General features: G+C 67.4%; 53 protein-coding genes and 1 tRNA gene (1 of these 54 running past the window's edge). 15 read left to right on the plus strand and 39 right to left on the minus strand.

All coding sequences use genetic code 11. The annotated features are described in order from the left end of the window. Positions 1-346: 346 nt before the first annotated feature. Both VLK31_RS30610 and VLK31_RS30615 read right to left on the minus strand, forming a co-directional pair. Positions 347-949 (minus strand): GDSL-type esterase/lipase family protein, encoded by a 603-nt coding sequence (locus tag VLK31_RS30610; RefSeq protein WP_409172249.1) that lies wholly within the window; start codon positions 947-949, stop codon positions 347-349. A 227-nt stretch (positions 950-1,176) separates the two neighbouring features. Beyond that, entirely contained in the window at positions 1,177-1,566 is a 390-nt protein-coding gene (locus VLK31_RS30615; protein WP_409172250.1) for a VOC family protein, read from the minus strand. 13 nt (positions 1,567-1,579) lie between these two features. Between VLK31_RS30615 and VLK31_RS30620 the strand changes: the two genes are divergently transcribed. Both VLK31_RS30620 and VLK31_RS30625 read left to right on the plus strand, forming a co-directional pair. Beyond that, positions 1,580-2,305, plus strand: a complete 726-nt coding sequence (locus tag VLK31_RS30620) for a lysostaphin resistance A-like protein (protein WP_409172251.1) — start codon at positions 1,580-1,582, stop codon at positions 2,303-2,305. A gap of 132 nt (positions 2,306-2,437) precedes the next feature. Further along, positions 2,438-2,875 (plus strand): RcnB family protein, encoded by a 438-nt coding sequence (locus VLK31_RS30625; RefSeq protein ID WP_409172252.1) that lies wholly within the window; start codon positions 2,438-2,440, stop codon positions 2,873-2,875. Positions 2,876-2,959: 84 nt separating this feature from the next. Here VLK31_RS30625 and VLK31_RS30630 read toward each other — a convergent pair whose 3' ends face one another. Then, positions 2,960-3,223, minus strand: coding sequence for a hypothetical protein (locus tag VLK31_RS30630; RefSeq protein ID WP_409172253.1), 264 nt, complete (start codon positions 3,221-3,223; stop codon positions 2,960-2,962). Positions 3,224-3,349: 126 nt separating this feature from the next. Beyond that, positions 3,350-4,294 carry a CysB family HTH-type transcriptional regulator gene (locus VLK31_RS30635; protein ID WP_409172254.1) on the minus strand — a complete coding sequence of 315 codons (945 nt, stop codon included), beginning with the start codon at positions 4,292-4,294 and terminating at the stop codon, positions 3,350-3,352. 231 nt (positions 4,295-4,525) lie between these two features. Between VLK31_RS30635 and VLK31_RS30640 the strand changes: the two genes are divergently transcribed. After that, a complete protein-coding gene (locus VLK31_RS30640; protein WP_409172255.1) occupies positions 4,526-7,471 on the plus strand; it encodes an SEL1-like repeat protein in 2,946 nt (981 codons plus the stop codon). A 22-nt stretch (positions 7,472-7,493) separates the two neighbouring features. Here the strand turns inward: VLK31_RS30640 and minE are convergent, their stop codons facing one another. From minE to VLK31_RS30695, 11 genes are all read right to left on the minus strand, one after another. After that, positions 7,494-7,766 carry a cell division topological specificity factor MinE gene (gene minE, locus VLK31_RS30645; protein ID WP_409172256.1) on the minus strand — a complete coding sequence of 91 codons (273 nt, stop codon included), beginning with the start codon at positions 7,764-7,766 and terminating at the stop codon, positions 7,494-7,496. Positions 7,767-7,769: 3 nt separating this feature from the next. After that, a complete protein-coding gene (gene minD, locus VLK31_RS30650; RefSeq protein WP_409172257.1) occupies positions 7,770-8,585 on the minus strand; it encodes a septum site-determining protein MinD in 816 nt (271 codons plus the stop codon). Between the two features lie 64 nt (positions 8,586-8,649). Then, entirely contained in the window at positions 8,650-9,432 is a 783-nt protein-coding gene (minC, locus tag VLK31_RS30655; protein ID WP_409172258.1) for a septum site-determining protein MinC, read from the minus strand. A gap of 140 nt (positions 9,433-9,572) precedes the next feature. Continuing rightward, complete coding sequence (locus VLK31_RS30660; RefSeq protein WP_409172259.1) at positions 9,573-10,856, minus strand: solute carrier family 23 protein; 1,284 nt, start codon at positions 10,854-10,856, stop codon at positions 9,573-9,575. A 64-nt stretch (positions 10,857-10,920) separates the two neighbouring features. After that, positions 10,921-11,505, minus strand: coding sequence for a hypothetical protein (locus VLK31_RS30665; protein ID WP_409172260.1), 585 nt, complete (start codon positions 11,503-11,505; stop codon positions 10,921-10,923). An 11-nt stretch (positions 11,506-11,516) separates the two neighbouring features. Continuing rightward, positions 11,517-12,650 (minus strand): helix-turn-helix domain-containing protein, encoded by a 1,134-nt coding sequence (locus tag VLK31_RS30670; protein WP_409172261.1) that lies wholly within the window; start codon positions 12,648-12,650, stop codon positions 11,517-11,519. 61 nt (positions 12,651-12,711) lie between these two features. Further along, on the minus strand, positions 12,712-13,134 hold the full coding sequence (locus VLK31_RS30675; protein ID WP_409172262.1) for a hotdog fold thioesterase: 423 nt from the start codon (positions 13,132-13,134) through the stop codon (positions 12,712-12,714). Positions 13,135-13,728: 594 nt separating this feature from the next. Continuing rightward, complete coding sequence (locus VLK31_RS30680; RefSeq protein WP_409172263.1) at positions 13,729-14,520, minus strand: hypothetical protein; 792 nt, start codon at positions 14,518-14,520, stop codon at positions 13,729-13,731. Positions 14,521-14,593: 73 nt separating this feature from the next. After that, the gene (locus VLK31_RS30685; protein ID WP_409172264.1) at positions 14,594-15,982 is read right to left on the minus strand and encodes a tripartite tricarboxylate transporter permease; all 1,389 of its coding nucleotides are present in this window, start codon (positions 15,980-15,982) and stop codon (positions 14,594-14,596) included. After that, the gene (locus VLK31_RS30690; RefSeq protein WP_409172265.1) at positions 15,979-16,461 is read right to left on the minus strand and encodes a hypothetical protein; all 483 of its coding nucleotides are present in this window, start codon (positions 16,459-16,461) and stop codon (positions 15,979-15,981) included. The genes VLK31_RS30685 and VLK31_RS30690 overlap by 4 nt, the downstream gene beginning before the upstream one ends. 69 nt (positions 16,462-16,530) lie before the next feature. Next, the gene (locus VLK31_RS30695; protein ID WP_409172266.1) at positions 16,531-17,817 is read right to left on the minus strand and encodes a hydroxymethylglutaryl-CoA reductase, degradative; all 1,287 of its coding nucleotides are present in this window, start codon (positions 17,815-17,817) and stop codon (positions 16,531-16,533) included. Between the two features lie 144 nt (positions 17,818-17,961). Between VLK31_RS30695 and VLK31_RS30700 the strand changes: the two genes are divergently transcribed. Then, entirely contained in the window at positions 17,962-19,353 is a 1,392-nt protein-coding gene (locus VLK31_RS30700) for a PLP-dependent aminotransferase family protein (RefSeq protein WP_409172267.1), read from the plus strand. Here the strand turns inward: VLK31_RS30700 and VLK31_RS30705 are convergent. The 4 genes from VLK31_RS30705 to VLK31_RS30720 all read right to left on the minus strand — a co-directional run bounded on the left by VLK31_RS30705 (position 19,343) and on the right by VLK31_RS30720 (position 23,412). Beyond that, positions 19,343-20,131 carry a crotonase/enoyl-CoA hydratase family protein gene (locus VLK31_RS30705; RefSeq protein ID WP_409172268.1) on the minus strand — a complete coding sequence of 263 codons (789 nt, stop codon included), beginning with the start codon at positions 20,129-20,131 and terminating at the stop codon, positions 19,343-19,345. The genes VLK31_RS30700 and VLK31_RS30705 overlap by 11 nt on opposite strands. Before the next feature lie 101 nt (positions 20,132-20,232). Further along, entirely contained in the window at positions 20,233-21,486 is a 1,254-nt protein-coding gene (locus tag VLK31_RS30710; protein ID WP_409172269.1) for an amidohydrolase family protein, read from the minus strand. Next, complete coding sequence (locus tag VLK31_RS30715) at positions 21,483-22,028, minus strand: GAF domain-containing protein (RefSeq protein ID WP_409172270.1); 546 nt, start codon at positions 22,026-22,028, stop codon at positions 21,483-21,485. Before VLK31_RS30715 ends, VLK31_RS30710 begins: the two co-directional genes overlap by 4 nt. Positions 22,029-22,044: 16 nt before the next feature. After that, the gene (locus tag VLK31_RS30720; RefSeq protein ID WP_409172271.1) at positions 22,045-23,412 is read right to left on the minus strand and encodes an MFS transporter; all 1,368 of its coding nucleotides are present in this window, start codon (positions 23,410-23,412) and stop codon (positions 22,045-22,047) included. 163 nt (positions 23,413-23,575) lie between these two features. On the opposite strand from VLK31_RS30720, the gene VLK31_RS30725 reads away from it, so the two are divergent. After that, positions 23,576-24,493, plus strand: coding sequence for a LysR substrate-binding domain-containing protein (locus VLK31_RS30725; RefSeq protein WP_409172272.1), 918 nt, complete (start codon positions 23,576-23,578; stop codon positions 24,491-24,493). Between the two features lies 1 nt (position 24,494). Here the strand turns inward: VLK31_RS30725 and VLK31_RS30730 are convergent, their stop codons facing one another. From VLK31_RS30730 to VLK31_RS30745, 4 genes are all read right to left on the minus strand, one after another. Continuing rightward, positions 24,495-26,306 carry a feruloyl-CoA synthase gene (locus tag VLK31_RS30730; protein ID WP_409172273.1) on the minus strand — a complete coding sequence of 604 codons (1,812 nt, stop codon included), beginning with the start codon at positions 26,304-26,306 and terminating at the stop codon, positions 24,495-24,497. Positions 26,307-26,612: 306 nt separating this feature from the next. Further along, positions 26,613-27,578 (minus strand): 3-hydroxyacyl-CoA dehydrogenase NAD-binding domain-containing protein, encoded by a 966-nt coding sequence (locus VLK31_RS30735; protein WP_409172274.1) that lies wholly within the window; start codon positions 27,576-27,578, stop codon positions 26,613-26,615. Further along, entirely contained in the window at positions 27,575-28,792 is a 1,218-nt protein-coding gene (locus VLK31_RS30740; RefSeq protein WP_409172275.1) for an ABC transporter substrate-binding protein, read from the minus strand. The genes VLK31_RS30735 and VLK31_RS30740 overlap by 4 nt, the downstream gene beginning before the upstream one ends. A gap of 50 nt (positions 28,793-28,842) precedes the next feature. Further along, positions 28,843-29,763, minus strand: a complete 921-nt coding sequence (locus VLK31_RS30745; protein ID WP_409172276.1) for a 3-keto-5-aminohexanoate cleavage protein — start codon at positions 29,761-29,763, stop codon at positions 28,843-28,845. 184 nt (positions 29,764-29,947) lie between these two features. On the opposite strand from VLK31_RS30745, the gene VLK31_RS30750 reads away from it, so the two are divergent. Continuing rightward, positions 29,948-30,328, plus strand: coding sequence for a DUF1090 domain-containing protein (locus VLK31_RS30750; RefSeq protein ID WP_409172277.1), 381 nt, complete (start codon positions 29,948-29,950; stop codon positions 30,326-30,328). Positions 30,329-30,365: 37 nt separating this feature from the next. Then, entirely contained in the window at positions 30,366-31,076 is a 711-nt protein-coding gene (locus VLK31_RS30755; RefSeq protein ID WP_409172278.1) for a Crp/Fnr family transcriptional regulator, read from the plus strand. Positions 31,077-31,327: 251 nt separating this feature from the next. On the opposite strand, the gene VLK31_RS30760 is transcribed toward VLK31_RS30755, so the two are convergent. The 9 genes from VLK31_RS30760 to VLK31_RS30800 all read right to left on the minus strand — a co-directional run bounded on the left by VLK31_RS30760 (position 31,328) and on the right by VLK31_RS30800 (position 40,644). After that, positions 31,328-32,029 (minus strand): ABC transporter ATP-binding protein, encoded by a 702-nt coding sequence (locus VLK31_RS30760; RefSeq protein ID WP_409172279.1) that lies wholly within the window; start codon positions 32,027-32,029, stop codon positions 31,328-31,330. Further along, positions 32,029-32,778, minus strand: coding sequence for an ABC transporter ATP-binding protein (locus VLK31_RS30765; RefSeq protein ID WP_409172280.1), 750 nt, complete (start codon positions 32,776-32,778; stop codon positions 32,029-32,031). Before VLK31_RS30765 ends, VLK31_RS30760 begins: the two co-directional genes overlap by 1 nt. A 139-nt stretch (positions 32,779-32,917) precedes the next feature. Continuing rightward, positions 32,918-33,877 carry a branched-chain amino acid ABC transporter permease gene (locus tag VLK31_RS30770; protein ID WP_409172281.1) on the minus strand — a complete coding sequence of 320 codons (960 nt, stop codon included), beginning with the start codon at positions 33,875-33,877 and terminating at the stop codon, positions 32,918-32,920. Next, positions 33,874-34,746, minus strand: a complete 873-nt coding sequence (locus VLK31_RS30775) for a branched-chain amino acid ABC transporter permease (protein WP_409172282.1) — start codon at positions 34,744-34,746, stop codon at positions 33,874-33,876. The genes VLK31_RS30770 and VLK31_RS30775 overlap by 4 nt, the downstream gene beginning before the upstream one ends. Before the next feature lie 145 nt (positions 34,747-34,891). Further along, positions 34,892-36,064, minus strand: a complete 1,173-nt coding sequence (locus VLK31_RS30780) for an ABC transporter substrate-binding protein (RefSeq protein ID WP_409172283.1) — start codon at positions 36,062-36,064, stop codon at positions 34,892-34,894. Beyond that, positions 36,061-36,867 carry an alpha/beta fold hydrolase gene (locus VLK31_RS30785; protein ID WP_409172284.1) on the minus strand — a complete coding sequence of 269 codons (807 nt, stop codon included), beginning with the start codon at positions 36,865-36,867 and terminating at the stop codon, positions 36,061-36,063. The genes VLK31_RS30780 and VLK31_RS30785 overlap by 4 nt, the downstream gene beginning before the upstream one ends. A 157-nt stretch (positions 36,868-37,024) precedes the next feature. Further along, positions 37,025-38,572: a benzoate-CoA ligase family protein gene (locus tag VLK31_RS30790; protein ID WP_409172285.1), complete on the minus strand. Its 1,548-nt coding sequence runs from the start codon at positions 38,570-38,572 to the stop codon at positions 37,025-37,027. 33 nt (positions 38,573-38,605) lie between these two features. After that, positions 38,606-40,156, minus strand: a complete 1,551-nt coding sequence (locus VLK31_RS30795; RefSeq protein WP_409172286.1) for a 3,4-dehydroadipyl-CoA semialdehyde dehydrogenase — start codon at positions 40,154-40,156, stop codon at positions 38,606-38,608. After that, positions 40,156-40,644, minus strand: coding sequence for a DUF4863 family protein (locus tag VLK31_RS30800; RefSeq protein ID WP_409172287.1), 489 nt, complete (start codon positions 40,642-40,644; stop codon positions 40,156-40,158). The genes VLK31_RS30795 and VLK31_RS30800 overlap by 1 nt, the downstream gene beginning before the upstream one ends. Positions 40,645-40,807: 163 nt before the next feature. Here VLK31_RS30800 and VLK31_RS30805 point away from each other — a divergent pair, with 163 nt between their 5' ends. The 5 genes from VLK31_RS30805 to VLK31_RS30825 all read left to right on the plus strand — a co-directional run bounded on the left by VLK31_RS30805 (position 40,808) and on the right by VLK31_RS30825 (position 47,265). Beyond that, positions 40,808-41,767, plus strand: coding sequence for a helix-turn-helix transcriptional regulator (locus VLK31_RS30805; RefSeq protein ID WP_409172288.1), 960 nt, complete (start codon positions 40,808-40,810; stop codon positions 41,765-41,767). A 486-nt stretch (positions 41,768-42,253) separates the two neighbouring features. Further along, the gene (gene boxC, locus VLK31_RS30810; RefSeq protein WP_409172289.1) at positions 42,254-43,930 is read left to right on the plus strand and encodes a 2,3-epoxybenzoyl-CoA dihydrolase; all 1,677 of its coding nucleotides are present in this window, start codon (positions 42,254-42,256) and stop codon (positions 43,928-43,930) included. A 38-nt stretch (positions 43,931-43,968) separates the two neighbouring features. Continuing rightward, positions 43,969-45,396 carry a benzoyl-CoA 2,3-epoxidase subunit BoxB gene (gene boxB, locus VLK31_RS30815; RefSeq protein WP_409172290.1) on the plus strand — a complete coding sequence of 476 codons (1,428 nt, stop codon included), beginning with the start codon at positions 43,969-43,971 and terminating at the stop codon, positions 45,394-45,396. Positions 45,397-45,530: 134 nt separating this feature from the next. Further along, positions 45,531-46,811 (plus strand): benzoyl-CoA 2,3-epoxidase subunit BoxA, encoded by a 1,281-nt coding sequence (gene boxA, locus VLK31_RS30820; RefSeq protein WP_409172291.1) that lies wholly within the window; start codon positions 45,531-45,533, stop codon positions 46,809-46,811. Between the two features lie 10 nt (positions 46,812-46,821). Continuing rightward, on the plus strand, positions 46,822-47,265 hold the full coding sequence (locus tag VLK31_RS30825; RefSeq protein WP_409172292.1) for a MaoC family dehydratase: 444 nt from the start codon (positions 46,822-46,824) through the stop codon (positions 47,263-47,265). 91 nt (positions 47,266-47,356) lie between these two features. Here VLK31_RS30825 and VLK31_RS30830 read toward each other — a convergent pair whose 3' ends face one another. Beyond that, complete coding sequence (locus VLK31_RS30830) at positions 47,357-47,893, minus strand: adhesin (protein ID WP_409172293.1); 537 nt, start codon at positions 47,891-47,893, stop codon at positions 47,357-47,359. A gap of 246 nt (positions 47,894-48,139) precedes the next feature. Between VLK31_RS30830 and VLK31_RS30835 the strand changes: the two genes are divergently transcribed. The 3 genes from VLK31_RS30835 (at position 48,140) to VLK31_RS30845 (ending at position 49,632) form a co-directional block, all read left to right on the plus strand. Beyond that, positions 48,140-48,601 carry an RrF2 family transcriptional regulator gene (locus tag VLK31_RS30835; protein ID WP_409172294.1) on the plus strand — a complete coding sequence of 154 codons (462 nt, stop codon included), beginning with the start codon at positions 48,140-48,142 and terminating at the stop codon, positions 48,599-48,601. Further along, the gene (locus VLK31_RS30840) at positions 48,591-49,493 is read left to right on the plus strand and encodes an NAD(P)/FAD-dependent oxidoreductase (protein ID WP_409172295.1); all 903 of its coding nucleotides are present in this window, start codon (positions 48,591-48,593) and stop codon (positions 49,491-49,493) included. The genes VLK31_RS30835 and VLK31_RS30840 overlap by 11 nt, the downstream gene beginning before the upstream one ends. Positions 49,494-49,556: 63 nt before the next feature. Then, a tRNA-Gly gene (locus VLK31_RS30845) sits at positions 49,557-49,632 on the plus strand. Between the two features lie 53 nt (positions 49,633-49,685). Here VLK31_RS30845 and fahA read toward each other — a convergent pair. The 6 genes from fahA to VLK31_RS30875 form a co-directional block, all read right to left on the minus strand. Continuing rightward, positions 49,686-51,011 carry a fumarylacetoacetase gene (gene fahA / locus VLK31_RS30850; RefSeq protein ID WP_409172296.1) on the minus strand — a complete coding sequence of 442 codons (1,326 nt, stop codon included), beginning with the start codon at positions 51,009-51,011 and terminating at the stop codon, positions 49,686-49,688. Between the two features lie 10 nt (positions 51,012-51,021). Beyond that, positions 51,022-51,828 (minus strand): cyclase family protein, encoded by an 807-nt coding sequence (locus tag VLK31_RS30855; RefSeq protein ID WP_409172297.1) that lies wholly within the window; start codon positions 51,826-51,828, stop codon positions 51,022-51,024. Between the two features lie 70 nt (positions 51,829-51,898). Then, complete coding sequence (locus tag VLK31_RS30860; RefSeq protein ID WP_409172298.1) at positions 51,899-52,693, minus strand: ABC transporter permease; 795 nt, start codon at positions 52,691-52,693, stop codon at positions 51,899-51,901. Continuing rightward, a complete protein-coding gene (locus VLK31_RS30865) occupies positions 52,690-53,460 on the minus strand; it encodes an ABC transporter permease (protein WP_409172299.1) in 771 nt (256 codons plus the stop codon). Before VLK31_RS30865 ends, VLK31_RS30860 begins: the two co-directional genes overlap by 4 nt. After that, on the minus strand, positions 53,453-54,310 hold the full coding sequence (locus tag VLK31_RS30870; RefSeq protein WP_409172300.1) for an ABC transporter ATP-binding protein: 858 nt from the start codon (positions 54,308-54,310) through the stop codon (positions 53,453-53,455). The genes VLK31_RS30865 and VLK31_RS30870 overlap by 8 nt, the downstream gene beginning before the upstream one ends. Then, on the minus strand, positions 54,307-55,079 hold the 3' portion of the coding sequence (locus VLK31_RS30875) for an ABC transporter substrate-binding protein (RefSeq protein ID WP_409172301.1). The gene runs 184 nt beyond the window's last position; the window shows 773 of its 957 coding nt (coding positions 185-957); its start codon lies off the right edge, out of view; the stop codon is at positions 54,307-54,309. Before VLK31_RS30875 ends, VLK31_RS30870 begins: the two co-directional genes overlap by 4 nt.

The following is a 55,079-nucleotide window of genomic DNA, read 5'->3' on the forward strand; positions in this document are numbered from 1 at the left end:
ACAAGCTGCTTTCCATCGCCTTCGGCGTCCTGAGGTCGGGCAAGCCCTTCGACCCAAATCACGGCAAGAAGGCCCGCGCTTGATGGCCAACGCTTGACAAACATAACGGTGTCTTTATTTCGCTGCGCAAGGCACCCCATCGGCGTGAGCGTTGGACAGAGCAGTTGTTGATCGTGCGATCACCCCAGAGCGTGTCCAGGTGCACAGGGCGTCGGGTGCTCCCCGCAGCGAAATAAAGGAGGAGGGCGAAGCCCGGGGGACATTCGCGGAGGGGAGTACCCGGCGGCCTGTGCACACGCCCTGAAAACAACTGCCCTGAAAACACCCCCCGAACACAACCGAAAAATCAGCGCCAGCCCGCCCCCTTCAACTGCTCCGCCAAAAGCTGCGCGATCTTTTCATAGCCTCGTGCATTGGCATGGATGGGGTCGGAGCGCAACGACGCGTCCGACAGAACGCTCGAATAGACATTGGCAACCAACAAGGCCTGCCCTGATTTCGCCACATCTTCATAGAACGGCGCATCGCTGAGCGAACCCACAGCCGCTCGCATGGCGTCGGGCGCGGGCGTGGCCAACAGCGCCACATGCGGCGTGTGCGCACGGGCCTGCGCAATCAGCGCCGTCAGGTTCTCGCGCGTGGCCGCGGCCGGCACACCGCGCAGCATGTCGTTGCCACCAATGCCGATCAGGATCGCGTCGTAACTGCCCGCGCTCAACAACTGCGGCAAACGCTGCAACGCACCTTCGGACGTGTCGCCGTTCACCCCCTCGTTGTCGATCTGCCAGCCCGTGAGCGCACCCAGTTTCACCGGCCATGAGGTCTCGGGCGACGCCCCATAACCGTAGGTCAGGCTGTCGCCCAACGCCAGCACGCGGGCGTCGGACTTCAACGCGGTGGCCGAAGCCTTGCGCTTGCCGCAGGCCGAAAGAACAGCCAGGGCAGGCATGCCGGCCAACAGAGAAAGGAGGTGTCGTCGCTTCATTTGGCGCGCAGCTTAAACGCTGGCGCACGGCCCGCGCGCGCTTCCCCCTTTGCTAGGAAAGCGCATACGCCTGCCCGTTTTTGTTCAGTCGGCGGGCCCCTTCGACCTGGCACGCACGCACGGCGCATGGATAGAGCGCTACCTGCCCCCGCCGGGCCGCTGAGCGGGCCGTGTTCCGCGTGCCTCGAGGCTCAGCCCGCCGCGCGCTCGCGCAACTGGAACACGTTGCCTTCGGGGTCGTGCCCATCGCAATGCCGCCAGCCATTGAATGCCCACTCGGCTTGCGCCGGCTTCAGTGCGCCGCCCGACGCAGCGGCCAGTTCGCGCGCGGCCGCAAGGCTGACCACCGGAAAGATGAACTTCAACGCGGTGTTCTCGCGCACCGTGGGCGGGTGGTCGATGTGCGCGTTGGCCGCGACGCCCGGGTTCATCGCGACAATGAACAACTGCAGCGCCGCGGATTCGAGGCTCGCATGGCCCGCTTCCGAATGCGTGACGGCGAGGCCCGCGACACCCGCATAGAACGCGCTGACACGCGCCACGTCCTTGGCATAGATCACGGCGGCGGCTTGTCCAGTCATACGCATCCTCTCGATGGCTTCTTCACAGTTGTTGGGCTACCTCGTCTCGATTCTGCCCGCGGGCCTGCTCGCGCTGGTGCTGCTGCTGGCCCTGCCGCGTGCGCTGGTGGGCGCGCGTGTGGCGGTGCACATCGTGTTCTTCGTCTTCGCGCGCGATGCCATGAGCCCGGCTGGCTTCTGGCAGCTCACGCCCGGGTCGATGCGCCTGAGCGCCACGGCGCCCGAGCTGCTGGCCTTGGCGGGCATGTCGGGCGCGTTGTTCCTGGGCGTGGCACGGCTGGAGCGCGTGACCTGGTGGCGCGGCATGCAAGGCCGGCGCCTTGGGGCTTCGGTGCTGTGGGGCGTGCTGGGCGCGGCGCTCATCACCGGCCTGGCAGCGGCGTTGAAGGCCGCCGCGGGCTTGCCTTCGCCGCCTGCGCCCGATGCCGCGATGTGGGTGCCGATCGTCGTCTTCGCCTTGCTCGGCAACGCGTATGAGGAGCTTCTGTTTCGCGGCCTGCTGCAGCAGCGCCTTGCGCAGCACATGGCGCCGATGCGCGCGGTGGTGGTGTCGGGTGTGCTGTTCAGCCTGTGCCATGCGTGGCTGGCGTTTCTGGTCACGCGCGCCGGCGTGCCGGTGCTGGTGTTCACGCTCATCGAAGGGTTGGTGGCGGCCTTGGTGTTCCAGCGCGCGGGCCTGTTGGGCGCCACGCTGGCGCATGGGCTGGCGATTGCGGCGCTTGCAGGCGGTGTGTACTGAGCGCCTTGAAGGACAAGGCCTTGCCCCGATACCAGCGCTTACCTGATTTCACCTGACCGCGACCTGAAGTGCCCGAAGCGGACACAAGCGGGGCACACAATGGACCTGTCATCAACGCATGAAGGAGTTCAGATGATCCGCAATTCAAAAAGCATGGCCGTTGCAGCCGCGGCGCTTGCAATGTGCATGGCAGCGGGCAGCGCCTTTGCGCAAGACCGTCGCTTCGATGGCCGTCCGGGCCCCGGCGATGGCCGAGATGGCCGTGACGGTCGCTACGAACAGCGAGACCGCAATTTCGACCACCGCGGCCCCCCGGGCTACCGTGGCAACCAGGACTTCCGCGACGGCCGCCAGTTCGATCGCCGAGGCTTCCCGCAGCCGCACGCCGAATGGCGTCGTGGCGGGCGCGTGCCGCCGGAATACCGTGGCCGCAACTACGTGGTGGAAGACTGGCGCTCGCAGCGCCTGCAGCAACCGCCGCGCGGTTACCAGTGGGTGGGCGTGGGCGGCGACTTCGTGCTCGCGGCCATTGCGACCGGCGTGATCGCCAACATCATCGCAGGCCAGTAAACAGACGCTGTTCAGAGGGTTGCCTCCACAGCGCGACCCTCATCAGCAAAAACGCCGCAGATCGAAAGGCCTGCGGCGTTTTTTTCACACCATGGCGGTGGGCGCCGACTGGGCGCACACGTTGCGCCCAGTGATGGTCAGGCGCAAACCGCCGCCATGCCATTCGAGCCAGTTGAGGCCCACGTAGGCGTCGATGTCGGCGTCGTCGATGCGGTCGGCCTGGCGGCTTTGCAGCAGCTCCACGGTGGCCGGCAAGGCCCGTCTGAGGCGCTCCCGGCGCTGCGCTGCGTCGGCCGCCTTGAGGGCGGCCCTTGTTTGCTGTTGCTGCTGCTGCGGGGTCGATGCCATTGCTGATCCGTTCCAGGAAGCCAGGGAATTAACCCGAATGTACGCCGCCTGGGTGAACCTGCATTCTTCTTTTTTAACCTTTCTGTCGTCCGCGGTACACACCCTGCGGTTGCCACTGGACAGGCTCTAGATTTCGTAGTGCGAGGCCTTGGCCTCGTCCCCAAGGGCCTTTTCGACCACTGCGCGGGTCAGCGTGGGCGCGAACGATTCGATGAACGCATACACGTACTTGCGCAGGTAGGTGCCCCTGCGCACCGCCAGCTTGGTGAGGTTGATGCCGAAGAGCCGCCCCGCGTCCATGGCGCGCAGCTGCGTGTCGCGCTCGGCCTCGTAGGCCACGCCGGCCACGATGCCCACGCCCAGGCCCAGCTGCACGTAGGTCTTGATCACGTCGGCGTCCATCGCGGCCAGCACGATGTTGGGCTTCAGGCCGCGCTGCTCGAAGGCCTCGTCGATACGCGACCGGCCGGTGAAGCCGGTGTCGTAGGTGATGAGCGGATAGCGCGTGAGCGCGTCCAGCGTGAGCGGCGCGTCCAGCAGCGCGTGCCCGGGGGGCACGATCACCGAATGCGTCCAGCGGTAGCAGGGCAGGGCCACCAGCTGCGGATAGTCGCCCAGCGCCTCGGTGGCAATGCCCACGTCGGCCTCGCCGTCCAGCAGCATCTGCGCAATCTGCTTGGGTGAGCCCTGGTGCAGGTGCAGTTTCACGTTGGGGAACTGGCTGCGAAATTCCTGCACCGCCACCGGCATCGCATAGCGCGCCTGCGAGTGCGTGGCCGCCACCGACAGCAGGCCGCTTTGCTGCGCCACGAACTCCTGGCCCGCTTGCTTGAGGTTGCTGCTTTCCATGAGCATGCGCTCGATGATCGGCAGCACATGGCCGCCCGGCTCGGTGAGCCCGGTGAGCCGCTTGCCGGCGCGCACGAACAGCTCGATGCCTAGCTCTTCCTCGAGCTCGCGGATCTGGCGGCTCACGCCGGGTTGCGAGGTGTGAAGGGTGTGGGCGACTTCGGTCAGATTGAAGCCGCAACGAACGGCCTCGCGTACCGAGCGCAGTTGTTGAAAGTTCATCTGCCGCGAAGGTGAGTCAAAAGAGTCGGGGCCCCGGCTGGGACCGACCGGCGATTCTCGGCAGAACGGCTTGTTCGGGGAACGATGCGTTTGTTGGTTCCACATGATCAAAACATCTGTGGGGCAGGGGCGGCGGTGCGAGCGCAAGGCAAGCGCGAGGGGTCATGCCGCGCCCCTAAACTGCCCGCCAACCCTGGCCTTCGCCAGGGACGACACACGCATCCAACGCATATGGGCAATCGCTCCTGGCTCTATCTTGAACACCGCACCGCCGCAGACGACGAAGAGGCCGACTCCACCGAAGTCGGCGCGGCCAACAACAACTTTCCGATCCTCTGGCAGATCCTGCTGGCCGATGGCGCACCGGGGGCGGCAGGTGGGGCCATCGACCACCAGCGCGTGTTCGGTGACGCCGGCACCCGCAACCTCACCAGCGACGCACATGCCGCGCTCGGCCGCATCCGGCGCATGCAGGCCTTCGTGGCGCAGCATCCGATGCTGCACACCCTGCCGCAGATCGCCTTGCAGTTCGATGCGCTGATGCTGCACCTGGCCGCGCTGATCGACGACGCCCCCCACGGCATGCGGGCGCGCTTTTCCGCCAACCTCGACGAGCTGTCGTGGATGGACGGCGATGCGCAGCAGGAAGGCTTCATCGAGCGCAGCCGCCACCAATGCAACACGCAGTGGGCCGATGTGCAGCGCTGCATCGGCAGCGGCAACCACCCTGGCTTTGACGCCGAGCTCGGCCTCAAGCGCTTTGCGGACTGGGAGGGCTGGGCCTGGCAGTTCGGCCTTGGCGGCATTTCGCACCCGTACTTCAACGGCTACGAGCCGCCGCGCGATGAGGGCTTCGAAGACTTCATGGCCGACCAAGGCAATGAGGAAGACGGCGAAGACGCGGATGACGACGAAGACCGCGACTGGAACAACCACCTGGGCGGCTCGCTCTGGCGCTTCGAGGCCGGCGGCCTGTGGGGCGTGCGCTTCTCGCACGACGGCGACAGCCGCACCGTGGTGGCACCCGCGTGGGACGACATCCGCACCAGCGGCGCCAGCGATGCGCGCCTGCTGTGGGTGTCGCGCGGCGAGCACACCGGCCTGCTGCTGGCGGACACCGATGCGCCGCGCATGCTGCTGGAGCCGCAACTGGACGAGGCGTGGGACTTCGAGGACGACATTGCCACCGCGCTGGTCGGCGACCACATCGGCCTGCTGCGCGCCGATGGCCGCTGGCTGCTGGCGCCGTCGGTCGACGAGGTCTGGAGCTTTGCCGGCGGCATGGCGCGCGCCCGCGTGGGCGAACGCCTGGGCTATGTCGATGCGCAGGGCCGATGGGCCGTTGCGCCGCGCTTCGACGAGGCCGAAGACTTCGCGCCCTGCGGCCTCGCGCCCGCGCACACCGAAGCCGGCTGGGGCCTGGTGCGCACCGACGGCGAATGGGCCGTGCCGCCGGGTTTCGACACCCTGGAGTGGCACCATGACTGGGACGCCTTCGAAGCCACGCGCGGCGGCAAGACCGGGCTTATCGACGCGCAGGGCCGCGTGGCGGTCGAGCCGCTGTACGAGGTGCTCGAGCTGCTGGAGGAATACCCCGACGAGGCGCTGGAAGAGGCCGACGCGCCGCCGGTGCATGCGCCCGTGGCCAGGCCGAAGCGCTTTGCCGTGCAGCGCACAGCAGGCCAGTGCGGGCTGATCGATGCGCTGGGCCGCGTGCTGGTGCCTTTCGACTACGGCCTGTTCGAATCGCTGGAGCCACTCACCGGCCCGGAGCGGGCCCACGCCATGGTGCAGCGCGACCTGGTGCGCGTGGCGTCCAAGGGCGGGCGCACCGCCAGGAACGCGCCCTGGCTGCGCGGCATCTTCGACATCGGCGTGGGCCGCGAGCTGGTGCCCTGCAGACACCGCACGGTGCAGCCGCTGACATGGGGCACGCAGGACATCGGCTGGCTGGTGGCCGACCCGCTGCCGCGGGCTGCAAAAAGCGACAAGGCCGCCAACACCAACAAGACCGACAAGGGACAACTGGCCGTGGGCATCCTGCGCGCCGACGGTGCCACGCTGCACCCGCAGGCCTACCCCTGGATCGGCATGCCGGTCTCCGTTGGCGAGGGCTGGTATGCCGTGCTGGTGCGCTCCGAGCTGCGCCAGCGCTGGAGCGCCGGCGAGCCGGTGAAGGCGGCGCGCAACGACCGCGACGTGTACGTCTGGCTGCATGCCGACGGCCGCGAGCAGACCCACGCCGAGCACATGGCCGCGCGCCATGCGGCGGGCGACCTGCGCGCGGCCTACGAGCTGGCCTGCCATCTGCGCGACGGCGAGGGCATCGAGGCCGATCCGCTGCAGGCCCTGCAATGGATGGCGCGCGCCGCCGGTGTGCGCACGCCGGGCGATGCGCCCGCCAGCGCGTCGGCGGCCGGCTTGCCCGAGGCCATGCGCGAGCTCGCGCTGATGCTGCGCAGGGAAGGAACGGAGGGCATGGGTGGGGGCGCCGATCGGGTCCGCGCCCGCGCATGGCTAGTCCACGCCGTTGCGCACGGCGGCGCCGAAGACGCGGACACCCAGGCCCAGTTGGGCTACATGCTCTTCGAAGGCTGGGGCGGCGCACGCGACGCCCAGGCCGGCGTGCGGCACTACGAGGTGGCCGCCGAACGCGGCAGCCCGATGGCGCTCTTCAACCTGGGGCTGGCGTTGCGGGACGGCGAGCTTGTCGGGCTCGACCTGGCGCGCGCCGCGGGCTACTTCCGCCGCAGCGACGAACTCGGCGACGACGACGGCACGCTGCAGCTGGGCGTCACGCTGCGCAGGCAGGCCGTGCAGGCCAGTGAAGCAGGCGATGCGGCGCAGGCGACGGTGTTGTATGCCGAGGCCGCCTACGCGTTCCAGAAGCTGTCCGAAGACGACGACAGCCGCCTGCAGGGCTGGGGCTGCTACGAGCTGGGCATGCTTCGTTTTCACGGGCATGGCGCGCCACGCCATGTGAGCGAAGCCGAACGCTGGCTGCTGGCCGGCGCCGCGCTCGCAGATTGCGAACAGAACCTGGAAAGCCAGCGCGCCTGTGTCGAAGACCTGGCGCAGGTGCTCTACGGTGACCGTGAGAGCCCGCTGTTCGACGCGCACAAGGCGGCCGAATGGGCGCAGCGCCTGCTGGCGCTGCCGCAGGCAGAGCCGGACTGAGGCCGGCCCGCCTGTCCCAACCTCAACGCACAGGCGTCGGGTCGGGCAGCTCGATCTTGATGTCGAGCACTTCGAGGTTGTCCTGCGTCTCCAGGTGCACCTTGATGTCGTCCGGGTTGATCGACACGTACTTGGAAATCACCGCCACCAGCTCGCGCTGGAGTTCGGGCAGATAGTCGGGGCGGCGCTTGCCGCTCAGGCTGGAGCGCTCATGCGCAAGGATGATCTGCAGGCGTTCTTTGGCGACGCTCGCGGTCTTCTTCTTTTCGCCCAGCAGGAACGAGAGAAAGGACATGGCCTACTTGCCTCCGAAAATCCGCTTGAAGAAGCCCGGCTTCTCGGCGTCGACGAAGCGCATCGGCCTGTCTTCACCCAGAAAGCGCGCCACCACGTCGAGGTAGGCCTGCGCCACGTCGGTTTCCTTGTCGTGGATGGCAGGCACGCCCTGGTTGGAGGCGTGCAGCACGCTTTCCGACTCCGGGATCACGCCGATCAGCTTGATGCGCAGGATGTCCTGGATGTCTTCCAGCGACAGCATCTGCCCGCCCGCCACCCGGTTCGGGTTGTAGCGGGTAATGAGCAGGTGCTCCTTGATGGGCTCGTTGCCGTCCTTGGCGCGCTTGGTCTTGCTGCTGAGCATGCCCAGAATGCGGTCCGAGTCGCGCACCGAAGACACCTCGGGGTTGGTCACCACCAGCGCCTCGTCGGCAAAGTACATGGCCATCATCGCGCCCGTCTCGATGCCCGCGGGGGAGTCGCAGATGATGTATTCGAAGTCCATGGCGGCCAGGTCGGACAGGATCTTCTCCACGCCTTCCTGCGTCAGCGCTTCCTTGTCGCGCGTCTGCGAGGCGGCCAGCACGAACAGGTTGTCGCACTGCTTGTCCTTGATGAGGGCCTGGCTCAGGTTGGCTTCACCCTGAATGACGTTGATCAGGTCGTACACCACGCGGCGTTCGCAGCCCATGATCAGGTCCAGGTTGCGCAGGCCCACGTCGAAGTCGATCACGGCCGTCTTCTTGCCTGCGAGCGCCAGGCCCGAGGCGAAGCTGGCGCTCGTGGTCGTCTTGCCGACGCCGCCCTTGCCCGAAGTCACCACCACAATTTTGGCCATGGCCATTCCTTCTTGTTTCGATTCAGTTGTTGGTTGTCAGGGTCGCCGCGTTCCGTGAGGGGGCTCAGGGAATCGGGTCGATCGCTAATTTCTTGCCGTCCAGGCGCACCTGGGCCGATTTTCCCAGCACGCTGTCGGGCAGCGGCACTTCGTTCGTGCGGTAGATGCCGGCAATGGCCACCAGCTGCGCTTCCATGCAGGTCGAGAAGATCCGCGCCTCGGTGTTGCCGCGCGCGCCGGCAATGGCCTTGCCGCGCAGCGGGGCGTACACATGCACGTTGCCGTCGGCAATGACCTCGGCGCCAAAGCTCACCACGGCGGTGACCACCACGTCGCCGCCACGGGCGTAGATCTGCTGGCCCGAGCGCAGCGGCTTGTCGATCAGCAGCGTGCCGTTGGCCGGCACCTGCACCTCGCGCACGATCTGCGGGGCCTCCGACACAGGCGCCTCGGCCGGCGGGGCCGGCGCGCGCGGCGCGGGGGAGGCCGGCATGGCCGCCACCGAGAGACCGGCGGCGCGTGCCGCGGCGTTCTGGCTGGCGTTGCCGCCGCGCACCGCAATGGGCTGGGTCTGGTGGCGCGCCAGCAGGCTGCGCAGAGCGGCAAAGTCGATGTCGCCGGGCGGTGCAGCGGCGGCTTCGCCTTCGCCCGGTGCGTCCTGCAGCAGGGAGAGGTCGATCACCACCGGTTCCTGCTCGAAGAAATCGGGTGAATCCGCCAGCTGGGCGTCGAGCGCCTCGGCCAGCACGTCCAGGTCGGACGTCTTCAGGATCACTGCGATCAGCGGCAGCGTGGCGCTCTTGAATTCGAAAACCGCCTTGGTGCGCGCGGCGGAGACATCGGCCATTGGAAAGCGTCGGAAAACGTCGGTGCGAAAAGCGTTGGAGTCTAACGGGCGCAGGCCAAAGCCCGGCAACCCGTCCCCTGCCGAAGCACCCCGGAGCACACTTCTTTCATGAGGTTGCACTTTTCCGGGGGTGCGGCCGGTCAGTTCTTCGTGCGCCCCAGCAGCGCGTAAAGAATGACCGCGCCAAAGGTGGCGGTGCCGATGCCGCCGAGCGCGAAGTCGCCGAACTTCAGCGTGAAGTCGCCCGTGCCGATGATCAGCGTGATGGCCGCCACGATCAGGTTCTTGTTCTGCGAGAAGTCGACCTTGTTGTCGACCCAGATCTTGGCGCCCGCAATGGCGATCAGCCCGAACACCACGATGCTCACGCCGCCCATCACCGGCAGCGGAATCGCCTGAATGAGTGCGCCGAACTTCGGGCTGAAGCCCAGCACCAGCGCAATGACCGCCGCCACCACGAACACCGCCGTGGAGTAGATGCGGGTGGCCGCCATCACGCCGATGTTCTCGGCGTAGGTGGTCACGCCCGTGCCGCCGACGCTGCCGCTCACCACCGTGGCAATGCCGTCGCCGATGAAGGCGCGGCCCATGTAGGCGTCCAGGTTGCGCCCGGTCATGGCCGTCACCGCCTTCAGGTGGCCGAGGTTTTCCGCCACCAGAATGATGGCCACCGGGGCGATCAGCAGCATCGCGTTGGTCGTGAACACCGGCGCGGTGAAAGTCGGCAGGCCGACCCAGGCGGCGTTGGCGATGCCGCTCAGGTCCACCGGCTTGCCCATGCCCAGGATGTTGGTCAGCACCGCGTAGACCACCGTGGCCAGAATCAGCCCCACCAGAATCAGCAGGCGCTGCAGCATGCCGCGCGCAAACACCGCCACCAGGCCCACGCACAGGAAGGTCACGGCCTGCATCCACGAGTCGAAGTTGCTCGCGGCCATGTTCTTGATGGGCACGCTCGCCAGGTTGAGCCCGATCACCGCCACCACCGCGCCCGTGACCACGGGCGGCATGAAGCGCTCGATCCAGCCGGTGCCAATGGCCTGCACCAGCGCGCCGATCAGGATGTACACCACCCCGCAGGCCACGATGCCGCCCAGCGCCACCGCAATGTTGGCGTTGGGCCCCTTGCCCGCGTAGCCGCTGGCCGCGATCACCACGCCGATGAACGCGAAGCTCGAGCCCAGGTAGCTGGGCACCTTGCCGCCGGTGACGAAATAGAAGATGAGCGTGCCGATGCCGCTCATCAGAATCGCGATGTTGGGGCTGAACCCCATCAGGATCGGCGCCAGCACGGTGGCGCCGAACATGGCAATGACGTGCTGCACGCCCATGGCGCCTGTTTGCAGCCAGGGCAGCCGCTCGTCGGGTGCAATGACGGCGCCGTTGGCCAGCGCGGACGCGGGCCGTTCAGTCCAGTTGAACATGTTCATCTCCTCTTGTTTTACGTAGATCAGAAAGCAGTCGAAAAGTCGTCTGCGGCTTGTGCATTCAATTGTCCGCAGGCGGGCCGAAGATTCTTCCAAATACCGTGTGCCTGGCCACGCGCCATGTGGCGGGCGTGTCCCCGTTGTTCTCCAGCGCGTCGTAGATTTCTCGGACCAACTCGTTGGCAATGAATTTGGCGCTCAGCATTTTCTTCAGCAGTTCGTGGCCATGCCAGACCTCGATCTCGAAGATCTCGGCCAATTCGTGCATCGGCAGATCGTCGGTCACCACGATGACCTCCCTCAACTGAGCGAATGCGAGCAGCTTGCAGTCGGTGACGGATGGGGGGCTGCGCTGCTTTCCCAGAAAACGATCGGGGTCTGCCAACACGAAGCCGCGCAACACGCTTGTTGCGGCGGCCAGAGCGTCTTTCTCGTCTTGATCGAGGCGGATGGTCTTCGCCAGGCGCTCGGTGGAAAAGTCCGGCGCGTCGAACCAGGGAAAGCGGGACCGCAGGCGCGGGTTGCGGTGAACCTCATCCTCCACATCGCGCAGGATGGTGAGAACGTATTCCTTCTGCCCGAACTTTTTGCCCAACAGCGGCTTGATGCGCTTGGCGAGCCGCAAATAGGCATTGGTGTCGAGCAAGACAAGCGTCGTCAACTCACCCGCGCTCCGTTCAAGGCTTCGTAGAGGGCAACGCCGTCCTGAAGCGGTATGTCGAGCAGCTGCTGAACATAGCTTTCGCCGCTGCCGCGATCGTTCAAGAGCCGCTGCAGCGCGACAAAGAAGTCCGACTGAAAGAGCTGCGCCGTGAGCGCAATCAAGTCTTGCGGCCGGGGCGCTTGCGGCTTGAACAGCGTGGCGCTGACCAGTTCGCCACGCTGGCTGTTGCGCACCACATGAAGGGTTTTTTCGTCGACCGACAGGAGTTGCAGTCCCTTGAAAGAAGCGAACGCCTGAACTTCTCGAAAAACCGTGTAGACGGAGATCGAGTGTTCGTTGGCATGGCGTTGCAATGCAGCCATTTCACCTTTTACGGAACGTGCCCGCGACGCCTCCGTATAAGCCTGTTCCGCGCAAGCTTGCGGAAACAGCAGTGCACCGGCGAACGCGTCCGCAAAGTCTTCGCCTTCTTCCGTGCCGGCCAGGGTCGGCGTATAGACATGCGCGAGCTCATGCGCCATCCAGAACTTGAAGTCTTCCAGGCGCGTGTCGAGATTCAGATAGATGAAGGTGACGTTCTCGGCGCGAAGAAGAATATGCAGTGCGTTCTTGTGGTTCTGTTTTTCACCCCAGAGGACGGGCACCAATACCGCGTCGTTCTGCTTGAATTCGCCAATGAGGTGTTCGTAGGCCAGAACGGCCACGGCGCCGATGCCGATCTTGGCGCGCACCTGCGCCGCCGCGGCTTGCAAGGGCGCGTAGTCGGTCGTCGGCGAGGGAAGCAGGGTGTGCAGCGCGCGCTGCTCGGGCAGGTAGCGAACCAGCGGCTTGAGCAACTCGCCCATGCCACGCGCCTTGACGATGTGCTCGTCGGTGGTCTTTGCGCCTGCCTTCTTTCGGAAGGCAATGACCGGTTGGTCCGCAGACGGCACTACCAACTTGTCGAAGCCCAGCTTCAAGGTGGCCGCCAGCTTCAGGAGCTTTGCCGGACTCGGAAAGTTTTCGCCCTTGAGCCACAGAGATACCAACTGCGGCGACTCGCCCAGTTGCTTGGCAAGTTGGGCCTGCGTCCAGCCACGGTGCGCGAGTGCCGACCGGATGGACTCGCTGTGGATAACTTTGTGCATAGCCGGTGGATTATGGCCACCGGCCTGCGCAAAATCAAGTTTTATCAAGTCGGGTGGCCGCTCAGCGCGGCTGCAGCACCGCCATCGTGATGCGCGACACGCAGGTCAGTTCGCCGGCTTCGTTCGTCAGGTCGATCTGCCACACCTGCGTGCTGCGCCCGCGGTGCACCGGCCGCGCCGTGCCGATGACCCAGCCGCTGGTGACCGAGCGGATGTGGTTGGCGTTGATGTCCAGGCCCACGGCGCGGTCGCCTTCGGGCGCCGAGTAGTGGGCGCCGCAGGAGCCCAGCGTTTCGGCCAGCACCACGGACACGCCACCGTGCAGGATGCCGTAGGGCTGGCGGGTGCGTTCGTCCACCGGGCAGCGCGCGCGGATGAAGTCGTCGCCCACCTCCAGAAACTCCATGCCCAGCGTGGAGACGGCGGTGCCGATGTGGTTGCGGGTCAGTTCTTCGACGGAGATGTCTTTTTTCCAGATACGCATTCGGTTCTTTCGGGGCGCTTGCCTGTGAGGGTGGCAAAACTATAGCGACGGCGGCTGACAGGCGCAGTCGCCTTGGCGTGTTAACTTGCCGCCGATGAAGCACCCCGTTCGCCGTTGGCTCATCGGCATTGCCGCCGTCTTGCTGCTGGCAACAGGCGTGCTGGTGCTGGTGGTGCGCGCCAAGCTGCCCTCCGACGAAGAGGTGGCCGCCCAAATTGCCCAGGGCTTCGAAAAGCACTTTGGCGTGGCGCTGAAGGTCGGCTCGGCCCACTGGGCGCTGCTGCCCACGCCCAGCCTGGTGCTGAACGACGTGGCCACCGCGCAGCCCCGCCCCATCACCCTGAAGCGCGTCAGCGTGCAGCTGCAACTGGCGCCGCTGCTGCACCGCGTCATTGCGCTGGACGAGATTGCCATCGACAGCCTGGTATTGCCGCGGGCCTCGGTCCAGGCATTTCGCGGCAAGGTTCCCAAGCCGCAGGAAGGTGCCGAGAACATGCTCGCGCTGCCCGCGCCCTGGACGCTGGCCCCCATTCCCGTGTCGACGGTGCGCTGGCGCGACGTGGTCTGGATCGACCGGCGCGACATTGCCCTGGCCTACGACGGCGATCTCAGCTTCGATGCCGAGTGGCGCCCGCGCCAGGCCCGGCTGGAGCGCGCCGGCCTCACGCCGCCCGCGCGCCTGCGGCTGGACCGCGAGTCCGGCCAAGACCGCTGGCGCACCCGCATCGACGCGGGCGGCGGCACGTGGAACGGCGTGACTCGGCTGGAGACGCTGCCCACCGGCAAGCTGCGCGTGTCGGCCGAGCTGGAGCCGCGGCAGATCGACATCGAGACCCTGGTGCAGGCCTTCGACCGCCGCACCTCGGTGGCCGGCAAGGTGTCCGGCCAGACCACGGTGACGGCCGAGGCCGACGCCGCACAAGACCTGAGCGCGCTGATGCGCAGCATGCACACCCGCACCAGCTTCACGGTGCAGCCGGCCACGCTCACCAAGCTGGACGTGGTCAAGGCCGTGACCACCGCCGGCATCAGCCGGGGCGGCCGCACGCAACTGGACCAGCTCACCGGCACGCTCGATACGCAAGGCACCGACGACGGCGTGGTGCTGCAGTACAGCAACCTGAAGGCCCGCTCCGGCGTGCTTACCGCCAGCGGCAACCTGAAGCTGTTCAACCGCAAGCTCGACGGCGATATCGCGGTCGACCTGGTCGACGGCGTGGTGGGCGTGCCGCTGAAAATCGGCGGCACCATGAGCGAGCCCGAGCTGTCACTGACCGGCGCGGCACTCACCGGCGCGGCCATCGGCAGCGCGGTGCTGCCGGGGGTAGGTACGGCAATCGGGGCGCGGGTGGGGCAGCAGCTGGAGAACCTGTTCGGCGGGGGCAAAAAACCGCCGCAAAGCCCGCCGCAAAGCCGGCCCCCAAGCCCGCCCCCAACGCGACACCGAAGCCCACCGGCCCTAGGCAAACGCCTTGACCACCGCGGGCACCGTCAGCACCGCCGTGTAGTAGCCCATGAACTGCACGCCGGTGTTGAAGCCGATGGCCCGCGACAGCAGCCCGCCCAGCAGCCCCATCGTGAGAATCACCAGCAGCCCGAGCAGCTGGCCTTCCCACACGCTGATGACAACGATCAGCCCGACGAAGGTCGCGATGATCGCCTCGTGGCTCACCTTGCGCGAGACGAACAGCGCCGCGCGGCGCGCGAAGTTCATCGTGAACGGATAGGCCACCAGCGCCGCCAGCACCACGGCCAGCATGCCGTAGCCCAAGAATTCCCAGTGGCTCAACAGGTTGTGCAGGTTGTGCGTTTGCCCTGTGACGGCGTCGATGGTGTACACCGGCGGCGCGTTGAACAGAGGCGCGGCAGGCCCCGCTGCCACCGGGCTCAGCGGCAGGCCGATGGCAATCAGCGGAATCAGCGCCTCGGCGATGTAGGTGGCCTCGGTCACGCCGTTGCGCGCGGCCAGCGTGGTGGTGAGCCGGTGGTACGCATGCTTGACGCGCGAGCCCACCAGTTCGCCCAGCACCACCGTCATGGCCACCGGGCTGAACACGAAGGTGGCGCTGGAGATGGCCGCGGTGGCCAGGGTCCACTTCACCTGGCCGCGGTCGAGCACCTTGAACGGGTTGGGAAAGTAGCCCGACCAGCCCTTCACGTCGGGCGCCAGCGAAAAGGTGCGCACCTTGTCGCGCTTCATGCGGGCACGCGCGGCGGGCGAGATCACCGAGAACAAATCGGCCACCAGCGGCCCGATGGCAATGCCCAAAAAGTAGCTGATGCTGAGCTTCACGCCGTACTTGCCGGTGAGCGCCTGCAGCGCCAGGATCACCACCACGAACGGCACCAGCGTGGCCACCGAGGCCCAGCGCCCGCTGGAGAACCACGCAATGGCCACGGCAGCCACCACGAAGATCCACGGCGCCGCCTTGGTGATGGCCGCGCCGTAGGGCGCCAGCAGCACCGCGAACAGCACGGCCAGCGGCACCGCGATGAAGGCCGCGATGATCGCGCCCGACACCATCTTGCGCAGCGCGATGTGCGGCACGCCCAGGTTGCGCAGCACGTTGGCGTCCTGCAGCAGCGGCGTGGCCATGGTGTCGCCCGGAATGCCCAGCAGCGCGGTGGGCACCGCATGCGTCATGTGCTTGGCCACGGCGGCCGCCAGGAAGAAGGTGAACACACCTTCGGGCGGCACGCCCAGCAACACCACCAGCAGCGTGAGCGGTGCCAGCGTGGTGGTCTCGTCGGTGCCCGACACCAGGCCGATGGCGGCGAACACCACGGCGCCGACAAGGCCCATGCCGGTGGCGACCAGAATCTGATGGAACAGTGCGGCGTCGATCATGGTGCGGCGCCTTCTTTGTTGGCAGAGACCGAGGGTGAGGCTGAGGCTGATGCGGCGCGGGGCTGGTACGACGCGAACAGGTCGTAGATTTCCAGCTCCTTCATCTCGCGCACCACCGAGGCGGGCAGGTCCGCGACCGAGCCCAGCGTGCCGTGCTCGGCCACCAGTTCGGCCAGCACCTCTTCACGCCAGCGCGGGTCGGCCGCCGCGCCTTCGACCACCTCGCGCTTGGGCGCGAAGAGCAGTGCGCAGATCACGCCCGACACCACGCAACCCCCCAGGCCCGCAAGCATGGCGTAGGCACGCGCCAGCTCCGGCGTGGCCACGTTGCTCGCAAGCACGCGGTTGGCCACAAGGAAGCCCGCGAGGCTCACGCTGAGGCCGATGGCGATCGACCAGGCAAGGTGCCCCAGGTCGGCCGTGTCGCCCCATATTTCCACCAGCCGCCATGGCGCGCGGCCTGCACTGTCCGTCTTCATGTTGTTGTCTCCGTCGTTGTGGATGCGGTAGCTGCGGGCCTTGCCCGCACTGCGTGTTCGTTGGCCTGATTACTTCTTGCGCAGCGCTTCGAGCAGCGCCACGGCGCGGTCGGTGCGCACGTCGTGCTCGGCGGCCATCTGCTTGGCGACAGCGTCTATCTCGTCGCCCGTGGCACCGGCCACCAGCGCGATGTTGCGGGCGTGCAGCGCCATGTGGCCGCGCTGAATGCCTTCGGTCGCCAGCGCGCGCAGGGCGCCCAGGTTCTGCGCCAGGCCCACGGCCACGGCCACTTCGCCCAGCTCCTGCGCCGAGGTCACGCCAAGGATCTTCAGCGACAGTTGCGCCAGCGGGTGCGTCTTGGTCGCACCGCCCACCAGGCCGACGGGCATCGGCATTTCAATGGTGCCGACCAGCGCGCCGCTCGTGTCTTTCTCCCAGGTGGTGAGCGAGGTGTAGCGCCCGCTGCGGCAGGCGTACGCATGCGCGCCGGCTTCCACTGCGCGCCAGTCGTTGCCCGTGGCCACGATCACCGGGTCGATGCCGTTCATGATTCCCTTGTTGTGCGTGGCCGCGCGGTAGGGGTCGATGGCCGCGAAGGTGTAGGCGTCGAGCACGCCTTCGACGATTTCCTCGCCGCTGCGCTCCGCCGTCTTCAGCACTGCGGGCGTGAGCCGCACGCGCGCGCGTGCCAGCCGCAGGTCGGCCAGGTTCGACAGGATGCGCAGGCGCACCTTGCCGCCGGTGAGCTTCTCCACCAGCGGCGACACCGCCTCGGCCATTGTGTTGACGGTGTTGGCGCCCATGGCGTCGCGCACGTCGACGATCAAGTGCATCACGATCATGGCGCCGCGCGCAGTATCGGGGAACACATGCACCTCGATGTCGCGGCAGCCGCCGCCCAGGCCGATCAGCACCTTGTCGCGGCTGTTGGCCACTTCCAGTATCTGGTCGCGTGCGCGCAGCAGCGCCTGCCGTGCGCCGTACGGATCGGTCACGCCAAGCACCTGCACCTGGGCCCGCATGATCGGCCCGGTGCTCGACGCATCGAAGCCACCGCCTTCTCGCGCCAGCTTGGCCATGAAGGAGGCGGCGGCCACCACCGAAGGCTCTTCGACCACCATCGGCACCAGGTACTCGCGCCCGTTCACCAGAAAGTTGCCGGCCACGCCAAAGGGCAGCTCGAAGGTGCCGATGACGTTTTCGACCATGCCGTTGGCGCGTTCCACGCTCAGCGCGCCGGACGCGGCGAGCAGCGCCACGTCTTCTGCTGTGAGCGAGGCGGCGCGCGCGATGTGTTCGAAGCGCTGTGCGGGTGTCAGCGCGCGGAAATTGGGAATGCGGGAATCGGCGACCATCGTTGCGTGTCTCTTCGGGAGAGTTCGGAAAGGTTGGGGAGCGTGCAATTTAGGCCCGCTGTACCGCTGGCGGAAGGCACAGTTTGTCGGGACAGTGCGGACAGTGGGTCGCTTCGCGCATGTGCTGTGTCACAGTCGAAACCCATGACGACCATTGCAGATTCGCTCGCCAGCACCCTCGAACGCCAGATTGCCAGCGGTGCCTACAAGGCCGGAGACAAGCTGCCGTCGCTGCGCGAACTGGCCCAGTTGCACCACTACGCGAAGAACACCGTGGTGGCCGCCTTCGAGCTGCTGGTGGCGCGCGGGCTGGTGGAACCGCGGCGCGGCTCGGGCTACTTCGTGCTGGCGCAGCGCAAGGCCGCCAAGCCGGCGGACGAAGACGCGGGCAGCCTCGGCCGCGCAATGGACATCGTGTGGCTCATGCGCGAGCAGCTCAAGACGCAGCCCGACGCGGTGGCGGTGGGCGACGGTTTTCCGCCGGTCGAATGGCTGGCCGACGTGCGGCTGGACAAGTACCACCCCAAGGTGGTTCGCACGGGGCTTGGTGCGCTGTTTCGCTATGGCAGCCGCTTCGGCTATGCACCGCTGCGCGACCACCTGGTGCGCAAGCTGGCCGACTTCGGCATTGGCGCGGAGCCGCGGCAGATCGTGCTCACCCACGGCGCCAACGAGGCGATGGACATCGTCATTCGCTACTTCGTGCCGCCCGGCGGCAAGGTGCTGGTGGACGACCCCGGCTACTACCCGCTGTTCGGCAAGCTCAAGCTCGCGGGCGCGCAGATGCTGGCCGTGCCGCGCCTGGCCGACGGGCCCAACCTGGAGGCGCTGGAGCGCCTGCTCATCGCCGAACGCCCGCGCCTGTTCTTCACGCAGTCGATCGCGCACAACCCCACGGGCTCCGACATTTCACCGGCCAAGGCCTTTCGCGTGCTTCAGCTGGCGCAGAAGCACGACCTGCTGATCGTGGAGAACGACCCGCTGGCCGACTTCAAGCCCACGTCGTTGCCGCGCCTGGCCGCGCTCGACCAGCTGGAGCGCACCATCTACATCGGCAGCTTCTCCAAGTCGTTCTCGGCGGCGCTGCGCGTGGGCTTCATCGCTTGCGGTGCCGACCTGGCGAGCGACCTGGCCGACCTGAAGGCGCTGATTCATGTGAGCAGCTCGGAGTACTGCGAGCGCACGGTCGACGTCATCCTGAGCGAGGGCCACTACCAGCGGCACCTGAACCGTCTGCAGACGCGCCTGGGCGAGGCCACGCGCAATGCCATCAAGCTGTTCGAGTCGGTCGATGCGGAGGTGTTCGCGCGCACCCCGCAGTCGCTCTATGTGTGGGCGGCGCTGCCCGGCGTGGCCGACTCGCTGGCTTTTGCGAAGGAGCTGCTGCCGCGCAAGATCGTGATGGCGCCGGGGCGCATCTTCAGCGTCGATTCGACGCAGGTCTCGCGCTGGTCGCGCTTCAATGTCGGCGCCATGGCCGACCCGCGCTTTGCGAAGGCACTGCGCCTGGCGCTGCGCAAGCGCGTCAGCGACTGACGCTGAAATTGCCGTGGCGCCCCGCGCCCGCGGCAAAGCGCGCGGCGCCGCGCTCGCCTTCGGCAAAGACGATCGGCACGCCGTGCGCGCCTTCGCTGCGCAGCGCCTCGGCCAGCGGCAAGCTCCACTGCGCATAGGCCGACGCGCGGTCGGCCAGCATGCATTGCTGCGGGAACGCCGCAATCTCATGCGCCAGTTGCTGCGCCGCGGCCAGCGCGCCACCGGGCGGCGTGGTGCGGTTCACCAGGCCCATGGCCAGTGCTTCCGCCGCGCCCACCGGCCGGCCCGTAAGAATCAGGTCGAGCGCGCGCGCCATGCCCACGGTGCGCGGCAGGCGCACCGTGCCGCCGTCGATCAGGGGCACGCCCCAGCGGCGGCAGAACACGCCGAGCACCGCGTCGTCGTCGGCCACGCGCAGGTCGGCCAGCAGCGCCAGCTCCAGACCGCCGGCCACCGCGTAGCCGTTGATGGCGGCAATCAGCGGCTTGGACAGCGCCATGCGCGTCGGCCCCATCGGGCCGCTGCCGCCGCCTTCGGGGTCGAGCAGGTTGCGCTGCGCGGGGTCGGCCACGGCGGCCAGATCGGCGCCCGCGCAGAAGTGGCCGCCGGTGCCTGTGAGCACCGCCACGCGCAGCGCGTCGTCGGCCTCGAAGCGCTCGAAGGCCGCCAGCAACTCGGCGGCCATGGGGCCGTTGACCGCATTGCGCTTGTCCGGGCGGTTCAGGCTGATGGTGCAGACCGTGCGGTCTGTGGCGAAGGTCACGTGGTGTGGGGTCATGGCGCGGCTTCCTTCGGCCTGAAACTACAGCGTTCCGTCACCCCTCGCAATCATGGAAACCGTGGCCCTGCCGCTTGATGCGCAGCGCCGCGGCGATGGCGTCACGCCAGTTCGTCGAACTGGACCACGCCTTCCTTCATCACCAGCGGAATGTGTTCGCCCTGTCCCAGCAGGCAGTTGATGTCGCGCAGCGGATTGCCGTCGACCACCAGAATGTCGGCCAGCGCACCAGGCACCAGCCGGCCCAGCTTGTCGGCCATGCCCAGCACCTCGGCGCCGACGGTGGTGGCGCTGGCGATGGCCTCGGCCGGCGAGAGCACGTCGGCGCGCAGGCGGAACTCGTCGCTCTGCAGCCGCTGCGACTCGCCCAGCAGGTCGGAGCCGAAGCCCATCTTCACGCCGGCTGCCTTGTAGATTTCCAGCGAGCGCAGGCCGGCCTCGCGCACATCGGCCACCTTGGCCACGCTCTCCTTGGGCAGGCCGAAGCTTTCGCCCTCGTTGGCCAGCGCGTCGTAGGTGACCAGCGTGGGCACCACATAGGCGCCCAGCTCGGCCATCAGCGCGGCCGTGGGCGCATCCACCAGGTTGCCGTGCTCGATGGTGCGCACGCCGCAGCGCACGGCCCGCGAGATGGCCTGGGCGGTGTAGGCGTGCGCCATCACGTAGGTGCCGCGCGAGCGGGCTTCCTCGACGATGGCGCGGATCTCGTCCTCGCAGTAGCCGAAGGCGCCCACCGGGTCGGTCGGCGAGGCCACGCCGCCGGAGGCCATGATCTTGATCTGGTCCGCGCCCATCTGCAGTTCTTCGCGCACCGCGCGGCGCACCGCATCGACACCGTCCACCACGCGCGCCAGCGCACCCACGCGCACGCAGGTGGGGCAGGGTGCGTTCGGGTCCAGAAAGTCGGTGCGCGCGCGCATGTCGCCGTGCCCGCCGGTCTGGCTCAGCGCCCGCCCCGAGACGAACAGCCGCGGCCCCTGCGCCAGGCCTGATTCCACCGCCTGCTTGAACGCGAAGCCCGCGCCCCCCGCATCGCGCACCGTGGTGAAGCCGCGGCGCAGCATGCCGCGCAGCATGGGCACGCTGCGCAGCGTGATGAGCACGTTGGGCATGTGCACCTGCCGCGAGAGGTTGAGCTCCACCGCAATCACATGCACATGCAGGTCGATCAGCCCGGGCATCACCGTCTTGCCCTTCACGTCGATGACCCAGGCGGTGCTGCTGTGCAGCGGCTTGTCGGACACCTCGCGCACCAGGCCCTGTTCCACCAGGATGTCGTGGCCTTCCAGCAGCTCGCCGCGCAGCGGGTCGAGCAGGTTCGCGTTCTTGAAGAGGACCGTCGTGTTCGTCGTCATGCCTGGGGCTCCTTCGTTTGTTGCGCCGTCACTGTCGTCATGGCCGGCATGGCCGTCAGGGCCATCACCGCCGGCACCGCCAGCTGCGCGAACACGCGCGCCAGCTCCACATGCCCGGTGCCGTACCAGTTCTCCTCATGCAGCATGTTGAGCGTGCCCAGCGTCTCGCCCTGCCAGCGCAGCGGAATGTTCAGCACGCTGCGACAACCCAGCGACTCGATGAGCTCGTGGTCGTAGAACACCTCGCGCAGGTCGCCGGCGGTGCGCCCGATGTAGGGCAGGCCGCGCTGCATCACCTGCTGCATCCAGGGCGAATCGGTGATGGGCTTGCGCCCGCCCACCGGGTAGGCCTCGCGCATGTTGGTGTACACGCGCTCCGACTCGCGCGCCGCGCGGTGGTGAACCAGTATGGTGAACAGCCGGTGGCCGATGGTCGATGCCACCGCCTTGTCGATGGCGTCGAAGGTGGCTTGCGGCTGCGTGGTGTCGGCATGGGCGCGTGCCACGGCCGAGAGGGAATCTTCAAGAGAGCTTGGCTGCATGAGTGGATGTCGAAGGTCAGGAGAGTTCGTTGGCCGCAATGTCTTCCAGTGAGCGGCCGCGCGTGGGAATGCCCATGAACGTGACGGCCGCCGCGCCCAGCAGCAGCACCGCCGTCGTCATGCCGAACACGCCCGCGAAGCCCGCGGTCGGGTAGATCACGCCCACCAGAATTGGCGCCGTGATGCCGCCGATGCGTCCGATGGCCGATGCCAGGCCGGAGCCCGTTGCGCGCACTTGGGTGGGAAACACTTCGGGCGTGTAGGCGTACACACCCGCATAGGTGCCGTTCATGAAGAACGACAGCAGCACGCCCGCGACCATGATCTGAGCGTCGCTGTGCGTGAAGGCCAGCCCCAGCGCGCAGAGCCCGCCCAGCAGCATGTAGCTCACGATGGTGGCCTGGCGGCCGATGCGCTCGTTGAACCAGGCCGCCGAAAAGAAGCCGGGAATCTGCGCGACGTACATCACCAGCGAATAGCCGAAGCTCTTGGTGATCGTCATGCCGTTCTGAATCAGCAGGCTCGGAATCCAGGTGAAGAAAGAGTAGTAGCTGAAGGTGATCGACAGCCACATCAGCCAGGTCATGGTGCTGATGCGGATGAGCTTGGCGCTGACCAGCGTGGCGTAGTTCTTCACCAGGCTGCCGCGGCTGGTGCTGGGCGGGGGCGCGGCCACGTCCTCGGCGTTGAGTGAGGGCAGGGCGCCGCCGTTGCGCACGTGCGCGGCCTCCATGGTGTCCATGATGGCCTGTGCCTCGTTCACCCGGCCTTGGCTTTCGAGCCAGCGCGGCGACTCCGGCAGCGCCCGGCGCCACCACAGCAGCAGCACCACGGGCGTGGCGGTGATGAAGATGACGACGCGCCAGCCTTCTGCAAACGCCGGCACGATGAAGTAGCCCAGCAAGGCCGCGGCCACGAAGCCGAACGAGAAGAAGCCCGCCAGCGCGCCCGTGAAAGTGCCGCGGTAGCGCCGCGCCACAAACTCCGACAGGTAGGGCGCGATGATGGCGCTCTCCGCCCCGGCGCCGAAGCCCGCCACGATGCGCAGGCCAAGAAAGACCGTCCAGTCGTTGACCATGCCGCTGAAGAGCGAGGCCACGCAATAGATCGCCAGCGCCGTCATCATCACCTTGCGCCGCCCGATCAGGTCGCCGCAGGAGCCGGCCGCCAGCGCACCGAAGAAAAAGCCGATGAAGTTCGCGCTGGCCAGCACGCCGATCTGCACGCTGCTCAGCCCCCATTGGGTGCGCAGCACCGGCAGCACGAAGGCGATCACCGCGGCGTCCATTGCGTCGAAGGTGTAGCCCAGGCCTCCCATCAACAGCAGCCGGCGGTGAAAGCCGGAGAAGGGGAGGCGCTCGATGCGAGCCGACAGCATGGTCATGTGATTTCCCTCGACGACGGTGTGAATCCAGGAGCGCAAAGAACGCAAAAAGCCAGGCAATGGCGGCCTGCATGGCCGTTGCGCCAGATCGTAGGATCGACGGGTTATCACGACAAATTTATACTGCCAATTGTGTTTATTGACCGTGTGAATGGTTGTGCAAATGAACTACCGCGCCGCCGACCTCAACCTGCTGAAGGTGTTCGAGGCCCTCATGACCGAAGGCAACGTCACGCGCGCCGCCCACAAGCTCTCGCTGACGCAGCCCACGGTCAGCAATGCATTGCGCCGGTTGCGCGAAACCTTCGACGACCCGTTGTTCGTGCGCAGCGGCGCGGGCGTCAACCCGACGCGCCGCGCCATCGACCTGTGGGAGCCGCTGTCGCAGTCGCTGCATGCGATTCGCGGCACGCTCGACGGCGGCAGCTTCGATGCGCTGCGCAGCACCGCCAGCCTGGGCATTGCGATGTCCGACTACGTGGCCAGCATCGTGGTGCCGCGGCTGGTGAGCAAGCTCAGCAAGGCGGCGCCCTCGATGCAGATCCACGCGATTCCCAACACGCTGGTGGACTTCGACAAGGTGCTCACCGACAACAAGGCCGACTTTGCGATCAGCGTCTACAACGAGGAGGTGCGTCGCCCCGCGTTCCTCAAGTCGCGCGCGCTGTGGTCGCCCGACTTCGTGTGCGTGATGCGCACCGGGCATCCGCTGGCGCGCGCCGACCGGATTCCGCTGAAGAAATTTCTGACCGCGCGCCATGTGGACGTGAGCCTGGTCGGCAAGACCACGCCCACCTACGATCTCTTTCTGCACAGCCGCGGCCTGCAGCGCAACCTGGTCGCCACGGTGAACCACTACGGCGCGGCCTACGAGGTGGTGCGCCGCTCCGACCTGATCGCGGTGCTGCCGTGGTCCGAGAAATTCGAGCCCTCGCGCCTGACGGGCCTGCGCCGCATGCCGGTGCCGCTGGAGGCGCCGCCGCGCATCATCGAACTGTTCTGGCACCAGCGCCACGAAACCTCGGCGCTGCACCTGTGGGTGAAGAACACGCTGCTGGCGCTGTTCGAGCAGCCGTCCTGATTCAACTGCCCGGGCGCACCACTTGCGTGTCGCCGGCGGTGCGCGCATGCAGCCGCGCCACGTCGGCTGCGCGCCGCGTGAGCACCGCGCGCTGGTTGATGTAGCCCTTGTCGGTGATCTCGCCCGCGTCCAGGTTCGGCGGCTCGGCCAGCACCAGCGCGCAGGCCGGGCACTGCGAGGAGCCCGCGCCGTCGTCGCGCAACGCACGCAGCACGCCGGCAATGCGCTCGCCCAGCGCCTCGGGCGACAGGGCAGCAGCCTGCGGGCTGGGGAACACCAGCATGCCGATCTCGTCGCGGTCGTGGCCGGTGAGCACCACGTCCTGCACGAGCGGTGCCAGCAGCGACACCAGCTTCACGCGCAGCGTGCCCACCGACACCCAGGTGCCGCTGGAGAGCTTGAAGTCTTCCGCCACGCGCCCATTGAAAATCACGCCGTGCGTGGGCTCCAGCGGGTCGGCCAGAAAGCCCGCATCGCCGATGCGGTAGTAGCCCTCTTCGTCGAAGGCCGCGGCTGTTTCGCGCGGTGCATCGCGGTAGCCCGGGAACACAGAGACGCCCTTCACCCGCATCTCCAGCTTCTCTCCGTTGGGCACGAACTTCAGCTCCAGCCCCGGCAGCGGCGCACCGATGCAACCCGCGCCGTCGAGCTTCCAGTGCGCGGAGGTGATCGCGGGCGAGGTTTCGGTCGCGCCCCATGACGTGGTGAGCCACAGCGGGCGCGCGGGCCGCACGCGCTGGGCCACCGCTTCGAGCCGTTGCCAGGTCGAGGGTGCAAGCGCCGCCGCCGCGTAGAAGGCCAGCCGCAGGCGCGAGAACACTTCGGTGGCCAGTGCGTCGTCTGCTTCCAGGAAGGGCAGCAGCATGTCGAAGCCGCGCGGCACGTTGAACAACAGCGTGGGCTTCACCTCGCGCAGGTTGCGCACGGTTTTCTCGATGAGGCCGGGCGCGGGCCGGCCTTCGTCGATGTACAGCGCCCCGCCATGGCACAGCACCATGTGCAGGTTGTGGTTGGCGCCGAAGGTGTGGCTCCAGGGCAGCCAGTCGACCAGCACCGGCTTTTCCTGCGTGAGAAAGCGCCAGGTCTGCGCCATCATCTGCTGGTTGGCGCACAGCATGCGGTGCGTGTTGATGACGACCTTGGGCTTGCCGGTGGAGCCGGAGGTCAGCAGGTATTTGGCATGCGTGTCGGGCAGCACGTCGGCAAAGGCGGCCATGACGGCGGGTGTTTCCTCGGCCGCGAGCAGGCGGGCGAATGGCAGCGCACCGGGATGCGCGTCGGCATTGCGGCTGAACACGGTGACGGCCTCCACGCCACAGCCGGCCAGCGAGGCGCCGTACACCTTGGAGTCCGACGCATAGATCAGCCCGGGCTGCAGTGCCTGCAGCATGCCGTGCAGGCGCGACGGGTCTTTGGCCATGCGCGAATAGGCGCTCGACAGCGAGCATGCAGTGCGCCCGATGTGCATGGTGGCCAGCATGAGCACGGCATGGTCGATGGCGTTGTCCGACAGGATCACCACGGGCTTGCCTGCGGGCAGGTTCATGTCGAGCAGCGCCTGCGCTACCGCGCCGACTGCCTGGCGCAGTGCGCGGTAGTCGAGCTTGCGCCAGCCTTCGCCTGTTTCGTCGCGTTCCGCGAAGGCCAGTGCGTCAGGCGTTTCGCTTGCCCAACGTTCCAGCCATTCGCCGATGCAACGTGCGTAAGGCTTCAACGCGATCGGCGAACGCAGCGCGAAGGAGCCGTCGTCGAAGTCGATGCGCAGCGTGCGGGGTGGGGCCATCAGGCTTTCGTCTTGAAGGAAGTCTGTCATTTGGTGTTCCGGGTTTTTGTTCAGGGCGCGTGCACAGGCCATCGGGTACTCCCCTCCGCGAATGTCCCCCGGCCTGCGGCCTCCTCCTTTATTTCGCTGCGGGGAGTACCCGATGCCCTGTGCACGAGGGCACGCTCTGGGTGATCGCGCGATCAACCACTGCTCTGAAAACGCACACGCCGATGGAGTGCCTTGCGCAGCGAAATAAAGGAGGAGGGCGAAGCCCGGGGGACATTCGCGGAGCAAGGTACCCCGTCGGCGTGGGCGCTGCCCTGAACGAGGCACCGAGCGCACAACAGCGCCCAATCAGTCGAGCTTGCCGCTAGCGGCCTTGGCGCGAATCAGGTTTAACAGCAGGGTGTCCCGGGCAGATTCCAGGTCTGAAGTGCGGCGCGTGCCCAGTTCCTCGGCCACGCCTTCTGCCACCTTCTGCTTGAGCGCGTCAGTCATCAGCGGCGCACCCAGGTCCTTCCACCAGTCCTCGATCGGCCCGCCCAGGTGCGCGAGCACATGCGCGATGCCGCCCGCACCACCCGACAGGTGCAGGTTCATGAACGGGCCCATCACGGCCCAGCGCAGGCCGGGTCCGTGCGCAATGGCCGTGTCGATGTCTGCCACGCTGGCCACGCCTTCGTTCACCAGGTGAAAGGCCTCGCGCCACAACGCCGCCTGCAGCCGGTTCGCGATGTGGCCCTTGACCTCGCGCTTCACATGGATCGGCCGCTTGCCGATGGCCGCATAGAACGCCATCGTGCGTTCGATGGTGTCGGCCGACGTCTGCTCGCCACCGATCACCTCCACCAGCGGAATCAGGTGCGGCGGGTTGAACGGATGCCCCAGCACCACGCGCTGCGGATGCGCGCAGCCCGACTGCACTCCGCTGATGGCCAGGCCCGACGAGCTTGACGCCAGGATGGTGTCCGGCGGCGCCGCCGCGTCCATGCGGCGGAACAGGTCGATCTTGAAGTCCATGCGCTCAGGGCCGTTCTCCTGCACGAAGTCGGCGACGGACACGGCGTCTTCCAGACTGTCGTGAAAACGCAGCCGGTCGAGCGACGCGCCTGCCACCAGACCGAAGCGTTCCAGCGTCGGCCAGTGCTGCGCCACCGCTTCGCGCACCCGCTGCTCCGCGCCGGGCGACGGGTCGGTCGCGTTCACGTCCAGGCCGTGCGCCAGAAAGTACGCGACCCAACTCGCACCGATCACGCCGGTGCCGACCACCGCCACGCGTTTCACGCTCGAAGAAAAAGAAGAAGGTGCACTGCTGCTCATGTCGACTTCCACCGCGCGCAGCGGCTCTCTGCCTTGGTTGTCCATGCGGCCTCGCCGCGAATCGGCTCGACCACCTTGTAGTAGTCCCACGGCTCCTTCGACTCGGCCGGGGTCTTCACCTGCATCAGGTGCATGTCGTGCACCATCAGCCCGTCGTCGCGCAGCCAGCCGCCCTTGACGAACATGTCATTGAACTTGGTCTTGCGCAGTTGCGCCATCACCTTGTCGGCGTCGTCGCCGCCCGCGGCCTTCACCGCCTGCAGGTACTGCAGCGTGGCCGAGTAGTCGCCGGCGTGGAACGAAGAGGGCATGCGCTTGTGCTTGTCGAAGAAGCGGCGCGCCCACTCGCGCGACTCGGGGCTCTGGTTCCAGTACCAGCTGTCGGTGAGGTACATGCCCTGCGAGGTCTTCAGCCCCAGCGCATGCACGTCGTTGATGGTGATGATCATGCCGGCCAGCTTCATGTTCTTGCTCAGGCCGAACTCCGCCGCCGACTTGATGGCGTTCACCGTGTCGCCGCCCGCGTTGGCCAGCGCCAGCACCTGCGCCTTGGAGCTTTGCGCCTGCAGCATGAACGACGAAAAATCGCTCGCGCCCAGCGGGTGCTTCACCGAGCCCGCCACCGTGCCGCCGCCGGCCAGCACCGTCTTGGTGGCGTCGTTCTGCAGCGCCGCGCCAAAGGCGTAGTCGGCCGCCACGAAGTACCAGCTCTTGCCGCCGGCCTTCACCACCGCGCTGGCCGTGCCGCGCGCCATGGCCACCGTGTCGTAGGCGTAGTGCACCGTGTAGGGCGAGCAGTACTCGTTGGTGAGGCTCGAGGCACCCGAGCCCACCACGAAGTACGGCTTCTTCTTGTCGGCCGCCACGCCCGCCATGGCAATGGCCGCGCCGGAGTTGACGCCGCCGATCAGCATGTCGACCTTCTGCACGTCGAACCACTCGCGCGCCTTGGCCGCGGCAATGTCGGGCTTGTTCTGGTGGTCGGCCGTGAGCAGCTCGATCTTCTTGCCGTCGATGGCACCGCCCATGTCGGCGATGGCCATGCGAATGGCCTCGGCGCCGGCCGGGCCGTCGTAGTCGCGGTACAGGCCCGACATGTCGCTGATGAAGCCGATGCGGATCACGTCGTCGGATACCTGGGCCGAGGCGCCCGTGCCGAAGGCGGCAAAGGCGGCACCCAGCGCAAGGGCCAGTGCGGTGCGGGGAATGGTCATGGGGTCGTCTCTGTTCGTTGTGGTTGTTGTCGTCTTCGTTGCGCCGTGCTTCAGCCCAGCGCAAACTCCGGCCGCGGCGCGCCCACGCGCGGCAGGCCCATGATCTGGCGCGCCTCGGCCGGCGTGGCCACTTCCATGTCGAGCTCGCGAATCACCCGCACGATGCGCTCGGTGAGCTGCACGTTGGTGGCCAGCTCGCCTTGGCGAAAGTACAGGTTGTCTTCCAGCCCCACGCGCGCATGGCCGCCCAGCAGCAGCGCGGCCACGTTGGCCTCCAGCTGCGACATGCCGATGCCGCTCACGCCGAAGATGGCGCCCTTGGGCAGCGTGTCGACCATCATCTGCAGGTTGCGCGGCGAGTAGGGCATCGCGTTCTGAAAGTTGCGGTGCACGTTCATCACCAGGTTGATGAAGTACGGCTCGTCGTCCCAGCCTTCTTCGATGAGCGTGGTGGTGTCCTGCAGGATGTGCGTGGGGCTGAACACCTCCCACTCGGGCTTGATGCCGCGCGCCTTCATGCCGGCGGCGAGTTCGCGGCCCTTGGTGATGGGCGTGTCCATCAGGATCTGCTTGCCCTCGAAGCTCAGGTTGAGCGTGGTGGCGTCCAGCGTGCACATCTCGGCGCCGGCGTCCATGCCCTTGATGCGCTCTTCCCATGCAATTTCCCAGCGGTCGCCGGCCAGCGGCTTCACCATGTCGCCGTGCACGCCGCCGCCGGTGGAGTTGTTGATGACGATGTCGCAGCCGCCCGCGCGAATGCGGGTGTTGATGTCGCGGTACACGTCGGCGTTGCAGGTGGCGCCGTCGTCGGGCCGGCGCGCGTGGATGGCCACCACGCTGGCGCCGGCGTTCCAGCAGCGCAGCGTGTCGGCGGCAATGTCGGCGGGCTGCGTGGGGAGGTGGGGGTTCTGCGACTTGTGCGCCATGCCGCCGGTGGGGGCGATGGTCACGATCACTTTGCGCTTCGACATGGGCGGGTTCCTGTCTGTCTGGATGGCTGTCGGTGGAGGGCTGCCGTTGGGGGCGCTCCATTATTTTTGGGGGCGCCGCCGCACTCAGTCATCGCGACGACATTTGGGGGCAGGGTTTACCTGCGCCGCAGGCTAAAGTGGCCGTTGCCTTTCACTCTTGCGACCTTGCGCAAAAGGAGCATCCATGAAGTTACTGCCTCTGGTTCTGGTGGCCGCCGCCGCACTGACGACGAACTGGGCCGCCGCGCAGCCCGGGCCCAGCGCCAGTTGCGCGGCCAAGCGCGATGCCATCGGCCGCGACATCGACGCGGCCAAGGCCGACGGCCAGACGCAGCGCGTGCGCGGGCTGGAACGTGCGTTGGCCGAAGTGCGCCGCAACTGCAGCGACGCAGGGCTCGCTGCCCAGCACCGCCAGCGCGTGCGCGGCCAGGAGCGCAAGGTGGCCGAGCGCGAGCGCGAACTGCGCGATGCCCAGCGCAAGGGCGACGCCGACAAGGTTGCGCGCCGCGAAGACAAGCTGCGCGAGGCACAGGCCGAGCTGCAGCGCATCAAGGACCTGCCGTGATCGCCGTGATCGCTTTGCCTCGCGCCCCGGGCATTTGATGCCCACGGCCAAGCCCCCGCTTCAATACGCCTCGCTGACCGTCCCGCAGTTGCTGCAGGGCTCGGCCTGGTTCCCGCTGCTCGACGTGGCCGCGGGCGAGCGCGTGCTCGACGAGATGCGCGAGGTCGAAGTGGCGCCCGGCGCCGCGCTGTGCCGGCGCGGCGACACGCCCGCGCACTGGTACGGCACGCTCGAGGGCTTGCTGAAATGGTCGATCACCTCCAGCGACGGGCGCGCGGTGACGCTGGGTGGGCTGTCGGTGGGCAGCTGGTTCGGCGAAGGCACGTTGCTGCGCGCGCTGCCGCGCTCGGCCGACATCATCGCGCTGCGGCCCAGCCGCGTGGCGCAGCTGCCGCTGGACACCTTCGAGTGGCTGCACCGCACGCAGCGCGGCTTCGATCACTTCTTGCTGCAGCAGATCAACGAGCGGCTGCACTGGTTCATGGGCAGCTACGCGGCGCACCGGCTGCTCGATGCCGACAGCCAGGTGGCACGCGCGCTGGCGGGGCTGTTCCACCCGTGGCTGCATCCGGGCAGCGAGCCGCACCTGCAGACCTCGCAGGAGGAAATCGCCAATCTGTCGGGCGTGTCGCGCCAGCGGTGCAATGCGGCTTTGAATCGGTTGAAGGAGGCTGGGTTTCTGCGCATCGAGTACGGGGGGATTACCGTGATCGATCTTGAGGGGCTGCGGCGGTTCATCAGCGAGTGAGGGGGCTTTCACAGCCAAGTCAGAGCGCGGGGGTTGCTCCCTCTCCCGCTTGCGGGAGAGGGTTGGGGTGAGGGCAGCCGCGCTCACTTCAGCGCCGCGCCTCATCGAACGCACCCCCTCACCCTAACCCTCTCCCGCAAGCGGGAGAGGGGACAAGAGGGCCGCGCTGGGGGTTTGCTCCCTCTCCCGCTTGCGGGAGAGGGCTGGGGTGAGGGCAGCGGCGCTCACTTCAGCGCCGCGCCTCATGCGCCTCACACGCCCAGCAACTCTTCCAACGCCTGCGGCTCGCCCAGCAGCTCCGCCGACGCCCCATGCCGCACGATCTGCCCCTTCTCCATCACCACCGCCAGGTCGGTGTGCGCCAGCACCTTGCGGTAGTCGCGGTCGACGATCAGCGTGGCGATGCCGGTTGCGCGAATCTCGCTGATCACGCGCCAGATCTCCGCCACGATCAACGGCGCCAAACCTTCGGTGGCTTCGTCCAGGATCAACAGGCGCGGGTTGGTCATGAGCGCGCGGCCGATCGACAGCATCTGCTGCTCGCCACCTGAGAGCTGCTGGCCGCCGTGCGACAGCCGCTCCGACAGGCGCGGAAAGGTGGCCATCACGCGGTCGAAGGTCCAGGCGCGCCGCCCGTCGATGCCGGCGCGTTCGCTCATCACGAGGTTCTCGCGCACCGACAGGTTGGGGAAGATGCCGCGGCCTTCGGGCACGTAGCCGATGCCCATCCGCGCCATCTTCTCGGGCGGCAGGCCGGTGACGGTGCGCCCGTCGACCTGCACTTCGCCCGACGCAGGGCGCACATAGCCCATGACGGTGCGAATCAGCGTGGTCTTGCCCATGCCGTTGCGCCCGAGCAGCCCGATCGAGGTGGCCGCCGGAATGCCGGCATGCACGCCGCGCAGGATGTGGCTGTTGCCGTAGTAGGTGTTGAGGTCGCGAACGATCAGCATCAGTGTTGCTCCTCGCCCAGGTAGGCGGTGCGCACTTCGGGGTTCTCGCGGATCTGCTGCGGGTTGCCCGTGGCGATGACGGTGCCGTTCACCATCACCGTGATGCGGTCTGCAATGCGGAACACCGCGTCCATGTCGTGCTCCACTAGCAGGATGGCGTGCGTGGCCTTCAGCCGCGCGAGCAGCGTGAGCATCCGGTCGGTTTCTTCGGCGCCCATGCCGGCCAGCGGCTCGTCGAGCAGCAGCACGCGCGGGTTGGTGGCCAGGCACATCGCCACCTCCAGTTGCCGCTGCGCGCCGTGGCTCATGGTGCCGGCGATGCGGTGTGCTTCGTGCGCGAGGCCGGCGGCCTCGAGTGCGGCGTTGGCCGATGCGTTGCTGGTGGCGCAGCGCTGCGACGACTGCCAGATGGCCCACGGCTTGGCGGTGGCGGCCTGCGCGGCAAGGCGGCAGTTTTCGTGCACCGTGAACTCCGGGAAGATGGTCGTGCGCTGGTAGCTGCGGCCCACGCCGTCGCGCGCGCGCTTCGACTGTGCACGGCCGGTGATGTCCACACCGTCGAGCGCGATGCGGCCTTCGGAGGCCTCGATCTCGCCCGACAGCATGTTGATGAGCGTGGACTTGCCGGCACCGTTGGTGCCGATCACGGCGTGCACTTCGCCCACGTGCAGGTCGAGCGTGACGGCGTTCACGGCGGTAAGGCCGCCGAAGCGGCGCGTGAGCTTGTCGACGGAAAGCAATGCGTTCATGGGTTGGCTCCTTCCCCTTCAGGGGGAAGGTTGGGATGGGGGCGAGCGGCCTGTGTGGCCGCGCGGCGCTGGAGGCTGTTGGCCCCCACCCCGGCCCTCCCCCGGGAGGGGAGGGGGCAAGCCAAAAGGCGGGTGCGGGTCATGCGGCCTCCTTCGGCGACAGCCGCTTCACCAGGCCGATCAGCCCCTTGGGCAGCAGCGCCACGAACACGATGATGGTCAGGCCCAGCGTCAGTTGCCAGTGGTCGGCCAGCGGCCCCATCACGGCATGCGTCGAGAAAATCTCCTTGAGCAAAGTGAACGCGATGGCGCCGATCACCGCGCCGCGCAGATGGCCCAGCCCACCCAGGATCACCATCAGCAGCACCTCGCCCGAGTTGTGCCACGCCATCAGCTCCGGGTTGACCACGCCGTCGCGCGCGGCCAGCAGAAAGCCCGCAAGGCCGGCCAGCGCACCCGCCAGCACGAAGGCCGCAAGCTTGTAGCCGTACACCGCAAAGCCGGCCGCGCGCATGCGCTGCTCGTTCACGCGAATGCCCGCCAGCGCCGCGCCAAAGCGCGATCTGCGCACCAGCGCCAGCAGCCCGTAGGTGAACACCAGCGAGCCCAGCACCACGTAGAACAGCACGCTGCGGTTCTCCATGTCGAGCGCGCCGATGGCGGGCCGCACGTACATGTAGATGCCGTCGCTGCCGCCGCCGACCTTGGTGTCGTGGAACACGAAGAACGCCATCTGCGCGAAGGCCAGCGTCACCATGATGAAGTACACGCCGCGCGTGCGCAGGCTCAGTGCGCCCACGAACAGCGCATACAACGCCGCCGCGCCCATGGCCAGCGGCAGCAGCAGCGCGAAGTTGCCGCCTTCGCTGCCCGAGGCCAGCACGGTCACGTAGGCACCAATGCCGTAGAACGCCGCATGGCCCAGGCTCACCAGGCCGGTCATGCCCACCAGCAGCTCCAGGCTCAGCGCGAAGATCGACAGGATCATGATCTTCACGACGAAGTCGGACATGTAGTTGCCCATCAACGGCCCGGCCACGCCCAGGGCAATGGCACACACCACGGGCACGAGGAACGCGCTTTTCTTCATGGCTGTCATTGCCGCTTTCCCATCAGCCCTTCAGGCTTCCAGATGAGCACGATGGCCATCAGCAGATAGATGCCGATGCCGCTCAGGTCCGCGAAGAACACCTTGCCGAAGGTGTCGACGAAGCCCACCAGCAGCGAGGCCACCAGCGCCCCGGTGATCGAGCCGATGCCGCCGATCACCACCAGCACGAAGCAGATGATGAGCACGCTGGCGCCCATGTTGGGGTACACCGAGGACATGGGCGCGGCAATCATGCCGGCCAGTGCCGCCAGCGCCACGCCGGCCGCGAACACGATGCGGTAGAGCCGCTTCACGTCGATGCCCAGCCCGCGCACCATGTCGCGGTTGCTCGCGCCGGCGCGAATCATCATGCCCAGGCGCGTGCGGTTGACCACCCAGTACAGCCCCACCGCCAGCACGATGCAGGCGGCAGATGCGAACAGGCGGTACCACGGGTAGCTCATGACGCTGCCCAGCGCAAAGCTGCCGTCGAGCCATGCGGGCACCTTCACGCCGTGCACGTCGTTGCCCACCAATATGGAGCGCAGCTCCTCGAACACCAGAATGAGCCCGTAGGTCATCAGCACCTGTTGCAGGTGGTCGCGCTGGTAGAGGTAGCTGAAGAAGGCCCACTCCAGCAGGTAGCCGAAGATGGCCGCCAGCACAACGCCGGCCACCAGCATCAGCAGAAACTGGTCGCCGAACAGCGGCGCGAGCGCGAACGCCATGTACGCGCCAATCATGTAGAAGCTGCCGTGGGCGAGGTTGATGACGCCCATGATCCCGAAGATCAGCGTCAGCCCCGAGGCCACGAGAAAGAGCAACAGTCCGTACTGAACGGAGTTCAGGCACTGGACGAGGAAGGTTCCGAAATCCACTGTGTGATACCGGTTGGAGGCAAAGAGAAAGAGAAAAGCCTCCACCCTCCGTTCGGCCTGAGCCTGTCGAAGGCTTGCGCGTGGTGTGCGCAGGCTTCGACTGGCTCGGCCCGAACGGTCGGGGGAATGCGTGCGATGGGTCGACTTACATCCGGCAGCCGCGCGCGGGGTCTGCCAGGCCCTTGATGGCGGTGTTCACCAGCTTGTTCTCCTTGCCGTCCACCTTGCGCAGGTAGATGTCCTGCACCGGGTTGTGCGACTTGCTCATGGTGAACATGCCGCGCGGGCTGTCGATCTTCGCCTTCTCGATTGCGCCCGTGAACTCGGCCTTTTTCGAGATGTCGCCCTTGGTGGCGTTCAGGCCCACGCCCAGCATCTGCGCGGCGTCGTAGCCCTGCACGGCGTACACGTCGGGCTGCAGCTTGAAGGCCTTGGCGTAGGCGGTGCGAAAGGCCGTGTCGCGCGGCGTGTTCAGGCCGTCTGCGTAGTGCAGCGTGGTCAGCATGCCTTGCGCCGATTCGCCCTGCGCGTCGAGCGTGCCGTCGGTCAAAAAGCCGGGGCCGTAGAGCGGAATGGTCTTGTTCAGGCCGGCGGCCTGGTAGTCCTTGACGAACTTCACCGCACCGCCGCCCGCGAAGAAGGCGTACACCGCATCGGGCTTGGCCGCCGCAATCTCGGTCAGCAGCGCCTGGAACTCCACGTTGGGGAAGGGCAGGGTGAGCTGCTTGTCGACCTTGCCGCCGTTCTTCTCGAAGCCTTCCTTGAAGCCGTTGACAGATTCTTCACCGGCCGCGTACTTCCAGGTGATGGTCATCACCTTCTTCTTGCCTTCCTTCTTGGCCGCGACCTCGCCCATGGCGTAGGCCGGTTGCCAGTTGCTGAACGAGCTGCGGAAGATGTTGGGCGCGCACATGGGGCCGGTCACTGCATCGGCGCCGGCGTTGGGCACGATCAGCACGGTGCCGCTTTCCTTGGCGGCCTTGGCCATGGCCATGGCCACGCCGGAGTGCACGGTGCCCACGATCACGTCGACGTTGTCGCGCTTGATGAGCTTGTTGACGTTGTCGGTGGCCTTGGCGGGGTCGGACTCGTCGTCGACCTTGAAGTACTCGATCTCGCGGCCGGCGAGCTTGCCGCCTTGTTCGTCCACGTAGAGCTTGAAGCCGTTCTCGATGGCCACGCCCAGGGCGGTGTAGGTGCCGCTGTAGGGCAGCATCAGGCCGACCTTGAGTTTGCCGGTGCCTTGGGCGCCGGCCGCGGAGGCCAGTGCGGCAAGGGCGATGGCGGTGAGAGCTGCGCGTGCAGTGCGAATGTTCATGGAATTTGTCTCCTGTTTTTGGTGATGAAAGAAGTGGCCGCGACGATGACACGGTCCGGCTGATCGCGATGTGGGGAATGCCCGCACTCCGGAATTTCTAGCAGCTCGCAACCGCCGACGCGCGCAGCGATGCGGCGGATCTGCGCGAGCGTGCCGTACTCGTCGTCGATGCCCTGCACGGCTAGCACGGGGCAGCGAATGGTGTCGAGCGCGTGCTCGATGTTCCATTGCCGAAAGGGCGGGTGCAGCCAGATGCGGTTCCAGCCCCAGAAGGCGGAGTCGGCGCTGTCGTGGTAGCGCGCGAGCTTGGTCGGCAGGTCGGTGCTCAGGTAGGCGGTGCGCGCTTTTTCGATGTTCTCTACGGTCACGTCTTCCACGAAGATGTGCGGCGCAAGCACCACGAGGCCCGCCACCTTGCCGGGGAAACGCGAGGCGTACAGCAGCGAGATGGAGCCGCCGTCGCTGTGGCCGAAGAGCCAGGGCTTTTCGTCGCCGAGCCCCAGCGCGGTGAAGAGCGCGGGCAGCACCTCGTGCGCCTGGCGGTGCATGAAGTCGACGCCCCAGGTCTCGTCGTCGGCGCGCGGGGTGGAGCGGCCGTAGCCGGGGCGCGAGAACACCAGGCCGCGCGCGTTCGCGGCGTTGCACAGCTGGGTGGGGAAGTCCTTCCACATGGCGACGGAGCCAAGGCCTTCGTGCAGGAAGACGATGAGCGGGGCGTCGGTGCGCTGGGGGGCGATCCAGTGGCATTCGATTTGAATGGGGCGGCCGCGCCAGGTGATGGTGGCGAAGTCGGGGGTGCTCACGGCATCGCTCCCGGGTGTTGCCCCTTCCCCCTTTGGGGGAAGGCTGGGATGGGGGCTCGCGGCGCAGGCAAAGGCCGTGCATGTGCAAAGGCCGCGTGCCCCCACCCCAACCCTCCCCCGGAAGGGGAGGGAGCAAGACAAGACGACAACGCGCGCGTCACGCCTGCTTCTCTTTCTCACGCAACCGAAACCTCTGGATCTTCCCCGTCGCCGTCTTCGGCAACTCACTCACGAACTCCAGAAACCGCGGGTACTTGTACGGCGCCAGGCGTTCTTTCACGAAGGCCTTCAGCTCTTCCTCGGTGGCCGTGCCGCCGTCCTTCAGCACCACGAAGGCCTTGGTCTTCGTCAGCCCTTCGGCGTCTTCCTTGCCGATGACCGCGGCCTCCAGCACGGCGGGGTGCTGCATCAGCGTGGACTCGACCTCGAACGGCGACACGTAGATGCCGCTGACCTTCAGCATGTCGTCGCTGCGCCCGGCGTAGGTGTAGTAGCCGTCGGCGTCGCGCGTGTACTTGTCGCCGCTCTTGGTCCAGCCGCCCTGGAAGGTGTCGCGCGACTTCTCGCGGTTGGTCCAGTACATCAGCGCGGCGCTCGGGCCGCGGATGTACAGGTCGCCCACCTCGCCGTCGGGCACGGCGCGGCCGTCTTCGCCGCGCAGCTCGATGTCGTAGCCGTCCACCGGCTTGCCGGTGGTGCCGTAGCGCACGTCGCCGGGGCGGTTGGAAATGAACACGTGCAGCATCTCGGTCGAGCCGATGCCGTCGATGATCTCGCAGCCGAAATGCGCCTTGAAGCGTTGCGCAATTTCGCCCGGCAACGCCTCGCCGGCCGAGGAGCACATGCGCAGCGCCACGGCCTCGCGCGCGGGCAGCCTGGGCGACGCGAGCATGCCGGCAAAGCCCGTGGGCGCGCCGAAGAACACGGTGGGCCGGTGCTGCACCCAGCGCAGGAAGGTGGCGTCGGGCGTGGGCCGTTCGGCCATCAGCACCACGGTGGCGCCCACCGACAGCGGAAAGGTCAGCGCATTGCCCAGGCCGTACGCAAAGTACATCTTGGCGGCCGAGAAGCAGATGTCGTCTTCCGTCAGCCCCAGCACCGGCTTGCCGAACAGCTCCGCCGTCCACCACAGGTTGGCCTGCGTGTGCACGGTGCCCTTGGGCTTGCCGGTGGAGCCCGACGAATAGAGCCAGAAGCCGGGGTCGTCCGACGCGGTGGTCACCGGCGCGGCCAGGGGCTCGGCGGCGGCGAGTGCGGCCTCGAATTCCAGCGCGCCTGCGGGCAAGGCGCCCGTGGGCTGCGACACGATCAGCGTGTGCACTTCATGGCCGCCGCGTGCCATCGCGTCCTGCAGCACCGGCAGCAGCGCGCCCGACACCAGCGCGGCCTGCGCGCGGCTGTGGTCGAGCATGTAGGCGTAGTCGTCGGGTGTGAGCAGCGTGTTGACGGCCACCGGCACGATGCCGGCGTACAGGCAGCCCAGAAAGCTCACCGGCCAGTCGTGGCTGTCGAGCATCAGCAGCAGCACACGCTCTTCGCGCCGAATGCCTGCGGCCTTCAGCGCGGCGGCCAGGCGGCGCGCGCGGTCTTCGAGCTGGCCGTAGCTCAGCGTGCCGCGGTCGTCGATGTAGGCGGTGCGCTGGGCGCGGCCGCGGTTCAGGGCGAACAGGTGCTCGGCGAAGTTGAATCGGGTGGGCAGGGTCATGTCGTGTCTCCTTCGGCCGGGTGTGTGTCTGTTCTAGAGGCCGAGTGCCGCGAGCACGCCGGGGCTCGCCTGCACCGCGCTGCGGCGGTGATAGAAGTCGAGCGCGCGCAGCCCGCCCAGCTCGGCGCCGCCACCCGCGCGGCCGGGGCCGCCGTGCAGCGACATCGGCATCACGTTGCCATGGCCGGTATGGGCCTGCGCCACCTCCGGCGTGACGACGTGCACGCGGCCGTGGCTCGGTGCCATCGCGAGCGCCACCTGTGCCAGTGCCGCGTCGTCGCTGCCGTACAGGGAGGTGACGAGCGAGCCCTGCCCGCGATGGGCCAGCGCAATGCCGTGCGCCAGGTCGCGGTACGGCAGCAGCGTGGCCACGGGGCCGAACACTTCCACGTCGTGCACGCGCTGCGCCGCGTCGGCATCGCGCGCGCCCAGCAGCACCGGGCCGATGCAGGCGGCAACCTTGGGGTCGGCATCGACCAGGGGGCGGTTGCGGCTGTCGTGCAGCACGGTGGTTTGCGCGGCCAGGGCGTCGAGGCCGTCGCGCACCGCATGCAGCTGCGCGCGGCTCACCAGCGAGCCCATGCGCACGCTCTCGTTGCGCGGGTTGCCCACGCTCACGCCGGCCAGCTTGGCGCCAATGGCTTCGGCGGCGGCGTCGTACACCTCGGCCGGCACCAGGATGCGGCGGATGGCGGTGCACTTCTGGCCCGACTTGACCGTCATTTCGCGCACCACTTCGCGCACGAGCAGGTTGAAGGCTTCGCTGCCGGGCGCGGCGCCGGGCAGCAGCAGGGCGCTGTTGAGGCTGTCGGCCTCGATGTTCACGCGCACCGATCGCTCTGCCACCGCGGGGTGCGAGCGGATGATGGCGGCCGTTTCGGCCGAGCCGGTGAACGAGGCCACGTCGAAGGGCTGCAGCGCGTCCATCAGGCCCGCCGAGCTGCCGCACACGACGGACAGCGTACCGGCGGGCAGCACGCCCGCGTCGACCACGTCCTTCACCATGCGCTGCGTGAGCCAGGCGGTGGCCGTGGCCGGCTTCACGATGACGGGCACGCCCGACAGCAGCGCGGGCGCCGCCTTTTCCCACAGGCCCCATGACGGAAAGTTGAAGGCATTGATGAACAGCGCCACGCCGTGCGTGGGCACCTGCAGGTGCTGCGACTGGAACACCGGCTCCTTGCCTAGCTTGACCGCCTCGCCGTCGCGCAGCGCGCGCACGTCGCCCAGCGTGTCGCCCCACTTGGCGTACTGGCCGATGGTGAAGATGGCGCCGTCGATGTCCACTGCCGAGTCGTTCTTCACCGTGCCAGAGTTGGCGGTGGCGATCTCGTAGTACGCGTCGCGGTTGGCTTGCAGCACCTTCACGATGGCGCCGAGCAGCCCCGCGCGCTGGCGGTAGGTGAGGGCGCGCAGCGCCTGGCCGCCCTGTTCTCGGGCGAAGGCAAAGGCCTCCGGCAGGTCGAGGCCGGTGGCGTCGACGCGTGCGAGTTCGGTGCCCAGCACCGGGTCGAACAGCGGCGTGCCGGCGCCGGAGCCTGCCTGCCAGCGGCCGTCGACGTAGTTGGGGAGGAGTTCGGTCATCAGGAAAACTTGATCTGCCCTTCGGGCAGCAGGTAGAGAACGAGCGCGCGGCCTTGGGCCACGGTCGGGCGGTGTGCGGTGCCCGGCCCGTAGACGCACCAGCCCGCGGGCCGCCCGTCGAAGGTGGCGGGGTGGTCGTCCAGCGGCATGATCAGGTCGATCTCGCCGTGGGGGTGGGTGTGGTGCGGGCCGGCAATGTCCTGCATGTCGACCACATCGACCGAGAACCGGTGCAGCGCGTCTTCGGCCTTGAACACGCGGCCGTACCTGATGCCGCCGCCTTCGCGCTCGCACAGCCAGCCTTCGGCCACGCCGCCGATGCAGGCCTGGCGCAGCGCTTCGAAGCTGGCGCTGCCCGCGCCGTGGGTGGCGTTGAGCCACTGGTCGAGCGCGCCGTCGAGCGGTTTGCCGTCGATCTGGGCGGTGAGGCCGGCGATCAACTGGTGAAATGCTGCCTTGCCGGTGGCTGGGTTGCTGCTGTCGGACATCGTGGGGCCTCGAACTTTGGAACTGCCTTGCAGGAAAGCTGCGTGTGCAGTATCTTGCTTGTGGCCGAACAATAAGCATCGAGACAATGAGTGTCAAGCAATATAGTGCATATATGGTGTTTACCCTGAGCGCGCACAATCCCGGCCAAGAACGAGGAATGGCATGAACGAGCATGTAGACGCGGTGCTGGCCACCGCGCCGGAAGGCGCCGCTGCAACCAATGGCAATGGCGGGGGCGCGGCACCGGCGGGGGACGCGAAGAACCCGCTGTTGGCGGCCCTGGGCGACCGCGTGCGCAACCTGCGCGCGCAGCGTGGTCTCACGCGCAAGGCGGTGGCCATTGCGGCCGACGTGTCGGAGCGCCACCTGGCCAACCTTGAATACGGCATCGGCAACGCGTCGATTCTGGTGTTGCAGCAGGTGGCCGGCGCGCTGCACTGTCCGCTGGCCGAGTTGGTGGGCGACGTGACGACCAGCTCGCCCGAATGGCTGTTGATTCGCGAGCTGCTCGAGCACCGCAGCGAGTCCGATCTGCGCCGGGTGCGTGTGGCGCTGGGCGAGTTGCTGGGCACTGCATCGGTCGACCCGGCGCGGCACCGGCGCATTGCGTTGGTGGGGTTGCGCGGCGCGGGCAAGTCGACGCTGGGGCAGATGCTGGCCGAAGACCTGGAGCTGCCATTCATCGAACTGAGCCGTGAGATCGAGAAGCTGGCGGGTTGCAGCGTGCGAGAAATTCACGACCTGTACGGCACCAACGCGTACCGTCGTTACGAGCGCCGTGCGCTGGAAGAGGCGGTGCAGATCTACAGCGAGGTGGTGATCGCCACGCCCGGCGGCATCGTGTCCGACCCGGCCACGTTCAACGAGTTGCTCGCGCACTGCACCACGGTGTGGTTGCAGGCCGCGCCCGAGGAGCACATGGGCCGTGTGGCCGCGCAGGGCGATACGCGTCCGATGGCGGCCAGCAAGGAGGCGATGGAAGATTTGCGTCGCATCCTGAATGGGCGCGCTGCTTTCTATTCGAAGGCGGACCTGTCTGTGGACACCAGTGGCAGGACGCTGTCGCAGAGCTTTCAGGCGCTGCGTACTGCTACGCGCCAGTCGATGGGGTTGGGCGCCTGATACGTCGGTTGTTCAGGGCGACGCCCACGCCGACGGGGTGCCTGGTTGTTCAGGGCGGCGCTCACGCCGACGGGGTGCCTTGCTCCGCGAATGTCCCCCGGGGCTTCGCCCCTCCTCCTTTATTTCGCTGCGCAAGGCACCCCATCGACGTGAGCGTTTTCAGAGCAGTGGTTGATCGCACGGATCAAACGCCGCGCCTCTCGGGCACAGGGCGTCGGGTACTCCCCGCAGCGAAATAAAGGAGGAGGGGCGCAGCCCCGGGGGACATTCGCGGAGGGGAGTACCCGGCGGCCTGTGCACGGCGCCCTGAACTGAACCCTGCCCCTGCACCCGGCAGCCCCTCGGCAGACTCTGAAAACTGAAAAAAAGCACAACAGGCATTGACTTGCCTATATGCATGCAGCATGATGCATGTCATCGGAGCAAGAAAGTGCACTATCTTTCCTGTTCACGGTTTCCGAACACAGCCCCACAGGAGACTTTTGCATGACCGACACCACCACGCTCCAAACGCCCCCCCGCGTCGACTACCGCACAGCACCCGACCAGTACCGCCACTGGTCCCTCAGCTTCGACGGCGAAATTGCACGCCTCGTGCTCGACATTGCGGAAGACGGTGGCATTCGGCCGGGCTACAAGCTCAAGCTCAACAGCTACGACCTGGGCGTGGACATAGAACTGAACGACGCACTCAACCGCGTGCGCTTCGAGCACCCCGAAGTGCGCAGCGTCATCGTCACCAGCGGCAAAGACCGCATCTTCTGCTCGGGCGCCAACATCTTCATGCTCGGCGTCTCCAGCCACGCCTGGAAAGTGAACTTCTGCAAGTTCACCAACGAAACCCGCAACGGCATCGAAGACACCTCCAAGTATTCGGGCCTGAAGTTCCTCGCCGCCGTGAACGGCGCCTGCGCCGGCGGCGGCTACGAACTGGCATTGGCCTGCGACGAAATTCTGCTGGTGGACGACCGCTCTTCGGCCGTGTCCCTGCCCGAAGTGCCGCTGCTCGGCGTGCTGCCCGGCACCGGTGGCTTGACGCGCGTCACCGACAAGCGCCGCGTGCGCCATGACCTGGCCGACATCTTCTGCACCAGCGTGGAAGGCGTGCGCGGCCAGCGCGCGGTCGACTGGCGCCTGGTCGACGCCGTGGCCAAGCCCGCGCAGTTTCCCGCCGCCGTGCAGGAGCGTGCCTCGCAACTCGCCGCCGGCAGCGACCGCCCGGCCAACGGCAAGGGCGTGGCGCTGACCCGCCTGGCGCGCACCGACAGCGCCGACGGCATCGCCTACAGCCATGTGAACGTGCAGATCGAACGCAGCAAGCGGACCGCCACCATCACCATCAAGGCACCCACCGGCACGCAGCCGGGCGACGTGGCCGCCATCGAAGCCGCAGGCGCCACCTGGTGGCCGCTGGCCATGTGCCGCGAGCTGGACGACGCCATCCTCAACCTGCGCACCAACGAGCTCGACACGGGCACCTGGCTGCTCAAGACCGAAGGCGACGCCGCCGCCGTGCTGGCCTCCGACGCCGTGATGTTCGCCAACAAAGACCACTGGCTGGTGCGCGAAACCATCGGCGCGCTGCGCCGCACGCTGGCCCGCCTCGATGTGTCCTCGCGCAGCCTGTTCGCGCTGGTGGAAGCCGGCTCCTGCTTTGCCGGCACGCTGGCCGAGCTGGCCTTTGCCGCCGACCGCACCTACATGCTGGCGCTGCCCGACGACGCAGCGCGCGCACCCAAGCTCACGCTGGGCGAAGCCAACTTCGGCTACTTCCCGATGGTGAACGACCAGAGCCGCCTGCAACGCCGCTTCTATGAAGAGGTTGCGCCGCTGGAAGCCGCACGCGCCGCTGTCGGCAAGGCACTCGACGCGGACGAAGCCGTGAAGCTGGGCCTGGTGACCGCCGCGCCCGACGACATCGACTGGAGCGACGAGATCCGCATCGCCATTGAAGAGCGCGCCGCCATGTCGCCCGACGCGCTCACCGGCCTGGAAGCCAACCTGCGCTTCGCAAGTAAGGAAAACATGAACACCCGCATCTTCGGGCGGCTCACCGCCTGGCAGAACTGGATCTTCAACCGCCCCAACGCCGTTGGCGAAAAGGGTGCGCTCAAGGTCTATGGCACCGGCGAAAAAGCCGGCTTCGATCTGAACCGCGTCTGAGCACACAGCAAGCAGTCCGCACAACCCAAGGAACAACGATGAGCACGATCAACTACGGCGGGAAGATCCCCAACAACGTCAACCTCGGCGAAGACCGCACGCTGCAGCGCGCGCTCGAAGGCTGGCAACCCAACTTCATCAACTGGTGGGACGACGTGGGCCCCGAAGGCTCCACCAACCACGACGTGTACCTGCGCACCGCGGTGAGCGTCGACCCGCAAGGCTGGGCCCAGTTCGGCCACGTGAAGATGCGCGACTACCGCTGGGGCATCTTCCTGAACCCGGGCGACGCCAACCGCCAGATTCATTTCGGCGACCACAAGGGCGAGAAAGCCTGGCAGGACGTGCCCGGCGAGCACCGCGCCAACCTGCGCCGCATCATCGTGACGCAGGGCGACACCGAGCCCGCGTCGGTCGAGCAGCAGCGCCACCTGGGCCTGACCGCGCCCAGCATGTACGACCTGCGCAACCTGTTCCAGATCAACGTGGAAGAAGGCCGCCACCTGTGGGCCATGGTGTACCTGCTGCAAAAGCACTTTGGCCGCGACGGCCGCGAAGAGGCCGACGCGCTGCTGCAGCGCACCTCGGGCGACGCCAACAACCCGCGCATTCTGGGTGCCTTCAACGAGAAGACGCCCGACTGGCTGGCGTTCTTCATGTTCACGTACTTCACCGACCGCGACGGCAAGTTCCAGCTGGCTGCATTGGCCGAGAGCGCGTTCGACCCGCTCGCGCGCACCACCAAGTTCATGCTGACCGAAGAGGCGCACCACATGTTCGTGGGCGAGAGCGGCGTGTCGCGCGTCATTGCCCGCACCGCGCAGGTGATGAACGAGCTGAAGACCGACGACGCGCAGAAGATTCGCGGCGCCGGCTGCATCGACCTGGGCACCATTCAGCGTTACCTGAACTTCCACTACAGCGTGACCATCGACCTGTTCGGCGCCGACCAGTCGAGCAACGCGGCCATCTTCTACAGCTCGGGCCTGAAGGGCCGCTACGAAGAAGGCAAGCGCGACGACGACCACGTGCTCAAGGGCCAGACCTACAAGGTGCTCGAGGTGAAAGAGGGCCAACTGGTCGAGAAGGACGTGCCGATGCTCAACGCGCTGAACGAAGTGCTGCGCGACGACTTCATCAAGGACTCGGTGGCCGGCGTGGGCCGCTGGAACAAGGTGCTGGAAAAGGCCGGCATCGCCACGCGCCTGACCGTGCCGCACAAGGCCTTCAACCGCCAGATCGGCGCGCTCGCGGGCATCAAGATGTCGCCGGACGGCCGCGTGGTGAGCGAGATCGAATGGGCCGCCAAGCGCGACGAATGGCTGCCGAGTTCCGAAGACTTCGCTTTCGTGGCATCGTTGATGGGCCGCGTGGTGGAGCCGGGCAAGTTTGCCGGCTGGATTTCGCCACCGGTGATGGGCATCAATCGCCAGCCGGTGGACTTCGAGTACGTTCGCTTCGGCTGATTGGGTATTTCGGTATTGCTCCTTCCCCCTTTGGGGGAAGGCTGGGATGGGGGCTGACGGCGTGACCACGACAAACGCCGCTGGCCCCCACCCAACCCTCCCCCGGAAGGGGAGGGCTTTCAGGAGAGAACAACATGGACATGGCCGTTGAAGCCGGAGTCATCAAGCAGCACCTGATCGACCCCGAGATCTGCATCCGCTGCAACACCTGCGAGGCCATCTGCCCCGTGAACGCGATCACGCACGACGACAACAACTACGTCGTGCGCGCGGACACCTGCAACGGCTGCATGGCGTGCATATCGCCGTGCCCCACAGGCTCGATCGACAACTGGCGCACGATGCCGCTGGTGCGCGCGTATTCCATCGAGGAACAGCTCACCTGGGAGTCACTGCCTGGTGAACTTTCGCCGGAAGAGCTGGAAGCCGCCGGTGTTTCGGCAAAGGCTGTTGATGCGGTCGAAGCACCTGCACAGACGCAAGCCCAGGCCGCCGCCGAAGCAAGCGAGCCGGTCTTCAATTCCGCGCAGTACGGCGCCAGCGTGCCGCCCTGGTCGGCCGCGCACGCATACACCAACCTGTTTCCGCCGAAGACCCCGACCACGGCCACCGTGGTGGGCAACTTCAACTGCACCGAGGCGGGCTTCGACAGCGAGACCCACCACATCGTGCTCGACTTTGGCGTGGTGCCGTTCCCGGTGCTGGAAGGCCAGTCGATCGGCATCGTGCCGCCGGGCGTGGACGCCATCGGCAAGCGCCACCATGCGCGCCAGTACTCGGTGGCCAGCCCGCGCAACGGCGAGAGGCCCGGCTACAACAACGTTTCGCTCACCGTGAAGCGCGTCACGGAGGACCACGAAGGCGACCCGGTGCGCGGCGTGTGCTCCAACTTCGTGTGCGACCTGAAGGTGGGCGACACGGTGCAGGTGGTGGGCCCGTTCGGCGCGTCGTTTTTGATGCCGAACCACCCCAAGTCGAACATCGTGATGATCTGCACCGGCACCGGCAGCGCCCCCATGCGCGCCATGACCGAATGGCGCCGGCGCCTGCGCAAGAGCGGCAAGTTCGAGGGCGGCAAGCTGATGCTGTTCTTCGGCGCGCGCACGCAGCAGGAGCTGCCGTACTTCGGCCCGCTGCAGTCGCTGCCCAAGGACTTCATCGACATCAACCTGGCGTTCTCGCGCACCCCGGGGCAACCCAAGCGCTACGTGCAGGACATGATGCGCGAGCGCGCCGCCGACCTGGCCGCTTTGCTGAAAGACGGCAGCAGCCACTTCTACGTGTGCGGCCTGAAGAGCATGGAAGAGGGCGTGGTGCTGGCACTGCGCGACGTGGCCAAAGATGCGGGGCTCGATTGGGACACCGTGGGCGCCGCCCTGAAGCGCGAAGGCCGCCTGCACCTCGAGACCTACTGAGACCCGGCGGATGCAGTTCGCCGACTTTCATGCGGGCCAGGTCATCGAGGCCGGGCCCTATGTGCTCAGCGAGGCCGAGCTGCTGCAGTTCGCACGGGCCTACGACCCGCAGTGGTTCCATGCCGATGCGCAGGCCGCCGCCGAAGGCCCGTTCGGCGGGCTCATCGCAAGCGGCTGGCACACCTGCTCCATCGCGATGCGGCTGGTGGTCGACGCGGTGCTGGCCGGCTCCGAGTCGTTCGCGTCGCCCGGGCTCGAACATGTGCGTTGGCCCAACCCGGTGCGGCCCGGCGATGCGCTGCGGCTGGTGGCCGATGTGATCGAGGTGCGGCGCTCCGAGAAGCGGCCCACGCTGGGCATCCTGCGGTGGCGTTGGCTGCTGCTCAACCAGCGCGAACTTGTGGTGCTGGACGTGGAAGTGACCAGCCTGTTCAAGCTCAAGCCTCTTGTCTGAACAGCTGACGGCCTGACCTGGCCGAGGGCGAAAAAAAACCCGCAACGCGCGAGCGCTGCGGGTTTCTTCGTGTGTGACAGACTGGGTTCTTTTATTTGGTCAGGTCGACGGCACTGGAGCCCTGGGCCTTGCCGTTCGCTTTCACGCCGGCCCCTGGTGCCTTCGTGCCGGTGCCTGCTGCGCCAGCTGCACCGGTCGTGCTGTTGAGCGTGCCGCCCACCGTGTTGGTGAGGCCGCCTGCCGTGCTGCCCGCGGCGCCCGTGGCGCCGCCCACTGCACCCTTGGCACCGCCTACGGCACCCTTGGCACCGCCTACGGCACCCGTCGTTGCACCGCCGACCGCACCGGTCGCGCCACCCAGGACGCCGCCGACCGATTGGCCCAACCCGCCCGCGGCGTTGCCCGTGCCACCCGTACTGCCTGTGCTGGCCGAAGTGCCTGCAGCGGCGCGTGTACCGGTGGTGGCACTGCCTTGCGCCGGCGCTGTCTTCACGCCCGCCGATGTATTGACGTCGGCATTGACGCCAACGCCGACCCCCACGCCTTGCGCCTGGGCCGCGCCGCTCACGGCCAGCAGGCCTGCGAGCAGGGCGCCGACGAAGATGTGCTTGTGTTGTTGTTGCTTCATGTGTGACTGTTCCTTTCGTTGAATGGTCACGAACCGGTTTTCGCTGGTTCGGATTGCACCTTCGGGGCCGCGGCATGTGTCGCCGTGTGCGCGACAGTCGCCCGTGCGTGTGGGACTCGGCTGTCAGCGCAACCGGGAGCTCATGCGTTGGCGCCGGCCCTTCGGTCGCGGCAAAGACCCGACGGCGCGCAGGTGCAAGCGAGCGCCGGATGCACGCTCATCAACACACGCAACTAATAATGTTGCATGAAACGAGACAGCAAGCTTTCAGGCGTTCTCCACGTGCTGCTGCACATGGCCGAGATGGACGGCCCCGTCACCTCCGAGTCGCTCGCGGTGGCGATGCATACCAACCCGGTGGTTGTGCGCCGCGTCATGGCTGGCCTGCGGCAGGCGGGGTTCGTGAGCTCGGCCAAGGGCCATGGCGGCGGCTGGGTGCTGTCGTGCTCGCTGACGGCGGTAACGCTGGGCGACATCCACAACGCCGTGGGCGCGCCCGCGCTTCTGGCCATGGGCAACCGCACCGAAAGCCCGGGCTGCATCGTCGAGCAGGCTGTGAACGCCGCGCTCGACGGCGCCTGCGCGGAGGCCGAGGCGCTGCTGCTCAAGCGTTTCAACAGCATCACGCTGGCCGATCTCTCCAAAGACTTTCATCGCCGCATGACGGGCGGCGGTTTCACCCTGAAGGACATTGAACATGCGACATGACGTTCTGGTGGTGGGCGGCAGCTTTGCCGGCCTTTCCGCTGCAATGCAGCTGGCCCGCGCGCGAAGGCGCGTGTGCGTGGTAGACGCGGGCGCGCCGCGCAACCGCTTCGCCGCCAAATCGCACGGCTTCTTCGGCCAGGACGGCATGCCGCCCATGCAGATGATTGCCGACGCGCGCGCCAAGCTGCTCGCTTACCCGACGGTCGAGTTCGTCAAGGCCAGCGTGTCGCACGCGAAGGCCGATGGCGGCGATGGGTTCGCGGTGTCCCTGGACGACGGGCAACAGCTCTCGGCCAACAAACTGCTGCTGGCTTTCGGCGTGCAGGACACCCTGCCAAACATTGCGGGCATCAACGAACGCTGGGGCCGGAGCGTGCTGCACTGCCCGTACTGCCATGGCTACGAGTTCGGCGATCGCAAGCTGGGCGTGCTGTTTCACAGCGGGCATCCGCCGGACCACGCCCTGCTGATCGCCGAATGGGGCCCGACCACCGTCTTCCTGAACGGCGCCGAGGGGCCCGATGCCGACGCGCGCGCCCGGCTGCAGTCGCGCGGCGTGGCCATCGAGCCGGGGCGCATCGCCGGGCTGGAAGGGCAGGGGGCGGACCTGGCCGGCGTGCGCATCGACGACGGCAGGCTCGTGCCCGTCGAGGCGCTGTTCGTCGCGCCGCACACCCGCCCTGCCAGCCCGCTGGCCGCGCAGCTCGGCTGCGCCTTCGACGAAGGCCCGCTCGGCCCGGTGCTGCGCGTGGACGCCATGAAGATGACGACGGTGCCGGGCGTCTACGCGGCGGGGGATGCGGCCATGGCTTTCGGCAACGCCACAATGGCCTCGGCCGACGGCGTGATGGCGGGCGTGTCGCTGCACCGGTCGCTGGTGTTCGGCGCCTGATTTCAACTTTTTTTGGGCGATTGCGGAAAAGGGCAAAAAAGCACCCTATAATCTGAGGCTGTCGCGGGAATAGCTCAGTTGGTAGAGCGCAACCTTGCCAAGGTTGAGGTCGAGAGTTCGAGTCTCTTTTCCCGCTCCAAATCGCGCAAAAGGCCACCTCACAAGGGTGGCCTTTTTCATTGGCGCTTTGGTTCAACCCCTGGCGGCCAGCACCGTCCCCCGGCTCTCCCCGAACCCGATGCGCGCATGCTCCGGCTTCTCGCACCAGCCGCGCAGCAGCACCGCATCCCCGTCTTCCAGAAACCCGCGCCGTTCGCCGTTGGCCAGCGTCACCGGGCTTTGCGCCGCGCGCGTCAACTCGATCATGGCGCCGGCCTCGCCCGGCCCGGGGCCCGAGATCGTGCCGCTGCCGAGCAGGTCGCCCGGGTTCAGGCTGCAGCCGCCCATGGTGTGGTGCGTCACCATCTGCGCCACGCTCCAGTACTGGTGCTTGAAGCTGGTCGACGACAGGCGCGATGGGCCCGTCTTGTCCTGGCGCGCCTTCTCGCTTTCGAGCCACACCTCCAGCCGGATGTCGAGCGCGCCGCTCTCGCGGTTGCCCGCGTGCTCCAGGTAGTCCAGCGGCTGGGGCTCGTTCGCCGGTCGCGTCCAGGCCTTGCGGTAGGGCGCGAGGGCTTCCATCGTCACGATCCACGGCGAGATGGTGGTCGCGAAGTTCTTTCCCAGGAACGGCCCGAGCGGCGCCATCTCCCAGAACTGAATGTCGCGCGCCGACCAGTCGTTGAGCAGGCAGATGCCGAAGATGTGCTCGCCCGCGCTGTCCAGCGGAATCGGCTCGCCCTGCGCATTGCCGGTGCCGATCCACACGCCCAGCTCCAGCTCGTAGTCCAGCCGCGCGCAAGCTTGGTAGGTGGGCGCTTTCGCACCGGGTGCCATGGTTTGGCCCATCGGCCGGTGAAAGCGCTGGCCGCTCACGCCGATGGTCGATACGCGCCCGTGGTACGCGGTCGGAATCCATCGAAAGTTGGGCGTGACGTCGCCGTCGGGGTTCATCAGGCGGCTGATGTTCAGCGCATGGTCGATCGATGTGTAGAAGTCGGTGTAGTCGCCGATGCGCGCGGGCACGGCGTATTCGACCTCGGCCTGCGGCACCAGGCAGTCGCGCACGGCCTGCACGCTGGCCACGGGGGCGTCGTTCTTCAGCAGGTCGAACAGCGCATGGCGCAGTGCCTGCCATGCCGCACCGCCGAGTGCGAAGAAGTCGTTCAATGCCGGCAGTGCCGCAGCCCGTGCCGCGTCCAGCGCCAGGCCGTCGAGCTGCTGGCGCGCGACCAGCGCGGCCAGGTCCAGCACCTGGTCGCCGATGGCCACGCCGCCGCGAAAGGGCTCGCCGCTGCCCGCGCGGCGGAACACCGCATGCGGCAGGTTCTGCACGGGAAAGTCGCTGCCGGCCTCGTTCGCCGATGCGACCCAGCTGCGTGCATGCACGTCGTGCGTGTGGTTCAAGGTGATGCGCATGAACCCGCCCTCACACCGAAGCCATCAGCGCGTCGTCGAAGATCGCGACCGCGCGCGTCCAGCCCGCTGACGCGCCGCGGATCTTGTGCGGAAAGCAGCTGATGAAAAAGCCCGTGGGCGGCAGCACCTCCAGGTTGTGCAGCTTCTCGATGTGGCAGTAGCCGATGTCGCGCCCGGCCTTGTGGCCTTCCCAGATCAGCGAGGCGTCCTGCGTTTCGCCGTACTTCTTCGCGGTGTGCACGAAGGGCGCGTCCCAGCTCCAGGCGTCGGTGCCCGTGAGGCGCACGCCGCGCTCCAGCAGGTACATGGTCGCTTCGTAGCCCATGCCCGCGCCGGCCGACACGTAGTCGTTGCTGCCGTAGCGCTTGCCGGCGCGCGTGTTGATCACCACGATTTCCAGCGGGCTCAGCGTGTGGCCGATTCGCTTCAACTCGGCCTCGACGTCGCTTGCCGTCACCACGTAGCCGTCCGCAAAGTGGCGAAAGTCGAGCTTCACGCCGGGCTGAAAGCACCATTCGAGCGGCACGTCGTGGATGGCGATGGCGGGCTTCTTCTCGCCCAGCGCCTTGTCCATGGTCGAGTGGAAGTGGTAGGGCGCATCCAGGTGCGTGCCGTTGTGCGTGGACAGCTGCACCAGCTCCACGGCCCAGCCTTCGCCGTCGGGCAGGTCTTCTTTCTTCAGGCCCGGAAAGAAGGGCTCGATCTGCTCGTAGGTCTGTTCGTGCGTGAAGTACTGGATCTTCGGCGCGAAGGCCGGCGGGTCGGACAGCACGTCGTTCTCCAGAAAGATCGACAGGTCGACGAATTTGCGAGGCATGGTGAGGCTCCTTGTGGGGTGTTCGTGTTGGAAGGAAAAAAAGGAAGGAGACGAAGAACGGATCAATGCATCAGGGCTGCTGCCAGCGCAGCAGGCGCTGCTCGGCAAAAGCCAGCAGCGCGTTGCTCACGAAGCCGATGAGCCCGAGCAGCACGATGCCGGCGAACAGCTCGCTGGCGCGAAAGGCGCGCGCGGCCAGCAGAATGGCCTGGCCCAGGCCGCTTTGCGAGGCGATCATTTCGCCCACCACCGCCACGATGAGCGCAATGGTCAGCGCGAGCCGCATGCCGGCCAATATGTCGGGCATGGCATTGGGCAGGCCCATCTTCCAGATGTACGCCGCGCGAGAAATCTGCAGGCAGCGCGCCACTTCCGCCAGCCGCGGCTCCACCGCAGCGAAGCCGTGCACCGTGGCCAGCAGCACCGGCCACATGGCACCGAACGCGACCACGAACAGCACCATGCCGGGGTTCAGCCCGAAGATCGCGATGGCCAGCGGCAGCAAGGCCGAGGCGGGCAGCGGGCGAATGAACTCCAGCGTGGGCTGTACCCACGCGCGCACCGGCGGCGACACGCCGATGGCCGCGCCCAGCACCACGCCGAAGAGCGAGGCCAGCAGCCAGCCTTCGATCATTCGGCCGACCGTGGCCTGCGTGAACGCGAACAGCTCGCCGTTGCCGGTGCGGGCGTTGTCGCCCGCCAGGTTCAGGCCTTCCAGCAAGCTGGCGAACGTGGCCTGCGGCGTGGGCAGGAACACGCGGCTTACCCAGCCCGCGTTGCTCGCCACCCACCACAGCGCAACCAGCGCAAGCAGCACGCCCAGCGAGCCCAGGCGGTTCAGGCTGGAACGAAGCGCGCCGTTCATGCCTGCACCCCCATGCGCCGCGCCACCACGCGTTGCAGCAGCAGCATGCCCGCGTTGACCGCGAAGCCCACCACGCCGATCCACCCCAGCCACGCGAGCATCAACGCGGGGTCGAAGCTCTGCTGCGCGATCATCATGGCGTAGCCCATGCCGTTCGGGTTGGCCGCAATCTCCACCGTCACGGCCACCACCAGCGCCACCGCCACGCCCAGGCGCAGCGCAACGAACAGGCGCGGCACGATGGCCGGCAGCACGATCTTGAAGGCCCGCTCGCGCGCCGACAGGCCCAGCACGCGGCTCACCTCGAGCAGCCGCGGCTCGACCTGCTGCACCGCCGACTGCACCAGCATCAGCAGCGGCCAGAAGGTGGCGAAGGCGACGATGGCCAGCTCCATGCGCACGCCGAAGCCAAAGCCCAGCATGGCCAGCGGAATCAGCGCGACCGACGGCACGGGGCGCAGCACTTCGATGGACATCGACCCGAGCTGCGCCGCGCGGCGCGAGAGCCCGAGCACCAGGCCCAGTGCAATGCCCAGCACGGCGCCCAGCAGCAGCCCCAGCGCGGCGGTGCCCAGCGTGAAGCCGGTGGCCTGCCAGAGCGAGCCGTCCATTGCCGCGCCCACCAAGGCCTTGGCCGCCGCGCTGGGCGGTGCGAGCGAGTCGCTGCCCAGGGCGGATGCACGGCGCGCGTACCACTCGAACACGCCCACCAGCAGCACCGGCAGCACCCAAGGGCGCACCCAGCGAAGAAGGCGGCGCTCAGTCATGGCCCTGCTCGATGAAAGCGAACAGCTCACGCCGCAACTGCAGGTACTGCGGATGCTCCTTGGTCGTCAGCTGGTCGCGCGGGCGCGGAATCTTCACGTCGATCATTCGCGCGAGGCTCGGGCGCCCCGGCCCGGGGTTGGCCTGCAGCGCAATCACGCGGTCGCCCAGGTAGATGGCCTCTTCCAGGTCGTGCGTGACGAACAACACCGTGAGCCCGTCGTCGCGCACCAGCCGCGCCAGCTCGTCCTGCAGGCTCTGCCGCGTGAGCGCATCCAGCGCGCCGAAGGGCTCGTCCATCATCATCAGCTCGGGCTTCTGCGCGAGGCAGCGCGCAATTTGCGCGCGCTGCTGCATGCCGCCCGACAGCTGCGCCGGAAACTTCTGCGCATGCTTCGCGAGCCCGACCTTGCCGAGCACGTCGGCAATGCGCGCTGCGCGTTCGCTTGCAGGCACACCCGCGGCTTCGAGCGCCAGGCTCACATTGCCTTCCACCGTGCGCCAGGGCAGCAGTGCGCGGCCGTAGTCCTGAAACACGAAGGCGACTTCGCGCGAGGGCGCGCTCATCTTCACGCCGTTGCGCCGCACCTCGCCGGCACTGGCCGTGACCAGGCCGCTGGCCGCGCGCAGCAGCGTGGTCTTGCCGCAGCCGCTCGGCCCGACGATGCAGACGAACTCGCCGCGCGCCACATCGAAGGAGGTGGGCGACAGAATCTCGCGCCCACCAAGGCGGATGGTCACGCCGTCGAAGCGCAGGAAGGGCGTGGCTTGCGTTGCAGCGCCGGGGTGCGCAGCGAACGCGCCGGCGGACAGCGCCGTGCGCGCGGTGACAGGGGCGGCGGCGGCAATCACTTGGCCACCAGCTTGGCCACGTCGATGTTCGTCTTGAGCATGTCCTGCTCCTTCATGAGCCCGGTCCAGTAGGAGAGCTGCTTCTCCGTGACCACCGGCCCGGGCGGCGACACCTGCACCTTGGCCAGCACTTCGGGCGGCAGCTTGATGTATTTGCCGATGGCCGCGCGCACCTTGGCGTCGTTCTTCGCCTGCTGCATGAACGCGCCCGACTCGACCAGCGCTTCGCGAAACGCGCGCGCCGCCGCCGGGTTCTTGGCCACCCATTCGCGCTTGGCCGCGTGCACGATGGTCTGGTTGTTCTCCGGCAGAAACGTGGAGTAGTAAGAGGCCACATAGCCCGCGCCGCTTTCGGTGATGCGGCTCATGAACGGGTCGGCCGACACCACCGCGTCGACCGAGCCGCCGCGCAACAGATCGGCATGCTGCGGGAATGCGGCTTCGACGAAGTTCACCTTGCGGTAGTCCACGCCGCTGTCTTTCAGCCATGCACGAAAGGTCACGTGCAGGAACGCGCCCAGGCCCGGCACACCGATCTTCTTGCCCACGCAGTCCTGCGGGCCCTTGATGCCCGAGCCCGCGCGCGCCACCAGGCCGAAGCCGGTGATGGTCTTCGATGTGAGCCCGCCGCCGGCCACCAGCACCAGGTCGAGCCCGCCGTCCACCGCCTGCAGAAACACCGAGGGCGTGGGGCCGCCGATCTGCAGCGAGTCGGACTGCAGCGCCGCGGGAATGGTCGAGTTCAGTGGAATGAACTTGAGCTCCACGT

The sequence above is a fragment of the Variovorax sp. H27-G14 genome (genome assembly GCF_046156345.1).
Lineage (GTDB): Bacteria > Pseudomonadota > Gammaproteobacteria > Burkholderiales > Burkholderiaceae_C > Variovorax.

What these genes read in the sequence shown, in the direction of transcription:
- VLK31_RS30610 (WP_409172249.1), bottom strand. Translation starts at nt 949, where the DNA reads ATGCCTGCCCTGGCTGTTCTTTCGGCCTGCGGCAAGCGCAAGGCTTCG.
- VLK31_RS30615 (WP_409172250.1), bottom strand. Translation starts at nt 1,566, where the DNA reads ATGACTGGACAAGCCGCCGCCGTGATCTATGCCAAGGACGTGGCGCGT.
- VLK31_RS30620 (WP_409172251.1), top strand. Translation starts at nt 1,580, where the DNA reads ATGGCTTCTTCACAGTTGTTGGGCTACCTCGTCTCGATTCTGCCCGCG.
- VLK31_RS30625 (WP_409172252.1), top strand. Translation starts at nt 2,438, where the DNA reads ATGATCCGCAATTCAAAAAGCATGGCCGTTGCAGCCGCGGCGCTTGCA.
- VLK31_RS30630 (WP_409172253.1), bottom strand. Translation starts at nt 3,223, where the DNA reads ATGGCATCGACCCCGCAGCAGCAGCAACAGCAAACAAGGGCCGCCCTC.
- VLK31_RS30635 (WP_409172254.1), bottom strand. Translation starts at nt 4,294, where the DNA reads ATGAACTTTCAACAACTGCGCTCGGTACGCGAGGCCGTTCGTTGCGGC.
- VLK31_RS30640 (WP_409172255.1), top strand. Translation starts at nt 4,526, where the DNA reads ATGGGCAATCGCTCCTGGCTCTATCTTGAACACCGCACCGCCGCAGAC.
- minE (WP_409172256.1), bottom strand. Translation starts at nt 7,766, where the DNA reads ATGTCCTTTCTCTCGTTCCTGCTGGGCGAAAAGAAGAAGACCGCGAGC.
- minD (WP_409172257.1), bottom strand. Translation starts at nt 8,585, where the DNA reads ATGGCCAAAATTGTGGTGGTGACTTCGGGCAAGGGCGGCGTCGGCAAG.
- minC (WP_409172258.1), bottom strand. Translation starts at nt 9,432, where the DNA reads ATGGCCGATGTCTCCGCCGCGCGCACCAAGGCGGTTTTCGAATTCAAG.
- VLK31_RS30660 (WP_409172259.1), bottom strand. Translation starts at nt 10,856, where the DNA reads ATGTTCAACTGGACTGAACGGCCCGCGTCCGCGCTGGCCAACGGCGCC.
- VLK31_RS30670 (WP_409172261.1), bottom strand. Translation starts at nt 12,650, where the DNA reads ATGCACAAAGTTATCCACAGCGAGTCCATCCGGTCGGCACTCGCGCAC.
- VLK31_RS30675 (WP_409172262.1), bottom strand. Translation starts at nt 13,134, where the DNA reads ATGCGTATCTGGAAAAAAGACATCTCCGTCGAAGAACTGACCCGCAAC.
- VLK31_RS30685 (WP_409172264.1), bottom strand. Translation starts at nt 15,982, where the DNA reads ATGATCGACGCCGCACTGTTCCATCAGATTCTGGTCGCCACCGGCATG.
- VLK31_RS30690 (WP_409172265.1), bottom strand. Translation starts at nt 16,461, where the DNA reads ATGAAGACGGACAGTGCAGGCCGCGCGCCATGGCGGCTGGTGGAAATA.
- VLK31_RS30695 (WP_409172266.1), bottom strand. Translation starts at nt 17,817, where the DNA reads ATGGTCGCCGATTCCCGCATTCCCAATTTCCGCGCGCTGACACCCGCA.
- VLK31_RS30700 (WP_409172267.1), top strand. Translation starts at nt 17,962, where the DNA reads ATGACGACCATTGCAGATTCGCTCGCCAGCACCCTCGAACGCCAGATT.
- VLK31_RS30705 (WP_409172268.1), bottom strand. Translation starts at nt 20,131, where the DNA reads ATGACCCCACACCACGTGACCTTCGCCACAGACCGCACGGTCTGCACC.
- VLK31_RS30710 (WP_409172269.1), bottom strand. Translation starts at nt 21,486, where the DNA reads ATGACGACGAACACGACGGTCCTCTTCAAGAACGCGAACCTGCTCGAC.
- VLK31_RS30715 (WP_409172270.1), bottom strand. Translation starts at nt 22,028, where the DNA reads ATGCAGCCAAGCTCTCTTGAAGATTCCCTCTCGGCCGTGGCACGCGCC.
- VLK31_RS30720 (WP_409172271.1), bottom strand. Translation starts at nt 23,412, where the DNA reads ATGACCATGCTGTCGGCTCGCATCGAGCGCCTCCCCTTCTCCGGCTTT.
- VLK31_RS30725 (WP_409172272.1), top strand. Translation starts at nt 23,576, where the DNA reads ATGAACTACCGCGCCGCCGACCTCAACCTGCTGAAGGTGTTCGAGGCC.
- VLK31_RS30730 (WP_409172273.1), bottom strand. Translation starts at nt 26,306, where the DNA reads ATGACAGACTTCCTTCAAGACGAAAGCCTGATGGCCCCACCCCGCACG.
- VLK31_RS30735 (WP_409172274.1), bottom strand. Translation starts at nt 27,578, where the DNA reads ATGAGCAGCAGTGCACCTTCTTCTTTTTCTTCGAGCGTGAAACGCGTG.
- VLK31_RS30740 (WP_409172275.1), bottom strand. Translation starts at nt 28,792, where the DNA reads ATGACCATTCCCCGCACCGCACTGGCCCTTGCGCTGGGTGCCGCCTTT.
- VLK31_RS30745 (WP_409172276.1), bottom strand. Translation starts at nt 29,763, where the DNA reads ATGTCGAAGCGCAAAGTGATCGTGACCATCGCCCCCACCGGCGGCATG.
- VLK31_RS30750 (WP_409172277.1), top strand. Translation starts at nt 29,948, where the DNA reads ATGAAGTTACTGCCTCTGGTTCTGGTGGCCGCCGCCGCACTGACGACG.
- VLK31_RS30755 (WP_409172278.1), top strand. Translation starts at nt 30,366, where the DNA reads ATGCCCACGGCCAAGCCCCCGCTTCAATACGCCTCGCTGACCGTCCCG.
- VLK31_RS30760 (WP_409172279.1), bottom strand. Translation starts at nt 32,029, where the DNA reads ATGCTGATCGTTCGCGACCTCAACACCTACTACGGCAACAGCCACATC.
- VLK31_RS30765 (WP_409172280.1), bottom strand. Translation starts at nt 32,778, where the DNA reads ATGAACGCATTGCTTTCCGTCGACAAGCTCACGCGCCGCTTCGGCGGC.
- VLK31_RS30770 (WP_409172281.1), bottom strand. Translation starts at nt 33,877, where the DNA reads ATGACAGCCATGAAGAAAAGCGCGTTCCTCGTGCCCGTGGTGTGTGCC.
- VLK31_RS30780 (WP_409172283.1), bottom strand. Translation starts at nt 36,064, where the DNA reads ATGAACATTCGCACTGCACGCGCAGCTCTCACCGCCATCGCCCTTGCC.
- VLK31_RS30790 (WP_409172285.1), bottom strand. Translation starts at nt 38,572, where the DNA reads ATGACCCTGCCCACCCGATTCAACTTCGCCGAGCACCTGTTCGCCCTG.
- VLK31_RS30795 (WP_409172286.1), bottom strand. Translation starts at nt 40,156, where the DNA reads ATGACCGAACTCCTCCCCAACTACGTCGACGGCCGCTGGCAGGCAGGC.
- VLK31_RS30800 (WP_409172287.1), bottom strand. Translation starts at nt 40,644, where the DNA reads ATGTCCGACAGCAGCAACCCAGCCACCGGCAAGGCAGCATTTCACCAG.
- VLK31_RS30805 (WP_409172288.1), top strand. Translation starts at nt 40,808, where the DNA reads ATGAACGAGCATGTAGACGCGGTGCTGGCCACCGCGCCGGAAGGCGCC.
- boxC (WP_409172289.1), top strand. Translation starts at nt 42,254, where the DNA reads ATGACCGACACCACCACGCTCCAAACGCCCCCCCGCGTCGACTACCGC.
- boxB (WP_409172290.1), top strand. Translation starts at nt 43,969, where the DNA reads ATGAGCACGATCAACTACGGCGGGAAGATCCCCAACAACGTCAACCTC.
- boxA (WP_409172291.1), top strand. Translation starts at nt 45,531, where the DNA reads ATGGACATGGCCGTTGAAGCCGGAGTCATCAAGCAGCACCTGATCGAC.
- VLK31_RS30825 (WP_409172292.1), top strand. Translation starts at nt 46,822, where the DNA reads ATGCAGTTCGCCGACTTTCATGCGGGCCAGGTCATCGAGGCCGGGCCC.
- VLK31_RS30830 (WP_409172293.1), bottom strand. Translation starts at nt 47,893, where the DNA reads ATGAAGCAACAACAACACAAGCACATCTTCGTCGGCGCCCTGCTCGCA.
- VLK31_RS30835 (WP_409172294.1), top strand. Translation starts at nt 48,140, where the DNA reads ATGAAACGAGACAGCAAGCTTTCAGGCGTTCTCCACGTGCTGCTGCAC.
- VLK31_RS30840 (WP_409172295.1), top strand. Translation starts at nt 48,591, where the DNA reads ATGCGACATGACGTTCTGGTGGTGGGCGGCAGCTTTGCCGGCCTTTCC.
- fahA (WP_409172296.1), bottom strand. Translation starts at nt 51,011, where the DNA reads ATGCGCATCACCTTGAACCACACGCACGACGTGCATGCACGCAGCTGG.
- VLK31_RS30855 (WP_409172297.1), bottom strand. Translation starts at nt 51,828, where the DNA reads ATGCCTCGCAAATTCGTCGACCTGTCGATCTTTCTGGAGAACGACGTG.
- VLK31_RS30860 (WP_409172298.1), bottom strand. Translation starts at nt 52,693, where the DNA reads ATGAACGGCGCGCTTCGTTCCAGCCTGAACCGCCTGGGCTCGCTGGGC.
- VLK31_RS30865 (WP_409172299.1), bottom strand. Translation starts at nt 53,460, where the DNA reads ATGACTGAGCGCCGCCTTCTTCGCTGGGTGCGCCCTTGGGTGCTGCCG.